This is a genomic window from Leyella stercorea, from assembly GCF_021531655.1.
The window spans coordinates 1-50,713 of the sequence record NZ_JADYUF010000026.1; the positions used below are offsets into that span (position 1 = coordinate 1).

Below are 50,713 nucleotides of genomic sequence, written 5' to 3' on the forward strand. Positions count from 1 at the left end.
CTATAAAGATACAAAATATTTGTGAGACTACCAACTTTTTTATGAACTATTTCTTATCCCGAACTGGGGTATAGTAGTATCCGTAGGTAGATTGCGGGTTCTTGTGGTCGTACTCGCCACCATCAGTGTATTCACCGGCTAAGTTGGCATGCAGATGAAGGTCTTCAAAACCATGAATCTTATAGTCAGCCTCTACGTTGCCAAGGAAAATGTTGGCACTCTTGTAGAAATTGTAGTGGTCAACCAACTCAACTGGGTTAGAAGGAGATTGATCTGACATACGGTCATATAGGTATGTTGGATCATATGATGTAGTAGCCTTTGTCCACTGCCAATAGCCGCCCCAGTTCTTGAACTGCTCGTCACTGCTCTTCACTGGGCGAGTAGGATCCATAGTGATAGCTGCCCCAACAGCGCCTTGTCCACCAGGATTTGTCTTTGAGTAAGAGTACTTACCGTTGATATTCAGGTTGAGATGCTTGTTGAGCAATGAAGGATTGAGGTTGAAGCCTGCTGTAATTCGCTCGTATTCTGAACCCTTCAAGATACCGTCCTGGCTTGTGTAGCCTACGCTTATGCGATAAGGCATTGACCAAGACTGTTTGCTAATGCCGCCTGAGAGGCTTACATTATGCTCATGGCTGACACCTGCACGATATATTTCGTCCTGCCAGTCGGTGTCGTATGTGCCTGCAGCATAGTTAGGTGTGCCGTCTGCGTTGTATTCCTTCCAGCCCAATCCTTTGTAAGCAGCAGAATCTTCGCCGTAATAGCTCTTGATGAAGTCAACATATTCTTTTGCGTTCATCACATCCAGCTTCTTGGCGATGGTGCTTACTGAAAGTGTACCATTGTAAGAAATCTGTGGCTTCTGACCGCTGCGACCCTTCTTTGTTGTAATGATGATAACACCATTCGAACCACGCGAACCGTAAATAGCGGTTGCCGAAGCGTCCTTCAATACGGTGAAGCTCTCGATATCATTAGGATTAACGAGCGAGAGAGGGTTGTTTACACCCTTAGTGTCATTGTTATCCATTGGCATACCATCGATAACAATCAACGGGTTGTTGCTTGCGGTAAGAGAAGCACCACCACGAATACGAATCTGAGCACCTTCGCCAGGAGCGCCAGTTGCTGTGTTTACATTTACACCGGCAATCTTGCCCTGGATCATGTCCTGTGCAGAAGTGATGATACCATGGTTCTTTTCATCTGGCTTGAGGGCAGTAACCGAACCTGTAAGGTCGTTCTTCTTTGCCACACCATAACCGATTACGACAACCTCATTAAGTTGTTTGTCATCGTTAGACATTGTTACAGTCATGTTGCCCGATGCCTTAACGGTCTGCGGCGACATACCAAGGAAGGTGAATGTAAGTTCAGTACCGGGAGCAGCATCGATAGAGAAGTTACCATCAATGTCGGTAATTCCAACTGCTTTACCCTTAACGGTGATGGTAGCGCCCATGACCGGTTCGCCCGAAGCGTCTTTAACATGTCCCTTGATGGCGTTGCTTTGCGCGAAGGAACTTGTTGCAAGGAGAAGACCACCAGCCAATGCCAGCGTCCTCAGAGGCAATTTGATTTTCAACTGCTTCATTGTTTGCATGTTTTTAGTTATTACTATGTTGTTTTAATCAATTCGATCTCATCATAAACATTTTGCCTTAATAGTGAAGTGTAATTGAACTTTCGCTAAGGGTAGAATGATTTGTAATCGTATGAGGTTTAAGATGTATTTTTTTACATTTGTTTGTATTTCCGAGTGCAAATTTATTATCTTTACTTTTTTGTTGTATCGTTTTGTACATAAAATGGAAGTATTTTTAGTGCAAACGTTTGCATTTTCTTTTTACAATATTGTATACATATAGCTCTGTTCGTTCGGAAAATATAATTACTTTTGTGTCGTAAAATAAAATCATGCCAGAGAATTTACCTATAACCATGCCAGAGAATTTACCTATAACAATGAAGGATATAGCCCGTGCTTTGGGCGTTTCCGTGGCTACAGTGAGCCGTGCACTCAATGACAGTCCGCGTATCAGTTCAGTGCAGCGCAAGCGCATTCAGGAATATGCCAAGGAGCATAACTTCTATCCAAACGTAATTGGTGAAGCACTGCGTCATAGTCGCAGCCAGTCTATGAAGGTGATAGGGGTCATCATTCCCGAGTTTGTGCATTACTATTTTGCTTCGGTGTTGTCTGGCATTGAGGAGGAGGCTCGTGCCCGTGGTTATCGTGTGATGGTGGCACAGAGCAATGAGCGATATGACAAGGAGGTCGCTATCTGCGACGACTTCTATAAAAACAAGGTGTGTGGCATCATTGTGTCGCAAGCCAAGGATACCAAGCACTACGACCATTTCCAACGGCTTATGGACAGTGGTGTTCCACTTGTGTTTTACGACCGTATATGTACGGGCGTGAATGGATCGCGTGTTGTGGTCGACGATTATAATGGGGCATACGCAGTCGTATCACATTTGATAGAAACCGGGTGTAAGCGCATAGCCTTTTATGGCTCGCCCATGAATCTGGAGTTGTCGAAGAACCGATACAACGGCTATCATGACGCAATTGTGAAGCACGGGCTGAAGGTGGACGAGGCTCTTGTCAGATTATGTGATAACCGTGCACAAGCTGAAGCAATCACTCCTGAAATACTCTCGTTGCCAGCCGAAGAGCGTCCCGATGCCTTCTTTGCCATCAACGACGATACTGCTATAGGCTTACTGTATACAGCCAAGCGCATGGGATTTCGTGTTCCATTGGATATCAGTGTTTGTGGATTTACCAATGGTAATCGTGCAATAGCTTGCGATCCGATGCTCACCACGGTAGAACAGCGTGGTGTGACGGTAGGCGAGGAGGCAGCTGATATACTTATAGGCCAGGTTGAAGGCACGCTGCCGCGCAATGAGGTGGTGATGCGTGTGGTGCGCACACGTCTGGTGGTGAGAGGCACGACACGCTAAGTTCAGAAGTCGTCTTCTTTTGCTTTTGAAACTAAAATAAAAATTAAACCAAATAACAATGATCCAAAAACCTAATCTTTCGTTCTGGAAACTCTGGAATTTGAGTTTCGGATTCTTTGGCGTGCAGATAGCTTACGCTCTGCAAAGCGCCAACATATCACGTATTTTTGCCACATTGGGAGCCGACCCTCACAATCTTAGCTATTTCTGGATATTGCCTCCTTTGATGGGAATATTGGTGCAACCTATAGTAGGTACGCTTAGTGACAGGACGTGGTGTCGTTTCGGCCGTCGCATTCCGTATTTTTTCGTTGGTGCAACAGTGGCTGTGCTTGTAATGTGTCTGTTGCCAAATGCAGGCTCGTTTGGTATGGCAGTGGGCACGGCTATGGTGTTCGGTCTTATCTCGCTGATGTTTCTCGACACAAGCATCAATATGGCAATGCAACCTTTCAAGATGCTTGTGGGCGATATGGTCAATGAGAAGCAGAAGTCGCTCGCTTATTCTATACAGTCTTTCCTATGTAATTCCGGTTCGCTTGTCGGATATATGTTCCCGTTCTTGTTCACAGCCCTTGGCATAGCCAACGAGGCTCCGAAAGGTGTTATCCCCGACTCGGTTATCTACTCGTTCTATGTAGGTGCAGCTATACTCATTCTTTGTGTCATCTACACTACATTGAAGGTGAAGGAATGGAATCCAGAAGAGTATGCTCAATATAACGAGGCTGACCCTGAAGCCAAGGAGAAGAGTGCAGGCTGGATAACGTTGCTCAAGAATGCACCTTCAATGTTCTGGAAGGTAGGACTTGTGCAGTTCTTCTGTTGGGCAGCCTTTATGTATATGTGGACCTACACCAACGGTACTATTGCCGATACGGTATGGCATACCACTGATGTCGCCTCAAAGGGATATCAGGAGGCGGGCAACTGGGTTGGTGTGCTGTTCTTCTGGCAAGCCATCGGTTCGGTGCTTTGGGCTATGGCGCTGCCTAAGTTCAAGAACGAGAAGATGGCATACGCCATAAGTCTTGTTATCGGTGGCATCGGTTTCGTTCTTGTGCCGTTCGTCGGCGATAAGAATCTGCTTGTGCTTCCCTTCCTGCTTATAGGTTGCGCTTGGGCTGCTATGCTTGCCATGCCGTTTGCTTTTGTCACCAATGCTCTTGAGGGTTACAGCCACAAGGGTGCATATCTCGGACTCTTCAACGGCACTATATGCGTACCGCAGATTGTAGCTGCTGTGTGTGGAGGTCACCTGCTGCATCTTGTAGGCTCGCATCAGAGCAATATGATGATAGTTGCAGGCGTATTGCTTGTTTGCGGCGCAATGGCTGTAGCGGCCATTAAAAGCCATAAACAGGTATAGCAAAATGCAATCGTTTGCATGTGTTTATGTGAAGAATGTCTGGTTTTTGAGTGAAAGTGTACCACATTTTTTAATAATTTCGCATTGTGAAAACCAATGATATAATTTGTACCAACAAACCAATAACCAAAATTCACAATGACAATACATTTTCATATAGAATACCGTACTGCATTCGGTGAGGAGTTGTCACTTAACATTATCGAGGATAATGAAGTGAAGACCTATCGCATGACCACCATTGACGGTGTGCAGTGGTGGTGCGATTTGAATTATAGTAAAGCAGACCGTGCACTTGAGTATTATTATAAGGTTCAAGTGGGCGGTTCTGTAGAGCGTAGCGAATGGCAGACGGTGAAGCATGTGCTCGACCTGACGTGCGATGCAGCTACCGACTACACCGTATACGACCGCTGGAATGCAATGCCCGATGACTCTTATCTCTACAGCAGTGCTTTCACCGACTGCATCAACCATCTTGAGCCGCAGACAATGCAGCCTACCGCATACGACCGTACACTTCGCCTTGTGGTGCGTGCACCGCAGTTGCGCGAGGGTCAGCGATTGGCTGTAGTAGGTGCTCAGAAGGCTTTGGGCGAGTGGAAATATGACAAAGCGCTGCCTATGACGCTGCACAACCATTGCGAATGGGCGGTCGATATAGATGCCTCGTTATTGCATGATGATAGTATAGAGTTTAAGTTAGTTGTAGTGAATGGTTCGGGACTGGTGATGATGTGGGAGTGCGGAAACAACCGCACCATCACTCTGCCCCAATTCAAGAACGGTCAGACGGTGGTGTACAGTCTTGATCAGGCGTTCTTCGAGATGTGGAATCGAAGACTGGCTGGCACACTTGTGCCGGTGTTCTCACTCCGTAGCAAGACAAGTGCCGGTATAGGCGACTTTGGCGACTTGAGGATGATGATTGACCTTATGGCAAAGACCGGACAGCGTGTGCTGCAACTCCTGCCCATCAACGACACCACCATCACCCACACATGGACCGACTCTTATCCGTACAGCTGTATCAGTGTCTTCGCCATACATCCGCAGTATGCCGACTTGCGTACGTTGCCGCAGCTGGATGACGAAGAAGTACGCACAGAGATGGAAGCAGAGCGTCAACGGCTAAACGCCCTGTCGCAGATAGATTATGAAAAGGTAAACGCATTCAAATCAGAATATTTACAGAGGGTCTTTCTTCAAGAAGGTAAAAAGATTATGAAGAGCGCAGAATTTAAGGCGTTCTTCCAGGAAACACAGAATTGGCTCGTACCATACGCTCAGTATTCATCGCTGAGAGACAAGTATGGTACTGCCGATTTCACACAATGGCAAGACCATAACACATGGAATGAGGACGACCGCGCTATGCTGTCTGATTCTCGCACAAAGGCATATCATGAGGTGGCTTTCTACTATTTCGTACAGTACATACTGTCGTCGCAGATGAAGGAGGCACACGAGTATGCCAAGCAGAAGGGTATAATTCTGAAGGGCGACATTCCTATTGGAGTGAACAGACACAGTTGCGACGTGTGGATGGAACCCAAATACTTCAACCTTAACGGACAGGCAGGAGCACCACCCGACGATTTCTCGGTTAATGGACAGAATTGGGGATTCCCCACATACAACTGGGACGAGATGCTGAAGGACGGCTGCCAGTGGTGGGTGCGTCGCTTCCAGAGCATGTCGCAATTCTTCGATGCCTATCGAATCGACCACGTACTCGGATTCTTCCGCATCTGGGAGATACCTATCGACAGAGTTCACGGACTGACAGGACAGTTTGCTCCATCGCAGGCAATGAGTCGTGAGGAGATAATGCAGTATGGACTGAACTTCCAGGAGGAGCGATTCACCGAGCCGTTTATTACCGATTGGGTGCTCGACCGCGTGTTCCATGAGCGTGCCGATGAGGTGCGTTGCAACTATCTCGAACATATCGACGACGAGCGCTACCGCATGAAGCCCGAGGTAAATACACAGCGCAAGATAGAGGCACGTTTTGCAGGTGTAACCCATCAGGAAGACCTCTGGCTGCGCGACGGACTCTATTCGCTTGTCAGCGACGTGCTCTTCGTGCGCGACCGTAACAATGCCGACATGTTCCATCCGCGCATTTCAGCCCAGCTCGACTTCATTTACGAGTCGCTCTACGACAACGACAAGCAGGCTTTCAACCGCCTTTACAACGACTATTACTATCGTCGCAACAACCAGTTCTGGTATCGTGAGGCAATGAAGAAGCTGCCCAAGCTGGTACAAGCCACCCGTATGCTTGTGTGTGCCGAGGACCTTGGCATGGTGCCCGATTGCGTGCCATGGGTGATGAACGAGCTGAAAATCCTTAGCCTTGAGTTGCAGAGTATGCCCAAGTCGACCACTACTCGTTTCGGACACCTCAGCCAGAACCCATATCGTTCGGTATGTACCATATCCAGCCACGACATGCCTACGCTGCGACAGTGGTGGGACGAGAACTACGAACGTACGCAAGACTATTACAACTCGATGCTTCATCGTCAGGGACCTGCCCCACATCCGCTGCCAGGATGGCTTGCCAAGGACATCATTGCACGTCATCTCGACTCGCCGTCGATGCTCTGCGTATTGAGCGTTCAGGACTGGTTCGCAATGTACGACCGTCTGCGTCTGCCCGATGCCGATGCCGAGCGCATCAACATACCTGCCAATCCAAAGCACTACTGGCGCTATCGCATGCACCTGAATATTGAGGATCTCATGGCAAACGGTGAGTTTATCAACGACATTAGCACGCTCATCGGTCAAGCTGGCAGATAACTTCAGTCAGGCTGGCAGATAAAAAAGATGTCTGTAGGCACAAATTCATACGCGACGTGGCTTACGATTGGGACGACTCGAAGTATCTGGAGGCAGAACCAGCCAAATACATCACCGTAGCACGCAAGGCAAAGGGAACAGACAACTGGTTTGTAGGAGGCAAGACAGGCGAAGAGGCTCGCACCGCTGTGGTACGTCTCGACTTCCTCGATAAGGGCCGCAAGTATGACTGCGCCATCTACCAGGATGCTAAGAACGCTGACTATGAGTACAATCCTAAGGCTTATCAGATTCTGCACAAGACCGTCAAGAAGGGCGATGTGCTGAAGATTAAGGAGGCACGCGGTGGCGGTTTCGCTGTTTCGCTTATTGCTAAATAATAACAATACACTACGCTACTGACATGAACAGAAATTATTTGTTTACGGCATTTTTTGCCGCAATGTTTACATTGAATGCCAATGCTCAGGGGTGCTTTAATGAGATGGAATACGGCAAGACACAAACCGTATTCCATCTCAACGCGTCTTCTACCCCCAAGCTTCGCCTGTACAAGAGCGGACAGGGAGGCAAACCCGTCAAGACCGTTAAGATGCGGGCTATAGGCAACGACCGTTGGGAAGCCACAGTCAAGGGCAATCTTGCCGGCATGTTCTACACCTTCGACATAGGCAAGGGCGAGTGTCCCGGCACGTTTGCCAAGGCTGTAGGCGTCAACGGCAACCGTGGCGCAATACTGAATATGGCTGACACCAATCCTGAAGGATGGGCTGACGACCGTCGTCCGGCTCTTGCATCGCCTGCCGACCAGGTTATCTACGAGCTTCACGTGCGCGACTTCTCCATTAGCCCTACTTCGGGCATGCAGCACCAGGGCAAGTATCTGGCTCTTGCCGAACCTCGCGCCATAGCCTATCTGAAGAGTCTCGGCATCAATGCCATCCACTTTCAGCCGCTCTTCGACTATGCTTCTGTAGACGAGACACAACTCCATCACCCACAATTCAACTGGGGTTACGACCCGAAAAACTACAATGTGCCCGAAGGCAGCTACTCGACAGACCCATATCGGCCAGAGGTGCGCATACGTGAGTTCAAGACAATGGTGCAGGCATTGCACAAGGCAGGCATCCGCGTAATCTTCGACGCTGTGTATAATCATACGTTCGACATCGAAGGCAGCAACTTCCAGCGTACTTATCCCGACTATTACTATCGCAAGACAGCCGACGGACGTTATTCAGACGGTTCGGGTTGTGGCAACGAGACGGCATCGGAGCGTCCGCTGATGCGTGAGTTTATGATCGAGAGCGTGAAGTACTGGATTAACGAATTTCACATTGACGGATTCCGATTCGACCTTATGGGCGTTCACGACATCGAAACGATGAACCAGATACGTGCTGCTGTCGATGCAATCGACCCCACAATATATATATATGGTGAGGGATGGAGCGCCGGAACGTGTGCCTATCCGCAGGAGAAGCTTGCTATGAAGGCTTCTACCTACAAGCTTAACGGCATCGGAGCGTTCAGCGACGACATGCGCGATGCTCTTCGTGGTCCGTTCTCCGATGACACTAAGGGAGCATTCCTTGCCAGAATAAAGGGCGAGGAGGAGAGTCTGAAGTTCGGAATAGTTGGCGGCATAGCCCATAATCAGGTGGACATGACTCGCGTCAACTACGACAAGAAGCCGTGGACCAACGAGCCAACACAGCAGATAAGCTATGTCAGCTGTCACGATGACATGTGTCTGGTGGACAGATTGAAGGCGAGCGTGCCCGGACTGAAAGACATGACACGCAGCCAAGCCGACCGACAGGCCGAACTCATACGCCTCGACCTGCTGGCACAGACTGCAGTATTCACATCGCAGGGCGTGCCCTTCATGCTGGCAGGCGAGGAAATGCTACGCGACAAGAAAGGCGTGCACAACAGTTTTTCGTCACCCGACAGCATCAACGAGTTCAACTGGGACAATCTGAAGCAATATCCGCAGGTGTTTGAGTATTATCGTGGCTTGATACAGCTTCGTAATAATCATCCCGCATTCCGCCTTGGCAAGGCAGAAGCCGTGAGAGAGCATCTGGAGTTTATTGCTACCGACGATTGTCTTGTAGCATTCCGACTGAAGAACCTTGAAGGTATCGACTCGTGGAAAGACATCATCGTAGTGCTCAATGCCAACAAGGAGGCTAAGACAATAGCCATACCCGAAGGCGAATACACCGTAGCCTGCTGCAACGGAGTGATAAACGAGCATGGCATCGGACTCTCGTTCAATGCCTCCGAGGCTAAGGTTGATGCCCAGTCGGCATTGATACTCTATCAGAAGTAGAACTAATTAATTTATCATAAACTCTGAACTTTCGCAAGTTCAGAGAATTCAGTAGTTAAAGGAGTTAAGAAGTTCTTGCAAACAAGCGGCAAAGCCGAGCGAAGCCAAATGCTTATAATGCTATATCAAGCAAAACAATGCTAATGGCTTAACTCCTTAGCGACCGTAGGGCGCGAAGTTTCCTTGAGCCTTGCGAAAAACTCCTTAACTTCTTAACTACTTTCGCTTGCGAAACTTAAATTAAACCTAATAAGATAATGAAGAAAAAACTTGTATCATTAATGATGCTTATGAGTGCTATGAGTTTGAACGCAGCGGTGACAGTCGACCGCATCGAACCTACCAACTGGTATGTAGGCATGAAGGATGCCTCACTGCAACTTATGGTGTACGGCAAGGATGTGCGCAACGCCGATGTGGAAGTGAAATATCCCGGAGTGCGTATCGATTCTATAGCACGACTCGACTCGCCCAACTATCTGTTGGTCTACCTCAACCTTGAGGGTGCAAAGGCTGGCGAGATGACACTGAGTTTCAAGCAGGGCAAGCAGACCAAGAAGGTGAAGTACGAGCTGAAAGACCGCGCTATGGCAGGCGACAAACGCATAGGCTTCAGCAACGAAGACGTGCTGTATATGCTCATGCCCGACCGCTTTGCCAACGGCAATGTGAAGAACGACGCTTTCAAGAACATGCGCGACAAGACATGCGACCGCTCGGCTCCAAGTCTGCGCCACGGAGGCGACCTTGAGGGAATACGCCAGCATCTCGACTACTTCAACGAGCTTGGAGTTACGGCGCTGTGGTTTACACCGGTTCTTGAGAACGACAGTCCGAGCAATGGCGTGAACTCAACCTATCACGGCTATGCCACTACCGACTACTATCGTGTAGACCCACGTTTCGGAACCAACGACGAGTATAAGCGTCTTGTGGACGAGGCTCACAGCAAGGGACTGAAGGTGGTGATGGACATGATTTTCAATCATTGCGGTTTCGACCATCCATGGGTAGCCGATATGCCCTCGAAGGACTGGTTTAACGCTCCCGAATGGCTCTCGCCCGAATATCAGACAGCCGAGCATCAGAAGAAACTGGACACTATGGACGGCAACGCCAAGGTCAACGACAAGTATCTGCAGACCAGCTATAAGCTTACGCCCGTGCTCGATCCGTATGCAAGCAAGGTAGACTTGCGTGAGACAGTAGACGGATGGTTCGTGCCTACAATGCCCGACCTCAACCAGCGCAACCCGCACGTCATGAAATATCTTATACAGAACAGCGAGTGGTGGATAGAGACTGTAGGTATAGACGGCATCCGTATGGACACATATCCGTATGCCGACCGCGACGGAATGGCACTCTGGATGAAGACACTCGACCGGGAATATCCCAACTTCAACACCGTTGGCGAGACGTGGGTGACCGAACCTGCCTATACGGCAGCATGGCAGAAGGACAGCAAACTGTCGGACAAGAACAGCTATCTGAAGACTGTCATGGACTTCGCCTTCTTCGACCGCATCAATCAGGCTAAGCGTGAGGAGACCGATGATTGGTGGAACGGAATGAACCGCATATACAACGTGCTGTGCTACGACTACCTTTATCCTAACCCAAAGAGCGTGATGGCTTTCGTAGAGAATCACGACACCGACCGATTCTTAGGCGATGGCAAGGATACTCTGGCTCTTAAGCAGGCATTGGCGCTGCTGTTGACCATCAACCGTACCCCACAGCTATACTACGGTACTGAGGTGCTGATGAACGGAACCAAGAGCGTTACTGACGGCAACGTGCGTAAGGACTTCCCTGGAGGTTGGGCTGACGACAAGCAGAATGCCTTCACGGCAGAAGGACGTACCAAGGCGCAGAACGATATGTTCCGCTGGACAAGCCGACTGCTGCATTGGCGTCAGGGCAACGAGGTGATAACAAAGGGCACACAGACACAGTTCTGCACGCATAAGGGCATTTACGTCGTAGCACGCCAGTATAAAGGCAAGAGCGTTATGACCGTTATCAACGGTAAGAAAGAGACTGCCGAACTCGATGTGAAGCGTTATGCCGAGATAATAGGCGATGCCCAAAAGGCTGTAGACGTGACAACTGGATGCAACGTCGTAATCAGTCATAACGTGAAATTACGTCCGCGCCAGACCATGGTATTGGAGTTTTGATGTACAATATTTGCATTTCTAACGCTCAATACTGCGAGTTGAACGCACAACGAAATCTTTTGCTCGAAATTCTCGAGTTTTGAGCGTGCAGAACTTAACCTTTTTATATACATAATGTTACGGCATTAGTGGAGTGAGGTGTGCAAAAAACGCAGACGCAAAAGGACTCCTTTTCTTTGCAAAAGGGCAACTTTAGCACTCCGAAAGGACAACTTTAGCACTCCAATTGAGCCTCCGCTGCAACACAAAAGGGCTTCTTTGACTTCCAGATGTTATCGTTTGGAAGGCAAAGAAGCCCTTTTTGCGTGTATAGAAGATATTCTACAACTGTCAAAACCTATAATATCCGCCCCTGAATTCTCTATAATCGATTTTTCGTTTGTAACACTTTTTTACTGCCTGTACGATATTTGTATTGATTCAATTATGAACCTATAAGTAGCGGAGGTCTCCGGCCTCCGCAGCACCAAGTCGAATACAAATCATCATTACTAACAATAGTATTTGTATCATTGATTGCTGAGTGTGTGTCAAAACTCAATTATACGGGCTGAAAGCCCAATAAGCACATAGGAGGGTGTGTCAAAACTCCCTCAAAAGCATTAATTATCAATGCTTTTGCCCTTACAGGGCGCATTGTTTTTGGTGGCTTTTTACCTCAGGGCGTTCTTGCTTAGGCAAGCGGCAGAGCCGAGCGGCCCTGGGCTATGTGCTTCTGCCCCCTTTCGGGGCGTACTGCTGTGACTTTTGCACACCCACTACTATATTAACTTGTTACATTAAGTAACAGTTCAAAATTATCTTTACATATATAGGAGGAGAGTGTGCTCAATAATTACAATAAGCTTGACGCACGCTCCCAGTACCGTTTTCAGTATCACCTAACTGGTACTGGAGTTTCATATAGGTGGTACTGGAGTTTCACTTATGTGGTACTGGAGTGTTACTCATGTGGTACTGGCAAAGAACTTATATGCTTCAAACCGAACATGGCGCATTATGAGCGGACATCTGTTATTTTAATTGAACTTGCGAAAGTTCAGAATCTTATTTAATAGGTTCGACGTGTATTATCACGAATGTACCCTCGCCGAGTTGCTCCTTCAGTTTCTTTTCCATGGCACGAGTGATGTCGTGAGCCTTGTCGAGAGTCATCTGTCCGTCCATACGCACATGAACCTCAATAGAGGAACGGTTGCCTATTTTGCGTGTGCGCAGATTGTGTGGATCCTTTACGCCGTCGAACGAGAGCAGGGTCTTGATAATATCTTCTTCAACAGGTTCGGGCAGAGAGTTCTCCACAAGTTCGCCAAGACTCGGACGCAACTGTTCGATAGATGCGTGGATGATGAGAATGCTCACGATAAGGGCTGCAATGGGGTCGAGTATGGTCCAGTGTGAGCCAAGTGCCAAGGCTCCACCGATGCCTATTGCCGTGCCAATTGACGAGAGGGCATCGCTGCGATGGTGCCATGCATTGGCTACGACAGCTTGCGACTGCAACTGTCTGCCCTGCTTGCGCGTGTATTGAAACAACGCCTCCTTGACTACTATAGACAATATGGCAGCCACGAACGCTATCCAGCCCGGCGACTGCAGCGTGCCACCGTTAAGGCACGACCATATCTGAGTGATGCTGTTCCACATGATGCCCAATCCAACAAACAGCAGCATCAGCCCGATAATGGTTGTAGCGAGAGTCTCATACTTGCCGTGTCCGTACTCATGTCCGCGGTCTTGCGGCTTGCTCGATATGCGCACGAAGGCAATAACGATGAAGTCGGTGATAAGGTCGCTGAGCGAGTGTATGCCATCGGCTATCATTGCCGAGCTGCGTCCAATGATGCCAGCCAGCAGTTTGAAGAGGCAGAGCAGTATGTTTGCCACGGCTCCATATATCGTGACGCGGTAGATTTTGCGTTCGCGCTCGTTGTTTTGTGTGCTCTCTGTACGAGGGCACGGATTGTTGGTATAAACCATAATGTCTTAAATTCTAATGTTATTGAATAAATTTAATAAGTCACTTCTGCGTGAAGTGTTTCTTACGCTTTATTTGTCACAAACAGCATGCCATTGGGTGCTGTTATGTGTATGAATGGTGCAAAAATACGAAATTGTGTTTAAAAATTGATGTTAAGCAACTAATTTTGTTTGATAATCTTTGACGTTATAGATTAAATGAGTATCTTTGTATGGATAAAGACAAGCTATGAATTGTGACGCCTGAATAAATAGGGCGCCAAGTCGTATTAGTTTGGAAAAACCGATTTTCAACTAACAAATGACTGCTTATTTAGTTACAACTACTACAACAATCAACAGCGTGTCCCGATGTGACTTCGGGACACGCTTTCAAAACGCTAATCAAATTTTATTAAAACAAAAATATTATGAGACTTATTATTGAAAAGGATTATGATCAGCTCTCAAAGTGGGCTGCTGAGCATGTAATTGAGCGTATCAACAAGTTCAATCCGACACCCGACCACAAGTTCGTGCTCGGTCTGCCGACTGGTTCTTCACCTATCGGAATGTACCATGCATTGGCTGAGGCTTGCAAGGAGGGACGTGTTTCGTTCAAGAATGTCCTCACTTTCAATATGGACGAGTATGTAGGTCTGCCCGAGTCACACCCGGAGAGCTACCACTCATTCATGGCTAAGAACTTCTTCGACCATGTTGACTGCCCGAAGGAGAACATCCACATCCTCAATGGCAACGCCGAGGACTTGGAGGCTGAGTGCGCACGTTACGAGCAGATGATCGTTGAGGCTGGTGGTATCGACCTCTTCATCGGTGGTATCGGTCCTGACGGCCACATCGCTTTCAACGAGCCGGGTTCTTCACTCACATCACGTACACGTATGAAGACTCTTACAACTGACACTATCGTTGCCAACTCTCGTTTCTTCGACAACGACGTGAAGAAGGTTCCTACAACAGCTCTCACAGTAGGTGTAGGTACTGTAATGTCTGCACGTGAGGTTATGATCCTCGTTAATGGCCACAACAAGACACGCGCTCTCCAGGCTGCTGTTGAGGGTCCGGTTACTCAGATGTGGACTATCTCTGTTCTGCAGATGCACCAGCACGGTATCATCGTAGCTGACGAGGCTGCTACTGAGGAGCTCAAGGTTGGAACATACCGCTACTTCAAGGATATCGAGAAGAACAACCTCTAATCCTATTACGTCTATGCCTAAAGCATTGAACATAAAGAAAATCTCAGCTGCCTCGGTCGAGGCGGCTGAGATTTGCCGTATTATGGACGAGGCTCAAATTGAGTTCGTTCAGGTAGACAACCACTGTTGGGCTGCCGATTTCTCCTACAAGCCGAAGTTTGAGGTGCGTATGGCTCACAATGGCAGCCAGCTGCTCATCAACTATCGCGTCACTGAGGAGTGCGTGCGTGCCGTTGCACCGCACGACGATGGCAACGTTTGGGAGGATTCGTGCTGCGAACTGTTCCTCTCGCCAGTCGCTGACGGCACCTATTATAATATGGAGTGCAACGCAGCCGGCACATTGCTCATCGGTTTCGGTCCCAGTCGTGAGGGACGCGAGCGTGCTCAGCAGGCTGTTCTTGACAAGGTGCAGCGCTGGTCGACAATGGGTCGTGAGCCGTTCGACAACATTGAGGGTGAGCGTACATGGCAGTTGTGTCTGGCTGTGCCCGTTGAGGCTTACTATCGTCATAATCTTAAGAGCTTCGACGGCTTGCACGTGAAGGGCAATGTGTATAAGTGTGGCGACATGCTGCCTCATCCTCACTTCCTCTCGCTCTTCCCAATCGACCTGCCTAAGCCCGACTTCCATCGTCCCGACTTCTTCGGTGATGTGGTGTTTGAATAAAGTGAATTCATAGAATATTTACAGATAACACTTCTATAATATATTTAACTGAACTTTAGCAAGTTCATAGAATTCAGAAGTTAAAGAGGTTAGCGCTCCCTACGGTCGCTAGAATTTATAGCCATTACCCTTTTTGCTGAATATCCAGCTATAAGACATACGGCTTTAAATTCTATAACTTCTACAGAGGATGTGTCAAAAGTCAAACAAAGCGGGCTGAAAGCCCAAAAAGCACATAGCCCAGGGCAGCGCCTTGGGTGTACGGAAGGAAAATAGCAAAACGCCCTGCAAGGGCAAAAGCATTGATAATTAACGCTTTTGCCCTTGCAGGGCGCATTGGTATTTGTGATACTTTTACCCAGGGTGTTCTTGCTTAGGCAAGCGGCAGAGCCGAGCGGCCCTGGGCTATGGGCTCGTACTGCTGTGACTTTTGCACACCCTCTATATCTATGCTATTTGTTTGCCTATTTGTTTTTATTCCGGCAAACTCTTATTTCTCCATAACTCGTCTTACTTGCCAACGTGTCACTAAGGTAGCCAATGCTCCGTAAACGATGGCTTGCATCCATAGGCCCTTGATTTCGGGCAGAATGTCGCCGAACACTCCACCCATTGTGTTCAGCTTGACGAATCCCTGAATGCCGAATGTAGACGGGAACAGCCATGAGAACCATTGCCACATTTCGGGTATATTGCTCTTGGGCCACGATACGCCCGACATGAAGAGGAATGGCACGGAGGTGAACACTACGAGCAACATCACATTCTCGCGCTTGCGCACGAAGTAAGAGAAGGTGATGGCAAAGCCTATGCACGACAGTAGATAAGGTACTACGAATAGTGCAAAGTCGCGTGCGTGTAGTATCTGCACGAAATGGAACAGCCGTGGAACCGCCAGCAATACCCATGCTGCGATGAGCAGGAAGAGCACAAAGAATCCCATTATGCGGCCAACCATGATGCGTGCCAGTCCGAAACGGCGTTCGTACATTGGTATGAGGCGTACGAAGCGGCGCTTCTCGTGCGATGTTCCGTAGGCAATACCTATGCCAAGGAGCATCACCTGTTGTATGATGAGCACCAGAACGCCTGGCAATATGAAGTTGCCATAGCCACCTGTATTGTTGAATATAGGCACGTCGGTAATCTGCATAGGCTGTGTTGTAAGCTGGTCGTCGCGGTTTGTGTAGTTGCCCGACAACGCTATCTGAATGTGCGAGTTCATATCGGCAGCCACAGCTGTACAGGTCTGGAATATAGCCTTATAGGTAAGCATCAGTCCCATATTGCAATACACGCTGACGTGGGCTTGCTGCATGCGTCCGAGGTTGCGATCGAAGTCTTCGGGCAGAAGTATTATTCCGTACACTTCCTGCTTGCCCACGAGTAGGCTTGCCTCCTCAAGGTTGTTGCAGTAGGCTGCCACACGAACGTCGGACGATGCATCTACGTGGCGAACGAATTCGCGGCTCGTCTGACTATGCGAATTGTCAACCACCGCCACAGGCACGTCGCGCACCACCTCGTTGTTGTATATCCACGAGTAGAGTATAGGGTAGGCTAAGGGCAAAAGTATCACGAAGAGCAGCGCGCCCTCGTCCTTGAACATGTCGCGCATCTCGTGAAGCCATACTCTGGCCGTGTCTTCCCAGAAAGTTCTTATCTTGTTCATCTAAATACAGTTTTACTCCAAATATACATATTCTCTCAGAGCCTTGCCCAATCGCATGATTACAAACACGGGAGCGCAGGCAAACAGAGTGAGTGCGGCTGCGTTGAGTGCCACATCGGTCCACGGATTGCCTCCGAACACCACTATCTCGTATATTACGAAGAAGTGGCGCATGGGAAACAGTTGTGCCAACGATTGCAGAGCAGGATCCATAGCAAGAATAGGGAAGGCTGTTCCTACCATTGAGAAGCTCAGTACGCCCCACAGCGAGCACATACTCATTGCCATTCGCATTGAAGGGAACAGTCCGAACATGAATACGCCGAAACCCTGCGATGCCAATACTGTAAGCACGCCCAAGCCTATTATGCTGCCCCAACCGCCCGGATGTGGGAAGTCGAGGATGCCGAACGTGTAGTACAGATAGCCCAGCATGATGATGAGCCATATGATTGTGTGTGGCAGCATCTTGCCTATTATGGCAACAAACGGATTGTCACCAGCGCACTTCATGAGTTCGCGTGCCGTGTCCATCTTCAGCTCTGAGCCCATAGAGTAGGCGGTGACGAGGAAAATGAACAGCAACAGACACGTCGGAACGAGCATCGTTGAGAGGTAAATGTTGTAGTTCACCCACGGATTGCCTACGGGATGCAGGTCGATGGCGATGGGTTGTAGGAATGTTGCAATCTGATTGTCGGTGTAACCTTTGGCTGACATCACCGATTTGCCAACACCTGCCGTGCCGAGAGTGGTTACGGTCTTGAGGTCTTTAAACACGAGTGAGCCTGCTGTCAGCGAAGCGTAGCTGTAGTAGTATGACACTTTGGGCTGTCGCGAAGCCAATAGGTCGGCTGTGGTGCCTTGTGGAAAATACAGGAAACCGTATATTTCGTTGTGCTGCATAGCGAGTCGTGCCTCTTCGAAATTGGGGTAGTGTGCCACCACCTTTGTCGATTGGAACGAGTCGAGCATACGTGTCAGCTTGCGCGTTGTGGCTGAGTTGTCAAGGTCGACAACGCCTACAGGCATGTCTTGCGGCTGTCCTTCGTTCATGAGCGACGTGAAGAAGAAGGTCACGAATATCGGGAAAATCACCATTGAGAATAGATATATGTGATTTTCCTTCAGTCGGCGGCACTCGCGTAAGAATATTTGTATGATTCGTTTGGTGAAAGACATTAACAAAAATGATTTGGGGAATCGTTTATGAGATAATCTATCGGAAAGAGAAAAGCCCTACCCCCAGCCCCTCCCCAGCAGGGAGGGGAGCTATATGTTCCGACTTATTATAACTAAACACATCTCTCCCCTCCCTACGGGGGAGGGGTTGGGGGAGATGCCTTTTTTACTTCTTCAGCACCAATGACATTCCCTGGCGCAGACCTTCAATCTTGTCAATCGGTCGGGCCTTCACTTCGAATGTCTTGAGGTCGTACTGTCCGTTCGACTTGGTGGCCTTCCATACGGCGTACGAGCCTTGGTCCTTGATGTAGTAAACCTTCATACGGATCTCGCGGTTGTATGCCGGAACGAAAGCCTTAATCTCGCTGCCTACTGTCATACCGTTGAGCTGGTCTTCACGAACGTTGAATGTTCCCCAGAGGTCGTTCATTATTGATATTGACATAATCGGCGAACCTGTTCCAACGAGCTCGCCCACCTTCGGATAGACATCGCTCACTTCGCCAGCCATCTGTGCTATCTGCATGGTTTCGTTGATGTAAGAGCTGACTTCGGCCACTGCGCCCTTAGCACGGTTCACCTGTGCGGCTGCAGCCTTCTTCTCTTCCATACGTGCACCGTTGACTGCCATGTCGTACTGGCTCTGTGCGGCCTTCACCTGAGCCTCCATAGCCTTGTAGTTGGCAAATGCCTCGTCGCGCTTCTGGGCTGTCATCACGCCCTCGTCAAACAGACGCTGTACACGATTGTACGACTTCTGTGCAATGTCCAGACCAGCCTTGGCCTGCTGCAATACGGCGAATGCGGCATGCACCTGTTCCTTGCGTGCGCCGTTGTTTGCCATTTCGTCCATAGCCGAAGCGGCGTTCTCTGCCGACTGTGCCTGAGTCATCTTGGCGCGCACCTCTGGAGCGTCGAGAATGGCAAGCGTATCGCCTACGTTGACATAGTCGCCCTCCTTGACACGGAGTTCAAGAATGCGTCCGGGCACCTTGCTCGATACGCGATATTCAGACACTTCCACCTGTCCCTGTATTGTTTCAGGCTCTTGTTTGAGCGACAGCGAACCGATGATAGCTACTGCTGCCACCACAGCTGTTGAGCATGCTATGGTGATAAGTATGTTCTTATGTTGCGATTTTTCTGACATAATAATATATAATGTGTGTTGTTATTGCAAGACACCGAGTGCCTTCTTTAAGTTAACTTGACTCATTTTTACGTCTACTTCGGCGTCTATCTTCTGCGATTGTGCCTGCACCCATGCTGTCTGTGCAGCCATTACGTCGGTAGTGGGTATTACGCCCTCCTTGAATCCGAGGTTGGCGCAACGCAGGTTTTCCTCAGCGTTCTCCACGTTCTTTATTGCCATAGCCAGACGGCGGTTGGCTTCTTTCACCTTGAATTGGCTTTGGCTCACCTGCAGATCAATCTTCTCGCGGATGTCGTCGCGTTCGAGTTCGACGATAGTTGTGGCAATGCGGCTTGCGCGCACCTTGTATGTGCCCTCCATCCAGTTCCACAACGGCACACGCACCATCACTCCGACATTCCACATGCCCGAGAGTTTGCGTTCAAATCCGTTGAAGACATTGGGATTGGTGGCTACATATCCGCCGGTAAGAAGTACCTGTGGCAGATAAGCGGCGCGCACCAGCTTGGTGGCTTGGCGACTCATGTCGGCAGAATTCTGCAGAAGTTTCAGTTCGGGGCGGTTCTCCATAGCCACAGCGCGGTCGGCTTGAGCGTCGTCGGCTTGCTCTACTATGTTGTCGGCGTTCTCGTCGGCAAGTGTAATGTCTGAGTCGACATCCATGCCACACAATTGGCAGAGCAGCATCTTGGCGAGAGCGAGTCCGTTTTCGGCCTGTGTCAGCGACATTTCAGCCTCGTTCACCTTGACGTCCACCTTCAGTCCGTCGGCTCGTGTGGCCACTCCCTCGCGTATCATCTTGCTCACATCGTCGTCGAGTTTCTTCACTACAGACAGATAGCTTTCTGCCAACTGCTTCTTATGGTGTACAGACACTACAGTCCAGTAAGCCTGGTCGATTGAGTGCAGCGTGTTTTGCGTCGAGGCTTCGATGTTGTTCTGTGCCATCTCTTCGCCTATGGCAGCCATGCGGTTGGCTGCTATTATGGCTCCACCCATATAAACAGGTTGTGTGAGCATGACCGAGAGGGCGTACATCTGGCGTGTGTCTGTGCGGAAAGCGTCAACGATGTTCTGTCCTACATGGTTGACGGCTTCGCCTATCTTAGAGCCCACCTGTCCGAACATGCCTCCGAGATTGGATGCCTGTTCGGGTGTGAGTATGCCTTGCTGGGCAAGGTTTGTCAGAGCACCGGCAATGTCGTTGTGCAGCGCACCGGTGGTGTTGGTGCCTGCATTGGCGAGTGCCGACTTCTGGTCTTTGCTGAGTAGTGATATCTCGCGGCTTGTCAGTTCGTAGCCGCCGAGTGCACTTATGTGCGGCAGATACTTTGTTTTGGCCGCTTTCTTGTTGTAGCGAGCCATGTCGAGCTGCAGGCGTGATGCCGACAGGGTCTTGTTGTTGCGCAATGCCATTGCGCGACAACTGTCGAGTGTCAGCGTCTGTTGTGCCTGAGCGCTTGTGGCAAGCGTAGTAAGGGCCAATATTAATAACTTGTGTTTCATCTTTCTTTGTTAGTTGGAGTGTATGGCTTGTCAGCCTCGGTGGCTTACTTGAATGTGAAGCTGCGTGAGCCAATCATGTTGCCGTCGGCGAAAATGCTTACCTGATAGGTTCCGGCAAGCAGTGACTGCGACACGTTCCAATATGTGGTTATAGCCATTTCCTGTCCGCCGTATTCGACAGTCTTGTGCATTGTGGCTTCGAGCGAGCGGTTCTGATAGTTGAACGATGCGCCACCTCCGAGTGTTGTTCCGGCAGGAGTGGTTATGCGCACGTAGAATGTCTTCTGTCCGTTCCGTGCTGTCACGTTCTTGGCTATGGTGAAGTTAACCTGTATGTTTGTACACTTTGAAGTCTTGTCGGTATTCTTGCCGCGCTTGTTCTTCAGCTGCATCGAGATGCCGGTGGCATCGAGCTGCGCTGCAATCGCCACTTTCTCCGAGAGCGTTGCGCGCTCGGTGTTGAGTCCCTCAATCTGTCGGGTCGCTTCGTTGTATTGTCCTTTGATTCGAGTGTTCTCGGCGGTGAGGTTCTGGTTGAGTCGGTTGAGCGAATCGATCTCGATGACATAGCTGCGCAATACGGCGCGTACTGTAGCCAGTTCCTTCTTGAGGCGTGCTATCTCGCGAGCGTCGCTCGACTTGGTGTCCTGCAGTTCCTTGAGCAGTCGTTCGGTCTTCTCCTGCTCGGCTGTGAGTTGTGCTACGATGGAGTCGTTGGTTATCTGCGTCTTCATCTCGCTGTATTGGTTGGCAAACTGCTGGTACTCGTTCTCCATCTCCTTCTTGTCGAGGTCGGCGAGTTCCTGCATTGCCTTGTTTTCTTTTCTTTGGCTGTCAAGGTTGACATAAAGATAGGCTATTGTGCCAACGAGTGCCAATCCAATCACACCCGCTACTATCCCAGTAATGAGCTTTTTCTTTTCCATAGTGTTTTGATATATCAATTAATGAGTTTTAAATAATAAAGTTTAAACTGTTGCAAAGTTAGTTGATTAATTTTAAAGCGCAAAGCAACGGGTGTTGTAAATAAATAATGATTGCTAAAATCGAAGATAAAAACAGAAGAACGGAACAGATAAAAAACAAAAGAAGTCCTTTTGGGTTGCAAAAGGACTCGTTTTGCTATCCAAAAGGACTCGTTTTGAGGTGCAAAAGGACCCCTTTTGAAGGGCAAAAGGACTCCTTTTTAAAATGTAAATGTTAAGTGCTAAATGTTAAGTGTTATGTGGGTGGAATGTTAAGTGTTTAAGGCTTTGTAAATCAGAGGTTTTCCTTATTTGATAGCCTTAAGAACTTGTTCGGCAAAGCTTTTCATTCCCTTTATCGACGGGTGTCCGCTCTTCTTGTCGATGTCCTTGAGTTTGATTACGGGCACGTCGTAGTGGCGGCATATTTCGTCAACCGACTTGTTTATGTCGTCCTTGAGCTGGCTGTTAAGGATGAAGTAAACGTCGACGTTTGGATAGTACAGGCGTATGTCGTTGAGCATCTTTGCCATGGCAGGGCGGAAGTAGTAGAGGTCGGCACGTCGCCAGTCGCCGTACTGGTATTCGCCCATCTTCACTCCAGCCCATGAGTCGTTGGTGGCTCCGCAGATGAGTATGATGTCGGGATTGCCCAGATTGCGGCATCGGGTCACGAACGAGCGGTCGCTGAAGTCGGCGTCGTCATATCCCGTATTGCATATAGTGGCACCCGAGTAGGCGTTGATCATCCCCATCTTGTAGCCTCCCTGCTTTATCACCTGCCACCACCATGTCTGCTCTACGCGCTCCACGTCGGTCTGCTTCTTGTTGGCAGGCGAGTAGTACCATATAGCGTTGCCTTCGGGAATGAATCCCTGGAATGTAGAATACGAGTCGCCCAGTACGGCGATTGTCCGGCGTACCTGTGCCGGAGCCGGTACAAGCACGAGCATGAGCAGGCAGAATAGTGTAATTGTCTTTTTCATTTGCTGTTTGTTTTTAGTTATTATTGTTGTTCTTTTTCTTCGTCTACACCCAGACCGAACAATGCGAAGTCGCCCCTTGTCGGGTCGTCGGGGAATATTTCGAGCATTGCGTCGGTAAGTCGTCGGGCTGTCGACATTGAGGCTGTGCGACTGTTGAGCAGCCCCATTCGCAGACTTTCCTGCACAACGTGTGTGTCGAGCGGCATGATGAGCGAACGGCGGCTGATGATGTCGGCCCACAATCCAAGGTCGACTGGAGAATCTGACCGCACCATCCATCGCAGAAACATGCACACGCGCTTGCATGCCGACGCTGTGTTCTTGGGCACAATCTTGCTGGCTCCTTGCTCGGCAAAGTATCGGCAGATGGCTTCCACGGCTTCAATTCCCGTCGTTGCATGGCTTGCCACGTATGCCTTCATGCTGCCGTAGCTGTTGAGCATGCGGCTATAGGCGGCAAGCAGGCAGCACATGTCGTGTCGTGTGTACAGGCGATAGAAGCATTCGGCGGTGTTGGCTATGTCGTTCTGCCATTCGCCCGAGCGTACCCAGCGGTCAACCTCGCCTCCCGAAGCGTCGAGCACGAACTGTATCTTGGGGAAGAACTGCTTGCGCGAGCCGTAACTTAGGCACGAGGCTATGAATGCCATTGCCTCCTGATTAGCCGCTCCCGCCACGCGGTGCATGAAGGAGCTTGGGTCGGCGGCGAGGAAATCTGCCGTTTCGTATTTGTCGGCAAGCTGGCGGATGCGGCTTGCAAGTTGCTTGTCAATGTTAGGATTCATTTCTTTGTACGTAGAATATATTGGGTTGAATGCAGGTGTAAAGGTACGCCGAATTATTCTATCTGCCAAACAACAGGGGGCTTGAATGGCAATGTTTTATAGATAGTTGGCAGAAATGTTGGTCGGATGAACTAAATTATGTAAATTTGCACGTATGAGAATAGACATAATAACCGTATTGCCCGAAATGCTTGAGGGCTTCGTAAACGAATCGATACTTGCCCGTGCCCAGAAGAAGGGTCTGGCAGAAATTCACCTGCACAATCTGCGCGACTACTCGGCTGACAAATGGCGCCGTGTAGACGACTATCCTTACGGAGGATTTGCAGGTATGGTGATGCAGTGCGAACCCATCGACCGCTGTATATCGGCTCTGAAGGCAGAGCGCGATTATGACGAGATAATCTATACTTCGCCCGACGGCGAGCAGTTTGACCAGCACATAGCCAACGACCTTTCGCTCAAGGGCAACATCATCATACTCTGCGGACACTACAAGGGTATCGACCAGCGTGTGCGCGACCATCTCATCACTCGCGAGATAAGCATCGGCGACTACGTGCTGACGGGTGGCGAGCTGGCTGCAGCAGTCATGGCAGACGCTATTGTGCGCGTTGTGCCGGGCGTGATAGGCGACGAGCAGAGTGCGCTGAGCGACTGCTTCCAGGACGACCTTCTGTCGGCTCCTATCTATACACGCCCTGCCGACTACAAGGGATGGAAAGTACCCGACATATTGCTGAGCGGAAACGAGGCCAAAATCAAGAACTGGGAAATGGAGCAGGCTATGGAACGCACCAAGCGTCTGCGTCCCGACCTGCTGGAGAAGTAATATGGATAAACAGTTGATAGTTGAGAGTTGAAAGTTGAGAGTTATGATTTGCATATAGTTGAGAGTTTATAATTTAGAGTTGAAAATTATGATCACCAAGGATTAATATTCGGCTTTATGTTTTAATGACAAAGCATATCATAACTCTCAATTCTCAACCCTCAATTCTCAACTTCAAATTCTCAACTCTCAATTCTCAATTTTCAACTTTCAAATTTCAACCTATAACTAATTATAATAAACTAATAATTAAATGAACAAATCAATTCTTTCGGCAATAGCTCTTGCTTTTGCCTTCGCTATGCCCGCTTCTGCTCAGGACGGACTGCTCAAGAAATATGCCCAGCGACTGTCTACTCCACGACATTATGTGTGCTGTCGTACTAACGAGAAGATTAAGATTGACGGCAAGCTCAACGAAAAGTCGTGGGCAAAGGCTGCCGACACGGAGTCGTTTGTCGACATCAGCGGCGACGGATTTCCCAAGCCTATTTACGACACCAAGGCCCGAATGATGTGGGACGACGAATATCTGTACGTGTCGGCTGTGATGGAGGAACCCAACATCGTGGCTAACCTCACGCAGCGCGATACTATCATCTATCACGACAACGACTTCGAGGTGTTCCTCGACCCTACTGGCGACGGACAGTGCTATTTCGAGATTGAGAACAACGCACGTGGCGTTGTGTTCGACCTTATGCTCGACCGTGCCTATCGTTCGGGCGGCAACTTCTACGTTCAGTGGGATTGTCCGGGACTGAAGCTCGCCGTTAATCACGACGGTACGCTCAATAAGCCTAAGGACAAGGACCGCTCATGGACCGTGGAGATGGCTATTCCGCACAAGGCTATTACCCGCAACTTCACCAATCCGCTTGTTGCCGGAAACATCTGGCGACTGAACTTCTCGCGTGTGGAATGGCTGAAGAAGGGCGGACCTGAGGAAAACTGGGTGTGGACTCCTACTGGCGAAATCAACATGCATGCGCCTAATCAGTGGGGATTCTTGCAGTTCTCCGACAAAGTTGTAGGCACAGGTGCCGACGAGTTCCGCTGTCCGTACAACATGGAGGCTTACAAATTGCTGTGGGCGATGTTCCATGCTCAGTTTGAGAAGCGTGAGAAGACAGGTGCTTACACCAGTTCGCCAGCCTCGCTCGGATTGACCGATGCTGACCTTGCTACATTGCCGAAGGGCAGCAACGTAGAGCTTGAGGCTACAACCACACAGTTCACAGCCAGTGTTCTTGTTGGCGGAACAGGCAAGCGCTATGTGGTAGACCAGAACGGAAAGTTTGAAGTGAAATAAAGAACATCGAATATTGATTCGATGAGTGAAAATAAAACGGAACGGCGGACGGGAGTCCGACGTTCCGTTTTTATATTATTCTTCCCAAACCAGATATGCTGAAACGAGCCAGTGGTTCATCTCGTTGCCCTTGATGGGCTGAGCCTTTGGAATGGCAATGCTGAGAGTGTGGCGGCCAGGAGTAATGCTATTGAGAGGTATTTCCTCTGGAGCGACATCTGAGCCAGGACACCAGTTGGAGCGTGAAAAGTCTGACGAACCTACAGGTTCTTCTATTTCCTTCTCAGTATAGTTGCCGTCAGGGCCTATGTATGAAGCAATGCGCTTTTCGAGCCATACGCCTGTACCGGGATTGAAGCGGCGGAACGATGCGCAGTCGTCGCGCCACGGAGTGAACTTATACACCTCGTTGTCGTCAATAGACAGAACATTCTCCTGCGGAGTGAACTCATCGCCGCCATCATGACCGCCATGTCCTGTTACGATATACTTCAACTTGACGTTCTTGGCACCCTTAGGCAGATTGAAGTCGGCTACGAGCGGCTTGCGAGCGAAGATGTCGGGATACTCCTGACCAATATAATATACTGTGTTGACGAGTGGCAATACGTGAGTACGGGGCATAGGGTCGCAGCTTATAGGGCTTTCCTTGAAACGCAGTTCGACGCTTGCCAGATAGCCCTCATCGGTCCATGTGTCGATAAATACGCCCACGTAAGCCTCGCCTTCAAGCTCAGCGTAGCGGTCGGTGATGTCCTGCTGCCACTCTACGCAGTCTGCCCACTTCGGAATGTACACTGGGCGGCGCTTTGCTGAGAGCTTGTCGTCCTTGCCGCTGAAATGTCCTACACCGAATGGAGTCATAAAACGCATCAACTCAACAGTAGGCAGATAGTCCTTGCCGGCTACGATACCGACCAGCTTCTCGTGCTTTGAAGCGTCAACAGCAGGAAACTTGTTCTTGCCCTGGGCTATGGTCATAAGGTTGATAGCCGACTTCTTGGGCAGTACGAACACCGAGCCCGACTTGTCCCAGCGGTCGCCGTTGGATGCTACGGTAGTCTTCAAGTACACCTTGACGTTGCGTTCGTAGTGCGGAACGTTGATTTTCTTCAAAATTATACGTCCGTTGACAAGACGTATTATGCCGTCAGCATCGGCTGCATTAAAGCCTTCAAGCTTCGACGGAGCATAATGAATGTTTGTCTTTTCGAATACCTTTATCGTTTTGCTGCCCTTTGCTGCGTACTCCTTATGGTTGGCAGCGTGTGAGGAAAGGGCGAAGAGGAAGATAAAGGAGAAAATGGAAGATAGGGAAATATGGGGGAAATGGAAATGTTTCATAAGATAAAAAAATAGAAGCCCTACCCCCGGCCCCTCCCCAGTAGGGAGGGGAGTGATATGATTTTGTGGGAATATTAGGGGGGCTTTTTGTTCTTACTATTAGTAGTCGGTTCATACCGCTCCCCTCCCTACGGGGGAGGGGCCGGGGGTAGGGCTTTGTGGGTGGTTTGGGGCTTTGTTGTTTTTTTAGTTACTCTCAATAACCTTACCAGCTCCGCGATAGAGCTTTATCGGGCCATCGAGCAATACTGCTACTACGGTTATCATTGGGTCGAGTGAACGCTCAGGCACATTGATGTAGAGATTGCCTGGAACTTCGCTCCAATAGTTTTTGTTGTAGACCTTCGACTGGATTATTTCGCCGTCGCCTACAACCCAAACGCGGTTGACCTTATTCATAACGCCCTTCACCTCGATCGGACCGTTAGGCTTGTAGGGGAGGTAGAGGTAGAGGATGTCGCCAGCCTTGTTGAGGGTTGTGTAGCCCTGGAAGTGCTCGGCAGGAATACCGGCACGTGTGTCGTAGATTGCTTCCTTGTGCTTTTTGGTCCAGCGGCCGAACTCTTTGAGTATTGCCACCTGCTCCTCGGGGATGGTTCCGTCTTCCTTCGGGCCGATGTCAAGCAGCATGTTGCCACCCATTGACAGGCAATCGACGAATGTGCGCAGCAGAATGTAGGGCGACTTATAGTTGGTGTCGGCATGCTGATAGCCCCATGAGTCGTTCATAGTCATGCAGAGCTCCCAATGCTTGTCGGCAGGACGAACTACAGGCACGCCCTGCTCGGGTGTGGCATAGTCGCCATAGCCCTGGATACGCGAGTTGATGATGACGTTCTTGTTGGCCTTGCGCAGGAATTCTGACATTCCCTTGGCGTTCCATGTCTCGGCATCCTGCTCCCAGTCGCCGTCAAACCAGTAGAGGTCGGGCTTGTACTGATTGAGCTCGTCGAGCTGGTTGAAGTCAAACTTGAGGAACTTCTGCCAACGTGCAGGATCGTCCTTAACGTTGTAACGGGTTTCGGTGCGTGTGAAGTTAGGATAGTCGGGATGCGACCAGTCGATGAGCGAGTAGTAGAGTCCGAGCTTCAGTCCGTGCTTGCGCACTTCCTTAACGAACGGAGTGACGATGTCGCGCTTGGCTGCTGTAGCCTTGATAGTGTTCAGGTCGCTGTATTTTGTGTTCCACAGAGCCACACCGTCATGGTGCTTGGTGGTGAGAACTGCGTACTTAGCGCCGCTCTCCTTGATGAGGTCGAGCCATGCTTTAGGGTCGTAGTTCTTGGCTGTGAAGCCGTTACACTGACCCATATACTGCTCGTATGGCAGATATTTATTGTGGAACGACCAGCTCTCCGATACGCCGTTGACAGCGTAAATGCCGTAATGTATGAATATACCCAACTTGGCGTGGTCGAACCACTCCATTCTTTTGTCTTTCTGCTCCTCGGTTTCGCCCGGTATAGCAGTCTGTGCTGCTGCACCGGTAATGGCAGCCGCACAGAGCATGGAGCACAATATGCGCTTGATTTTCATAAATGTAAATTGTTAGTTCTTAAGTTGATATTTAGATAATTTATTGCAAAGATAATCAAAAAAATCCATTGATTATAATGAATGGTACATCTTTATACCTTATATTATAATATAAAAGGGGCAGATTGTGATGAATCGCCCCTTTTATTGTTTATATGAAGTCTTTGCTTCACTTTTATTTCTTCTCAAACTTGAACGCCAATGGCTCTGCCTTTGTTCCTGCAGGAATCTTTACAGTCACCTTGTCGCCGTTGGTAGTGTATTTTACTGCCTTGCCGGTGTTGAGCAATACGAGTTTGCCCTTAGGCTTGTTGACGGTCCATGTGATTGTCTGCGGAGCTGTCTCGCCGTCCTCTATGGCGTACACAGCATAAATGGTCTTCTTGTTTTTGGATGCTGTAAACCACGTTTTGCCGTCGTTGTAGTGAGGCGTTGTCACCGTATTATATATAGCTTCACCGTTGCGGTTCATCCACGAGCCTATGTTGAGCAGTATCTTCTGCACCTCGGGCTGTATAGTTCCGTCAGGAGTAGGACCAACGCCGAGCGCCAGACATCCGCCTTTAGCCACAATCTCCGAAAGGATGGCAATCACCTTGGCTGGTGACTTGAACTTGGCGCCAGGAATGTAGCCCCACGCATGGCTCAGCGTTATGCAGCTTTCCCACGGGATGTTGAGCTGTTTGGCTGGAATGCCTTGCTCTGGAGTCTGGTAGTTTTCGTTCTTTCCACGTATAGTACGGTCAACGCTGATGAGTCCGGGGTTGCGTTTGCGTGCTTCAACGAGAATCGAGTCGAGTCCGATTTGTTCGCCTGTTATCCATCCGCCGTCAAGCCACAGCATGTCGAGTTTGCCGTAGTCGGTGGTGAGTTCGGACAGTTGGTTCTGTGTGAACTTAACGTAGTTCTGCCACCAGTCGGGGTGTTGCTTGATGCTGTAGTTGATGCCGCGGCGCGGAGTGGCGTAATAAGGGTTCCAGAACCACTTAGAGTGCCAGTCGGGTTTGGAGAAGTAGCAGCCAATCATAAAGCCCTGCTTGCGGTAGGCATCGAACACCTCCTTAGCCACGTTCTTGCGCGGATTGTTGGCAAACGGACCGTTGGCAATAGAGAAATCGGTGTACTTGGAGTCGAACATGCAGAATCCGTCGTGGTGCTTGGTGGTGAAAATCATATATTTCATACCAGCCTTCTTCATCACGTCTGCCCACAGGTCGGGGTTGAACTTGACGGGATTGAGGCTGTCTTTAAGGCTCCAGTACCATTGTTTGTCCTTCTCGTAGTCGTTGAAGCGTTCGCGACGAATCCAGTCTTCCGAGCAAATCGACCATGACTCGACGATTCCTGCCTTGCTGTAGAGTCCCCAGTGCATGAGCACGCCGAACTTCTGGTCCTGCCAATGTTTTAGATTTTGCAGCACCTGATGGTCTTCGGGCCACACATAGTCGGATGCTTCCGACTGCTCGTGTACGAAGCTTTGTTCGTTCTTGTCCTGCGCATTGACGTTGCAAATTGATGCTGTGAGTGCCAGACTAAGAGTTGTAAGTTTTATGATGTTCATAAACAAATGTTTTTATTATAAAAATGTGGCATAAGCCAACGACTTATGCCACATCCTAATTATTTCGGTTTATTACCAGTATTATCAGTTTACTGCTTGGCTACGATAGAGTAGTACTTGCCATCCTTAGCCCAGAACAACTTAGTGTAGTAGCCGTAAGTGTCGTTTGAGTCGTAATATTTCGACACGGCATCCTTGTAGTTTGTCTGGTTGTAGTTCTGCTCGTCGCTCGGGTAGGGCAGACGGTTAGGAGGAGTAGGATAGTTGCTCATGATGCCATCCTCGGCAAACTTAATTTCCGGATAGCCAGTACGGCGAACGGTGTTCCAAGCCTCCAGCCAGTTGGTCCAGCTGTAGTTGAGCCAGAGCTGTGTGTTGATAGCTTTCTGAGTAGGCTCCCAAATGCCCTCGGCATAAGTATCGATGTCCTTTACGCCGTTCCATGTGAGCGAACGCTGGCTCTTGTAGCTGTCGTTGCCAGTGTTGGCATTGAAGAGAGTACTTGTAGTCTTCAGATTTACATAGTACTCGTTCGACTGCTTAACGCCCTCAATGAAGCAAGCCTTGGCTTTCTGCTCGCTCTTTGCAACACCGTAGCCCATCAGATAAGCCTCAGCCTTTGTAAGGTTAACCTCAGCTGCACCAATCCAAAGACCGAACAGGTTGTTGTTGCCCTCATACTCCTTTACACCTGCATAAGCGGTAGAGTCGAGTGTGCAATAGTAGCCTGCACCAGCGATTTTCGGGGTTCTGGCGAGATACTCCTTCTGCTTGTCGGCAGCAATTGTTGAAATCTCTTGGTTCGACTTTGTTATGTCGTACGAAACGTATTCGCCGTCGGGGTTAGGATCGAGCAGATACGAAGTACGTGGGTCGGTTGCTGCGCTGGGCACACCGTTGGCAGGAACGTTGAGCGCGTCGAGATAGGTCTGCGATACTGTGTAGCCACCGTGCAGAGCCTGCGACAGACTCTTGCCGAAGTTGAAGTCGTCGTTGTTGGTGCTTGCTGTTACACCCATGTTCTCGTCGTTGCTGTCGATGACAGGATAGCTTGCCGGGTTCTCAAGGATTTCCTTGATAACGTTGTGAGCTTCTGCGGTCAGGCTACCGTTGGTAGACAGATGGAGAGCGATGCGCAAACGAAGCGAGTTGACGTACTTTTCCCACATATCGATGCTGCCTTTGGCTACTGTGATGTCAGCCAACTTGAGGTTGGTCTGGGCTACAGCGCTCACTCCGCCAGTGTGGAGATAGTCGGCAGTCTCCTTCAGTTCATCCAGAATCTGCTTGTACAGCTTGGTGTCGTCCTCGAACTTGTCCTTCTCCTTGGCGGCGTTGTAGTCGCTCTCAGCCCAAAGGGTGCTTGTGCAGCTGTTGTTGAAAGGAACGCTGCCGAAGAGCGAAAGCATCTCGTGAAGCTGTCCGTCAATCAATGCGCGCGACAGAAGCAACATTACCTTTGCATTTGGTTTTTCAATTTCGGGAAGGTTTTCGTATGTCTTTTCCAGCAGACGATGCTGTGTGAGCATGTCGTAGAAATTCTTCCAACGGTCGTTGTAACGTGGCTCACCGGCTCCTTGGAAACGGCCCTTGCCATTGTTGCTGCCCAAAACACCAGAGAAGATGCCCGAAGTAGTCATCTGGCAGTAGTAACGATAGTACATGGGGTTCATCCATGTGTTACCCATTTTCAGAACACCTGAGAACACCTGAGGCACGCTCGCAGTTCTTGTGGTAGACGGATCCTGATACTTAGCTGTGTAATCAGAATCAGAGCAGGCACCGAGGGTAAGAAGTGCCAGTCCTGCTACCGCTATAGATGAAAATATATTCTTTTTCATATACTTTTCCTGTTTTTATTATCCTTTTTGATTCTTACGAATTTAGAAGCTTGCACGCAGCGAAACGCCGAATGTGCGGGCACTTGCGGTAGAACCGCCGATGATTGACTGATAGATCCAGTTTGTACCGTCGGTGGTCTCAGCATCGAACAGCTTCATTGTGCGATAGATGTAGAACGGGTTGCGTGCAAATGCCGAAACAGTAAGGTTGGTGCAACCGAACTTCTTGGTGAGCATCTTAGGCAATGTGTAAGCCAAGCTGATCTCACGGCACTTGATATAGGTGTTCTTCTGCACAGCGTCAGCGTAGCTCTGTGTAGCGCCTGAACCCCAACCGTACATACCGTCGTTAGCCTCAAACTGAGTAACGATGATGTCGTTAGGTGTGCCGTCTTCCTTTACACCCGGCAGGATCAAACCGTTGTCCCATACGTAGTGACCGCCGATCATGGTCTCGCCACGCTTGTAGTTCTGAATCTGTGAAGGATCAACACGTACGAGCGAAGCCTTGTCTGTAACCTTATCAGTTGTGCTGTAGTAGAAGATACCGCCCGAAGCAGCATCGCGTACGCCTACAGCGTCGGTGATGTTACCTACTGACTTCATGTACTGCCACGGCAAGTTGAGCACGTCGCCACCGATGCGGAAGTCGAAGTTCATGTCGAGAGTCCAGTTCTTGTAGCTAAGGCTTGTGCCGAAACCACCAGTGAGCTTAGGCATAGCGTTGCCCACCTTGTGCATCTCAGTCTTGTCAGCAATGCGCAGACCGTCAGCACCGATGAGATACTGTCCTGTCTTCTCGTCCTTCTTCCATGTCCATGCGTACCAGTCGCCCATAGGCTGACCTACATGCGACTCCAGACGAACGGCACCGTCGGTGTTGAAGTGCTCGAGGCGGTCGAGTCCGTCGGCAAGCTTCTTCACCTTGTTCTGGTTCCATGCTATGTTGGCACGTACATCCCACTGCCAATCCTTGTTGACGATAGGAGTTCCGTTAACGCTGAACTCAATACCCTTGTTGGTCATGTCGCCTACGTTCATCCACATAGCCTGACCACCCATAGAGGCAGCAGCCGAAGTCTTCAGAATCTGGTTCTTGATGTCGTTAGAGTAGAAGTTGAACTCAAATCCCAAACGGTTGTTGAAGAACTTGTTCTCGATACCGATCTCAAACTCGTGCTTCTTCTCAGGAACGATGTTCTCATTGCCGAGGGTTGTCGGAACGTAAATGTAAGGATAGTTAGTGTCGCGGTTCATTGAGCCTACATTATATACAAGGTTTGCCTTGTACAGCTCGGGGGCGTTACCTACGATACCGTATGACACGCGGATCTTACCGTAGTTCCACCAGCTCGGACGCTTGTCCTTGAGCAACTCAGTATAGAGTACGCTGGCGCTTACAGAAGGATACCAGAACGAGTTGTGACCCTTGGCAAGTGTAGAAGTCTTCTCCTGACGGATAGAACCCTCCAGATAAGCCCAGCTGTCGTAGCCGTAGCTTGCTGTGAGGAACATACCGGTGCGGAGCAGCTCCTGCTTGTTCATTTTGGAGTTCTTGGTGCCTACAGAGGCAGCAAGGTCGAACCAGTTCTCCTGAAGCAGACCGTTCTGTGTGCTTACAGCGCTCTGATAGAGGCGCTCTGTACGTGCGTTCCATCCAAAGTTGGCAGTAACGTTGTGCTTCTCGGCAAAAGTCTTGTCAAGCATCAACATGGCATCGCCGTAAACGATGTTGTACTGATAGTTGGTCAAGCCGTAAGAGTCAGTGTAGTGACCGTCGGTAGAGAACGAGTGAGCCTTCTCGGCGCTGTTCTTGTTCTCGGTCTTGTCGGAGGTGAGGTCAGATGCCACACGTGCGCTCAGCTTCAATCCAGGGATAATGTCCCAAGTCGGGTTGATTGAACCGATGAAGCGGTGGTGCTGCTCTTCCTGTGTCTTGCCGAAGATGTTCCAGAAGTACTCGCTAACCAATGATGTAGAACCCATTGGAGAGTAGAGGAACTGCTCGTCGGGAGTCAGCGTCTCGTCTGTACCGCCGTTGATCTTGGCTACAGTATTCATATAGCCGTCGCTTGTTACGGTGTGTTTGCGGATGTACTCCACGTCGGTGAATCCACCGAACATACCGCTGTAGTTGTTGGTAAGACGCGAGATACGATACGGACGGTTCTTGATGTACTGTGTGGTGTATGTAGCGCTATAGTTCAACTTGATGGTCTTGGTAACGTCGAACGAACCATTGAGGTTGAAGTTGTGCTTGCGGTTCTTTGAGTTGTACTGCATCGGCAGAACATCGTTGTATGTATAAGAGAAACGGATGTTGTTGCGATCGGTACTATTGGTAAGCGCAAGGTTGTAGGTCTGGTTTACACCTGTGCGGAAGATGTCGTTCCACTGGTTGTGGTCAATCGGAGTGAACGAACGCTCGGTTCCGTCGAAATATGTCACCTTCTTGTTTGCGTCATAACGTGCACCGTATGAGTAGTAGCTTTCACGGTTGGTTGTGGTGATAGTCTTGCCGTTGCGGTCGAAGCGCTCCTGACGGAAACCGGTAAGAGCTGTCATGTCCTTGTCGCCGAGAACGTAGTTGTCGTAGCCCGGACCGAACTCCTTCTGAATCTCAGGCATGTATGCTACGCGGTCGATGCTAAGATTAGCGCTGAAGTCGACGTGTGTACCGCCGCCGTTCTTGCCCTTCTTTGTGGTAATCATCACAACGCCGTTGGCAGCCTCCGAACCGTAAAGTGCCGAAGCGGCAGCACCCTTAAGGATAGAGATGTTGTCGATGTCCTCAGGGTTGATATCTACAAGACCGTTCGACTCGATGCGCTGGCTTCCCCAGTAGTCGCTGTTGTTGGCGTTGCCGTTGCGGATAGGCACACCGTCGAGCACGAGCAATGGCTGTGTGTTACCAGAAATAGAAGACAGACCACGTACTGAAATTGAAACGGCAGAAGTGCCGCCACCAGGTGCCGACTGAATGCGCACACCAGTAGCCTTACCATAAAGACCGGCAGCGATGTTGCTTGAACCCGTCTTGGTGAGGTCGGCTGAGCTTACAGTACTTACTGCATAACCCAGCTTCTTTGCGTCCTTCTTGATACCGAGGGCTGTAACCACAACCTCGTCAAGCGCCTTAGAATCCTCAACAAGAGTGATGTTGAGCGGCTGTCCGTTGTAAACTACTTCCTGCGGATTGTAGCCCAGGTAAGTGAAGCGCAGAGTAGCGCCCTTCTTGACATTGGCAAGGCTGAAATTGCCGTCAATGTCGGTAACAGCACCGTTGGTAGTACCCTTGACGATAACCGATACACCGATAATGGGCTCACCAGTAGCGTCCTTAACGACACCCTTGCACGCTGCGTCCTGCTGCATGTTCTGTGCAGCATTCGAAGCAGTCACCGTACCGGCATAAGCCGTGCTACTTCCCCCAATAGCCATTGAGGTAAGAGCCAACAGCATGCCGACTGTCTGTACTCGTTTTGACATAGATGTAAATTTTAGTTAGAATTTATAATTAGTTAGAATTAATAATAGATAGAACTTAATTGGTCGATAGGACGCAATAATAGATAGTACCTTTCTAATTCTTAATAAAATTTTTTTTACTCTTTTGATATGGTTTTAATTCCGTTGTATGTGCGTATGGTCTGTACGCACACAATTGTTCTCAAATTTTATGTTGCAAAAGTAATAAAATTTTCAGAATAATGTAGTCTTTTAACATAAAAATCGAGTTTGAAGACAAAAAATATTCAATTTGGTTATAAATAATGTGTTTTTAAGGTAACTGACTTTTATTTCAATATTTTTTTTTAATTTTGCATTCTAACATCATTTGCTATATAAACATCTATTTATAAATAAAAGAACAAACAGCATGAAAAAACTATTTCTAACTCTTGCCGTAGCGCTCACAGCATTGTGTGCCAGCGCCAAGGGCAACAAGATTCCTGTGTATGCTTGGGCAGGTTTTGCCGACAACGCAACTGAGAAGTCGCTTACTGCCGACTTCAAGGCGTGGAAGAAGCACGGTGTAACTGGTGTGTGCATCAACGCCGGAATGGATCTGGAGAAGATTCGCACAGCGTCGAAAGCAGCCAAGAAGGCAGGACTGGAGTATCACGCATGGGTGCCTACTATGACTCCTGGCGGCAAGCCGAAGAGCTGGTACACCGTAAACCGACTGGGTGAGTCGGCCTACGACAATCCTCCTTACGTACCTTATTATACTACGCTCGACCCTCGTAACGAGGAAGTGAAGAAGTTCCTCACTACAACATTCGAGCAGATTGCCGAAATTCCTGAGGTTGACTATGTTCAGCTCGACTATATCCGCTATGCCGACGTAATCCTGGCGCGCGGACTTTGGGACAAGTACGGACTCGTGATGAACGGCGAGTATGCCAAGGCCGACTTCTGCTACTGCCCAGACTGTGTGGCTGCATTCAAGAAGCAGAGCGGAATAGACATCACCAAGGTGTGCGACCCGTCGAAGATCAAGGAGTGGGCTCAGTTCCGCTGCGACGCCATCACGGCTCTTGTAAACCGCATTAGCGACGCTGTTCATGCCAAGGGCAAGAAGTTGAGTGCCGATGTGTTCCCCGGTCCGAAGAGCTACGCCGAATGGATGGTGCGCCAGCAGTGGAACAAGTGGAACCTCGACGCTGTGTTCCCCATGAACTACAACGACTTCTATATGGAGCCGGCATCATGGGTTGGCAAGGTGACGAAGGAAGAGGCTGAGTCGCTTAAGGGTCGCAACACCTTATTATATAGTGGCATCTTCATCTGTCACGACTGGCGCAACAAGGACAAGGTGGTTGATCCTGAGAACTCGGGACTCCTTCCGTCGGAGATAGCCGAGGCTGTTGAGTCGTCGATGGCTGCCGGTGCCAACGGCATCAGCATCTTCACTCCCAATGACATGACTGAAGAGCATTGGGCAGAACTTGAGAAGGTGTTGAAGAAACTGGAAAAGTAAGAAATTGAAAACGAGTCCTTTTGCATTCCAAAAGGGCTCGTTTTGCGTTGTAAAAGGACTCGTTTTGGAAGGCAAAAGGACTCGTTTTGGAGTTCAAAAGGACTCCTTTTTGTATCGTGTGGTTTTCAGTCACGAATTATCATGAATTAATCGTGAATTTCACCATGAATTAATTCGTTCAATTCGAGAGATTCGTGTTCGGTCTTTCACCACGAATTTCACTAATCACACGAATATAGTTTGCGTTACAATCGGTTGGCTTGATTTATGGACAATTCGTGGTAATTCGTGACTTAAAAGACTTTATGATTGCTGAGAGGTTTTCAGTCACGAATTATCATGAATTATCCGTGAATTTCACCATGAATTAATTCGTTCAATTCGAGTGATTCGTGTTCGGTCTTTCACCACGAATTTCACTAATCACACGAATATAGTTTGCGTTTGATAGTTAGCCCACCACACGCAATCCGCGTCTTTTCTTTGTTGCAGCCTTGGGCTTCTTCGCCATACCAGGCAGGTCTTTTATTATTCTTGCCTTTATTATTCGTATGTCTTCTATGGGGCGGTCGTTCTTGTCGCGCTCTACTCGTTGAATCTTGTCTACTACGTCCATTCCCTCCAATACTTCGCCGAATACCGTGTATCCTCCGTCGAGATGTGGCGTGCCACCAACGGTTGTGTACTGTTCAATCATTTCGGGAGTCATCTTGATACTGTCGTTGAAGACGGAGTCGAGGCGGTGCTGCTGTCGGGCAATGGCCTTTTCGCTCTGCTTCTTACCGTAGACGATGTAGAACTGCGAACTGCTCGACTCGTGCTTCGGGTTGACATTGTCCGGCTCGCGGGCTGCTGCCAGGACGCCACGTTTGTGGTAAATACCCGGCAGACGTATTTCGGCAGGGATGTTATAGTCGAGCGAGTGTTCGCCAAGTTCCTCACCCTTCTTGGCGTTCTTGCTCCAAGGGTCGCCCGCCTGAATCATAAAGTCGGGAATGACACGGTGGAACAGCAGCGAATCGTAGAAGTGGTGCTCGCGTATCAGCTTAAGGAAGTTGTCGCGATGGAGCGGAGTCTCGTTGTACAGTTGTACACGTATGTTGCCCATCGTGGTCTCTATCAGCACCTCGGGACGCTCGCCCGGCTTCACTACGGAGGTCTGGCAGTTTGCCGAAACCGCCGTAGCTATCAACATACACATTGTTAATATATACTGTTTCATAAAATAAAAACGTTTTATGTATTATACCTTATTATATATAGTGACTGTCGCCACTATGCCATTGGCTACTTCACTACAATCTCATCGATGAACAGCCATCCGCCGTCCATTGTCGTGTTGCCCTGCACACGTACGTAGCGAGCCTTGCTGTGGCCCTTCCATGCCAGTGTGCGATAGCCCGACTGGATGTTCTTGTCGACTGTTGACGTTGTAGAGTATACCTCGTTAAAGTTCTTGCCGTCGTTGCTTACCGACACCTTGAAGTTCTCGGGGAAGAACACCCATGCGCCATAAGCCTGCATGAAGTCGACCGAAACAGACGACAGATTCTGCACCGAGCCAAGGTCGAGAGTGACGTCGAGGCAGTAGTCCTTGCCTATAAAGCCCTGCCATTTCTTGTCGCCGTAGGTCCATCCGCCACGTATTCCGTCCACGAGCGACTGGTCGCCACCGGCTACGTATTGCTTAGAATAAGGGCGGTTGTAGATTACCTTGCAGCCAAAAGCCTTGTGCTTGGTGGGCTTGACTGACTCCGGTCGCTCGCCCTTCTCGCGTCTGATGTCGAATGTGTTGACGCCCTGATGGCGCAGAAGGTCGCATTGTGCAATGGCGCGACGGCGGAAGTCTGCATAGTTCTTATGCTCGGTGCCGTTCCATCCTATCTCGGCTATAGCCAAAGCACGCGGATAGAGCATGTATTCCATGTGTTCGGGAGTGGGGATGTATTCTGCCCATAGGTTGCCCTGGATGCCTGTTATCATCTTGCGTTCAGCCTCAGGCAGGTCTTCGCCCGGCACATAGCTGTACACTTTCTCCAACGGCAGGTAGCCGCCTATAGCCTCGGGTTGCGAGAGCGGAGCGTCCTGATAAGCGTCGAGATAGCAGTAGGCACCAGGCGAAAGCACCACGTCGTAGCCGTGCTCGATGGCCTCGTGTGCCTTTTCGAGTCCGCGCCACACCATGACGGTAGTGTTGCGAGCCAAGTTGCCGGCAATCACCTCGTCCCAACCTACAAGCTGACGGCCGTAAGAGTTGAGGAAGCGTCCGAAGTGGGCAATAAGATTTGCCTGCAGTCCGTCCTTGTCGCATCCCAGTTCCTTCATCTTGCGCTGGCACAGGGGGCAGTCGCCCCACGACTGCTTGGCAGCCTCGTCGCCTCCGACGTGAATGTATTTAGACGGGAAAATGTCCATCACCTCCTTCAGCACGTTCTCAAGGAAGTCGTATGTAGCCACGCTGCCTGCGCAGAAGTCCATCTGCTCGTATGGCTTATGCGTGCACGAGAGTTCGGGATAGGCAGCCATCACTTCGGCTGAGTGGCCCGGCATCTCTATTTCGGGAACAATCGTAATGCCTCGTTCGGCAGCGTAGGCTACGAGCTGGCGCAGCTCGTCCTGGGTGTAGTAGCCTCCGTGAGCGTCGGCAGAGCCTTCCATAGTGTACTTGGCTCCGTTGTTGCTCCACTCCTTCCATGTGCGTTCGGGTCGCCATGCAGCCATACGCGTCAAGAGCGGATAGCGCTTGATCTCGATGCGCCAGCCCGCAGCGTCGGTGAGATGGAGGTGCAGACGGTTGAACTTGTATTGTGCCATCACGTCAATCTGCTTCTTGATGAAGCTGACAGGCTCAAAATGGCGTGACACGTCGAGCATTATCGAGCGCCACTTGTAGGCAGGCGCATCGTCGATGTCGCAAGCCATGATGCCCTGCTTGGTCTTGAGCTGGCCTATGGTCTGCCATGCGTAGCGGAAAGCGTCTGCCGATGCAGCGCTCATGACGATAGAATCGGCTGTGATGTGCAGTCGGTAGGCTTCGGGCGACGATGCGTTATGTAGCTTTATAAGCTTGATGGTCTGCTTGGCTGTGGGGCTGTTGGTTTGCTGCCAAGAGCGTGTGTAGATGTTCTCGGCATCGGGTCCTGCCTCGTTGACAATATTAACGGTTGGTGTACTGGTACTGAAATAACCCTTGCCAGCCTTAAACGTTTGGGGCTTAGGCAAGAGGTTCTGGGCGTTGACGTCCGTAGCCATCAACAGAGAGCCTACGGCGACAGCGATTGTGTATAATGACTTGTTCATAGAATAAATAGGTTTGCTTGTTATAGTTAACCCACAAATTTATACAAAAATTCCCGAATAATAAAGCAAAGGAGTCCATTTATAAGTAATTTTAAGGCTGTATGTTATTTCGTATGTCAGAATAAATTGCTACTTTTGTCGTTCGAAACAAAAGTAAGTGAAATAATATAATAATAACATAACATATCAGGAAAATGAGATCAAGAACAGCAAATTGGTTTGAGACCACCGTGCGCTATGAGCGCCAGACAGAAGATGCAGGACAGAAGAAGGTTAATGAGATATATGTAGTTGACGCTCTGACCTTCGGCGAGGCCGAGGAGACAATCACAAAGGAGATGGAGCCTTTCGTGACTGGCGAATTTGAGGTGAAGAACATTTCACCTGCTTCGTATGGCGAAATCTTCTTCAGCGACAGCGATACCGACGACCGCTGGTACAAGGCCAAACTCTCGTTCATCACTATCGACGAAAAGACTGCCAAGGAGAAGCGTTCGGCTGTTAACTTCCTCGTACAGGCCGCTACATTCAATGCTGCCGTAAAGAATATTGAGGACGCTATGGGCAAGACTGCCATCGACTACATCATTGCAAACATATCTGAAACAAAGATTATGGATGTATTCGAGCACAACGCTCCTGCTAAGAAGGAGGAGAAGAACGATAAGCCAGAGTTTGAAGGCTAAGATCAGTTGAGAGTTGAGAATTTAGAGTTGAAAGTAAGTTTAGGCTATGGAAACAACAGACATTGCACGCCGTTTGGGCGAAGTCAAGAGCAGCCTGCCGCAAGGTGTAAGGCTGGTTGCTGTGAGCAAGTTTCATCCGTCTGAATGTATCAAGGCGGCATACGACGCCGGTCAGCGCCTATTCGGCGAAAGCCGTGAGCAGGAACTTGCACGTAAGGTGGGTGAATTGCCTAATGACATAGAGTGGCACTTCATCGGACACTTGCAGACCAATAAGGTGAAGTACATCGCTCCATACATTTCGATGATTGACGCCGTTGACTCGCTCAAGCTCCTGCGCGAGATAAACAAGCAGGCAAAGGCCAACGGACGTGTCATTAAGGTGCTGTTGGAACTGCACATAGCCGAAGAAGAAACCAAGTATGGACTGACACTCGACGCTTGCCGACAGCTGCTTGAGGCTGGCGAATGGCGCGAAATGCAGAACGTGCAGATTTGCGGACTGATGATGATGGCATCGCATGTCGACGACACCAAACTCATACACGACGAGTTCTGTATGGCTGCCGACTTCTTCAACGAGGTGAAGCAGCGCTACTTTGCCGACGACGACAACTTCTGTGAGCGTTCGTGGGGAATGAGCCACGACTATCATATAGCCGCCGAGTGCGGGTCGACTATGGTGCGTGTGGGCACTTACATATTTGGAGAAAGAGCGTATTAATCAAAATAAGCCCGATGTCAATTGCTGGCATCGGGCTTAATAATTATATCCATTGCTCAATCGGGTTATTGCTTGAACAGGGCGCGGTAGGTGCATCCGTTACGCCACTCGCTGCATCCGTATGCCGTGCGTCCTTTTATTATAGTGCCTTTGCCGCATAGCGGGCACACCGTTCCTATTATGCTGTCGTCGGCAGTTGGCGTTTGTTCTGACTGAGGTGGGGTAGGAGTGGCGGCGGCAGACTGCTGCTGTTTGGCAGTGGCAGTTTTGGCAGACGGCTTCGTTGTTTTTGTAGAAGCCTTCTTTTTTGTTTTCTTTTTCAGGTCTTCTTCGGTCAGGGTAGTGACACGGCGGTTGCTGTTGTCGCGCAGCACGTCGTATACAATCTCCGTAATCTGCTGTTTCAGTCCGTTTATGAAGTCGGCAGCGTCGTACTTGCGGTGTTCGATGTCGCGCAGCTTCTTCTCCCATATACCAGTCAGCTCACAACTCTTGAGCAGTTCCTCGTGAATGATGTCTATCAGTTCAATACCGGTAGCCGTAGCCACAAGGTTCTTGCGCTCGCGTCGTATATAGTGGCGCTTGAAGAGGGTCTCGATGATTCCGGCGCGCGATGACGGTCGGCCGATGCCGTTCTCCTTCAGCGCAGCACGCAGAGTCTCGTCCTCGACAAACTTACCCGCCGTCTCCATAGCTCTGAGCAGCGTTGCCTCGGTGTAGTACTTGGGCGGCGTGGTCCACTTCTCGCTCAGCGTAGGCGTATGAGGTCCGCTCTCGCCCTTGGTGAATGTTGGCAGAGTGCGTTCCTCGTCCTTGTGCTCCTCATCATCGTTCGTTGCAGAGTCGTTTTGCTGTGCGTAGACGGCGCGCCAGCCCGGCGACAGAATCTCCTTTCCGCTTGTCTTGAACTCCACTTCGTCCACAGTACCCAGTACGGTAGTGGTAGAGAATTTGCAGTCGGGATAGAACACGGCAATGAATCGGCGTGCTATGAGGTCGTACACGTTACGCTCCATGTCCGTCAGGCTTGTTGCCGGCACGCCGGTGGGAATTATGGCGTGGTGGTCGGTCACCTTAGACGAGTCGAACACACGCTTCGACTTGGTGAGTTTCTTGCCCATGAGCGGTTGCATCAGTGCTTCGTAGTGTCGGCTTATGCCCGAAAGTATCGACGGACACTTGGGGTAGATGTCGTCGCTGAGGTATTGGGTGTCTACACGCGGATATGTGGTGAGCTTGCGCTCGTACAGTCCCTGTATGAGTTTCAGGGTGGTCTCAGCGCTGTAAGCGAACTTGCGGTTGCACTCCACCTGCAACGAAGTCAGGTCGAACAGGCGTGGCGGAGCCTCCGTGCCGTTCTTTTTCGTTACTGCGTTGACCGTGAAAGGCTTGTCGGCTATGGTTGCAAATGCAGCCTCGCCCTCCTCCTTGGTTGTGAACTTGCCCTTGGTGGCGGTGAATGTGGTGTCGCGATATACGGTGGCAAGAACCCAGTAAGGCTCCGGCTCAAACGAGTCGATTTCCTTCTGTCGGTTTACGATGAGTGCCAGCGTAGGAGTCTGCACACGTCCTATGGACAGCACCTGACGGTTCTGTGCGTACTTCAGAGTGTAAAGACGGGTGGCGTTCATGCCCAGAATCCAGTCGCCGATGGCACGGCTCAGTCCGGCAATGTACAGCGGTTGGTATTCGTCCTGGTCCTTGAGCGAGTTGAAGCCCTCGCGTATCGCCTCGTCGGTCATTGACGAAATCCACAATCGCTTGACGGGACACTTCGCTCCAGCCTTCTGCATCACCCATCGCTGAATCAGCTCACCTTCCTGTCCGGCGTCACCACAGTTGATGATGCCGTCGGCGGCTTGCATGAGTCGTTCTATAACGGCAAACTGTCGTTTTATGCCGTCGTCGTCAATAAGCTTAATACCGAAACGTTGTGGAATCATAGGCAGCGACGCAAGGCTCCAATGTTTCCACATGTCGGTATAGTCGTTAGGTTCCTTCAGCGTACAAAGATGGCCGAAGGTCCATGTCACTTGGTAGCCATTACCCTCCATATATCCATTATGGGCACTCGTTGCGCCCAATATGCGGGCTATATCTTTGGCTACGCTTGGTTTCTCGGCTATACAGACAATCATTATTACTACTTTTATTTAAGTTTCGCAAGCGAAAGTAGTTAAGAAGTTAAGGAGTTGTCGCGCCCTACAGTCGCTAAGGAGTTAAGCCATTAGTTTTTTTGCTTGATATAGCATTATAAGCATTTGGCTTAACTTCTTAACTCCTTTAACTACTGAATTCTCTGAACTTGCGAAAGTTCAGTACTTTTGTTATTATTGAAAAACTCTGCAAAGTTAGCTATAATTTTTGGTACAATAGATATTGAAACCTACCTTTTTACATATCATAATGAACGCATTAGCTGAAATAAAGGTTAATTTTGTTATGCGTAAATAGCATTTTCTGAGCCGTATATTTGGCTGCGTAACATAAAGTTATTACTTTTGCAACTTAGATATTACAATAATTTATTAATATATGAGTTTGAAAATAGTTGTACTTGCCAAGCAGGTACCCGACACACGAAATGTCGGTAAGGATGCAATGACAGCCGAAGGCACTGTCAACCGTGCGGCCTTGCCGGCTATCTTCAATCCAGAAGATTTGAACGCATTGGAGCAGGCTCTGCGTCTGAAAGAGCAGAATCCTGGCTCAACAGTAGGTATATTGACAATGGGCCCTCCCCGTGCTGCTGAGATAATCCGTCAGGGATTGTATCGTGGAGCAGACACAGGATGGTTGCTCACCGACCGTCTCTTTGCAGGTGCCGACACCCTCGCCACATCTTATGCTCTTGCTACAGCCATTCAGAAGATTGGCGATGTAGACGTAGTTATCGGTGGTCGTCAGGCTATCGACGGCGATACAGCTCAGGTAGGTCCGCAGGTTGCTCAGAAGCTCGGTCTCTCGCAGGTGACATATGCTGAGGAAATACTCAAGTGCGAGGACGGCAAGCTCACAATCCGTCGTCACATTGATGGTGGCGTAGAGACAGTTGAGGCTCCCATGCCGCTCGTTGTCACAGTGACAGGTTCTGCAGCTCCGTGCCGTCCGGCCAATGCCAAGCTCGTGATGAAGTACAAGCGTGCCACAGCTCCTATGGAGCGCAATTCGGAGAATAAGTACAACTACCTCTATGAGGAGCGTCCTTATCTCACACTCAACCAGTGGACAGTAGCCGATGTTGATGGCGACCCGCAGCAGTGCGGATTGAGCGGTTCGCCTACTAAGGTGAAGGCTGTCAAGAACATCGTGTTCCAGGCTAAGGAAAGCAAGACTCTCACAGGCTGCGACGCAGACATTGAGGGTCTGATTAAGGAATTGTTGGACGAAAAGATTATTGGTTAAATTTTGAATGTTGAATTTTGAATGTTGAATTGTTGCGGTACAGCCGCAATGTTGATTTTTTGAATTTTTGAATGAAGAATTCATAACTCAAAAATGATAAACTCAAAATGCGCAGAGCGCATAATTCAAAACTCAAAATTCAAAACTCCTAAATCAGAAAATATGAACAACGTATTTGTATATTGCGAGATAGAAGGCACTCAGGTTCAGGAAGTGTCTCAGGAACTTCTCACCAAGGGTCGTAAGCTTGCCAACCAGCTTGGCGTCGACCTTAACGCCATCGTTGCCGGAACAGGCATCAAGGGCAAGGTGGAGGATCAGATACTCCCTTATGGTGTCGACAAACTCTTTGTATTCGACGCAGAGGGACTCTTCCCCTACACATCAGCTCCTCATACCGACATTCTTGTCAACCTCTTCAAGGAGGAGCAGCCGCAGATAGCACTCATGGGTGCTACAGTTATAGGTCGCGACCTCGGTCCGCGCGTTTCTTCATCGCTCACCAGCGGATTGACAGCCGACTGTACAGAGCTTGAGATTGGCGACTACGACGACAAGAAGAGCGGCACTCACTACGACAACCTGCTCTATCAGATTCGTCCGGCATTCGGCGGTAACATCGTGGCTACCATCGTCAATCCCGACCACCGTCCGCAGATGGCTACCGTTCGTAGCGGCGTGATGCAGAAGGCTCTCTATGAGGGCAAGGCTAAGGGCGAGGTTGTATATGCCGACGTTGCCAAGTATGTTCCCGATGCCGACTATGTAGTTAAGGTGCTCGACCGTCATGTTGAGGCTGCTAAGCACAACCTCAAGGGTGCTCCCATCGTTGTGGCTGGTGGATACGGCGTAGGTTCAAAGGAGAACTTCGACCTGCTCTTCCAGCTTGCCAAGGAACTCCATGGTGAGGTAGGCGCAAGTCGTGCAGCTGTTGACGCCGGATGGTGCGACCACGACCGTCAGATTGGTCAGACCGGTGTGACTGTTCACCCGAAGGTGTACATCGCCTGCGGTATCTCTGGTCAGATTCAGCACATCGCCGGTATGCAGGATTCAGGCATCATCATCTCTGTGAACAACGACCCCGACGCTCCTATCAACAAGATTGCCGACTACGTCATCACCGGCACTGTTGAAGAGGTGCTTCCGAAACTCATCAAGTACTATAAAGCGAATAATAAGTAGTTAAGAATTCAGTAGTTAAGAAGTTAAGCCATTTGTTTTTATGGGACAAACTTTTCAAAATATTTTGGCATGGCAGAAAGCTTATGATTTTGTATTAGATGTATACAAATATACAAAATTATTTCCCGATTCTGAGAAATATGGGTTAATATCCCAATTTCAAAGAGCTGCTGTTTCTATTATTGCAAATATTGCGGAAGGCTATAAGAAAATGGGCAAAGCTGATAAACTTCGTTTTATGAATATTTCTCAAGGCAGTCTCGAAGAATGTAGGTGTTACGTAATATTATCACGAGATTTGGGATATATAGATAATGAAGTCTATAATATTCTTTATTAAAAAATAGAGGAAGCGAGCAAACTTTTAAATGGTTATTGCAAAGCAATGCTTAATTCTACTTTTAGTAATATATTGGAATAACATTATGGAACATGAAGAGAAGATCTGCATATGGCTTAACTTCTGACTCCTTAACTTCTTAACTTCTAAAATAAAACAAAAATGGCTAACTATTATACCGACCATCCGGAGTACGATTTCTATCTTAATCACCCGGAAATGCAGCGCGTCGTTGAACTCAAGGAGCGCAACTACGCCGACAAAGACAAATTTGAGGATGCGCCCGTCGACTTCGAGGACGCTATCGAGAACTATAAGCGTGTGCTTGAGATTACCGGCGACATCGCCGCCAACATCATCGAGCCTAACTCTGAGGATGTCGACCTTGAGGGTCCGCACCTCGTAGACGGTCGTATGCACTACGCATCGAAGACCTACGACAACATCGAGGCTACACGTCAGGCTGGCTTGTGGGGCATCTCTATGCCTCGCCGCTACAACGGCCTTAACATGCCTATCACTCCGTACTCAATGGCTTCGGAGATTGTTTCGTGTGCAGACGCAGGCTTCCAGAACATCTGGTCGCTTCAGGACTGTATCGAGACTCTCTACGAGTTCGGTTCGGAGGAGCAGCGCCAGAAGTATATACCGCGTGTTTGCGCAGGCGAGACCATGTCAATGGACTTGACCGAGCCTGACGCAGGTTCCGACCTTCAGCGCGTTATGCTCAAGGCTACTCAGGACGAAGACGGCACATGGCGCTTGAACGGTGTTAAGCGTTTCATCACCAATGGCGATTCTGACATCCATCTCGTGCTTGCACGCTCTGAGGAAGGCACACGCGACGGTCGCGGTCTGTCAATGTTCATCTACGACAAGCGCGACGGTGGTGTTACTGTTCGTCACATCGAGCACAAGCTTGGCATCCATGGCTCACCTACATGCGAGCTTGTATACAAGAATGCCAAGGCAGAGCTTTGCGGTTCTACACGTCTCGGACTCATCAAGTACGTTATGGCTCTTATGAACGGTGCACGTCTTGGCATCGCCGCACAGTCGGTAGGCGTAAGCCAGGCAGCCTACGACGAGGCTCTGAAGTATGCACGCGAGCGCAAGCAGTTTGATACTGAGATTGTGAAGTTCCCTGCCGTTTACGATATGATTGCCCGCATCAAGGCAAAGCTCGACGCAGGTCGCTCTATCCTCTATCAGACAGCACGCTATGTAGACATCTACAAGGCTCTTGAGGACATTCAGCGCGAGCGCAAGCTCACAGCCGAGGAGCGTCAGGAACTGAAGAAGTTCTCACGTCTTGCCGATGCTTTCACACCGCTGGCAAAGGGCATGAATTCTGAGTATGCTAACCAGAACACTTACGACGCTATCCAGGTGCATGGTGGTTCGGGCTTCATCATGGAGTATAAGTGTCAGCGTCTGTATCGCGACGCACGTATCTTCTCTATCTACGAGGGTACGACACAGCTTCAGGTTGTGGCAGCCATCCGCTATATCTCTAACGGTACATACCTCGGCATCATCAAGGAGATGCTCGAGAAGGAAGTGGCTGATGAGTTGAAGCCGTTGAAGGCTCGCGTAGTTGAGATGGTGAATCTCTACGAGCAGGCTCTTGAGTACGTCAAGGAGGCACAGGATCAGGAAATGCACGACTTCCTCGCACGCCGCCTCTACAACATGACTTGCGAGATTATCATGTCGCTCCTCATCCTCGAAGACGCTACACGTTCGGCAGAGCTCTTTGCCAAGAGTGCCAATGTATATGTTCGCATGGCTCAGGCCAACGTATTTGGCGAGCATGCCTACATCACAAACTTCGTAAAGGAGGACCTCCCGAGCTTCCGTGCTGAGTAAACTACATAATCAGTATATATAATAGAAAAAGGAGACTATGGTTTGTTATGCCATAGTCTCCTTTTTTCTATTATTATATAAATTGTTCTTAGGTAATGTGTCATTCCAGCAAATAAGCAATCTGAGTAATGCTTATCCCCGTCATTTGCGAAATCTGCTCGTTGCTCAGTCCGCTTTCCGACAGAGCTTTAGCCATATTCTTCAGCTGTTCGCTTTGCTGCGATAGCTGTTCGCTCTGCTGCGATAGCTGTTCGCTCTGCTGCGAGAGCTGTTCGCTTTGCTGCGAGAGCTGTTCGCTTTGCTGCGAGAGCTGTTCGCTTTGCTGCGAGAGCTGTTCGCTTTGCTCTTTCAGTATTTTGTCTCGCTGCATGATAGCCGTGTCACGGTCTTCAATCGCCTTGTAGAATTCGTCTTCCACATTCATGTCCTGTCTCATTTCAGAGTTGGCGGCAGCGGCAGTGAGCTTGTGCAGCACATACATCATGTCGTTGTCGTCGGCATATTTGTCCTCGTCAATCTTCAGCACCTGCTGTGTGTCGCCCTCAACATTAGTCTGGTCGAACACACTCAGCACCTTCTCCAGACGGTTGTTGACATTGCCTTGCAGACGCGGTATCTGCACAATGATGCTGTTGTGCGTAAGACTTTCTACAAAAGGCTCGGCATTGCCCTCGGCAACGACGTTGCCGTTATAGTCGAAGACGTCGTGGTTTACGTATACTATCGGCTCCTTGATATTGCCCACTTTATGGCCAAGCAGATAGACAGCCACCATAGGATAGGCATATCCTTTTTCGTCAGCCTCGCGTATATTGTTCTTGTTGTTGTATTGTGCGCCAAGATACTGGCGGAATCGCAGCGTCTCGGTGTTGAGCCAAGTCTTCTGCAACTCAATCAGCACGATGCGGTCTTTAATCTCATTGCCTTCCTTCTCGCGCACGGTAGCCGCGAAGTCAATACGGAACATCGACAGCGTGTCGCGTGTAGTGTTGCAATATTCATGTGGCCGCACAGTGACATGAACCACTTCTTTCTTCAGCAGTGCCGACAGAATGGTTTTGGCAATACGCTCGTCCTCCATGATATATTTGAATACGGAGTCGTAAATAGGATTGGCTACATGTATTATCATATTCGTACGTGTTTGTTATTGTATTTGCAAATTTACGATTTATTTAATTGAAAAAGAAATGTAGCAAAGGGATTTTTGGCTATAATGTTATAATCTTTACACACAATTCCCATACTACCGCTGCTCACCCCCCCCCGTGAAATACGCCAGAGGATTCATCAACTTACAAAAGCATATCTTCCCACAGCAGTACGAACAGTTCATGCCAACACTTGTTCTCCACTTCGGACGCAACCAATATTTCAAGCGCAGACGTGGTGCAGTTCTTCTTCCTCATGAGGAACAAGAAGTAATAAAATTTGTGCTCCAAAAGGTAGGAGCAGACTCCTCTATGGACTTTGATAAATACGAGGAACACATCAATTAGGAAGCCTGATTTATGCATATAAGTTCTTTGTCAGTACCACATAAGTAACACTCCAGTACCACATAAGTGAAACTCCAGTACCACCTATATGAAACTCCAGTATCAGTTAGGCGGTACTGTAAACGGTACTGGAAGCGTGCATCAAGCTTATTGTAATTATTGAGGCAAGTAAGTTGTAGCGTATCATGACCAATGAAACATGCGCTCTATGCTCCAACCTCATAACGTGATATACTGAAATACTCAAAGCCTTTTTTATGCAATAAATTCAATCTCAAAGTCTAAATCCGAAACTTGAGTATTTAGGTATGTTGGTCTTGACATTTTCAACGCAAGCAGCGAGTACTCGGAGATATTCATTTCTGTTTTTTTTTATCCCAACTAGCTTATAATTCGGACTTTTTATATAAATTTGTAGATGAAAAAATAACTTATACCCCAGTTCGGGATAAGAAATAGTTCATAAAAAAGTTGGTAGTCTCACAAATATTTTGTATCTTTATAG

The 50,713-nt window shown here is 49.3% G+C and carries 34 protein-coding genes and 3 pseudogenes; 18 read left to right on the forward strand and 19 right to left on the reverse strand.

The annotated features are described in order from the left end of the window. Positions 1-46: 46 nt before the first annotated feature. Positions 47-1,603: a SusC/RagA family TonB-linked outer membrane protein gene (locus I6E49_RS08665; protein ID WP_235401848.1), complete on the reverse strand. Its 1,557-nt coding sequence runs from the start codon at positions 1,601-1,603 to the stop codon at positions 47-49. A gap of 347 nt (positions 1,604-1,950) precedes the next feature. Between I6E49_RS08665 and I6E49_RS08670 the strand changes: the two genes are divergently transcribed. From I6E49_RS08670 to I6E49_RS08695, 6 genes and pseudogenes are all read left to right on the forward strand, one after another. After that, positions 1,951-2,982, forward strand: a complete 1,032-nt coding sequence (locus I6E49_RS08670) for a LacI family DNA-binding transcriptional regulator (protein ID WP_235401885.1) — start codon at positions 1,951-1,953, stop codon at positions 2,980-2,982. 58 nt (positions 2,983-3,040) lie between these two features. Next, on the forward strand, positions 3,041-4,351 hold the full coding sequence (locus tag I6E49_RS08675) for an MFS transporter (RefSeq protein WP_235401849.1): 1,311 nt from the start codon (positions 3,041-3,043) through the stop codon (positions 4,349-4,351). A 138-nt stretch (positions 4,352-4,489) separates the two neighbouring features. Further along, on the forward strand, positions 4,490-7,162 hold the full coding sequence (locus I6E49_RS08680; RefSeq protein WP_235401850.1) for a 4-alpha-glucanotransferase: 2,673 nt from the start codon (positions 4,490-4,492) through the stop codon (positions 7,160-7,162). A gap of 41 nt (positions 7,163-7,203) precedes the next feature. Further along, a pseudogene (locus tag I6E49_RS08685) lies at positions 7,204-7,542 on the forward strand (glycoside hydrolase family 97 C-terminal domain-containing protein); the annotation flags it as partial. 62 nt (positions 7,543-7,604) lie between these two features. Then, positions 7,605-9,503, forward strand: coding sequence for a type I pullulanase (gene pulA / locus I6E49_RS08690; RefSeq protein ID WP_235401851.1), 1,899 nt, complete (start codon positions 7,605-7,607; stop codon positions 9,501-9,503). Positions 9,504-9,760: 257 nt separating this feature from the next. Beyond that, positions 9,761-11,686, forward strand: coding sequence for a glycoside hydrolase family 13 protein (locus I6E49_RS08695; protein WP_235401852.1), 1,926 nt, complete (start codon positions 9,761-9,763; stop codon positions 11,684-11,686). 1,047 nt (positions 11,687-12,733) lie between these two features. On the opposite strand, the gene I6E49_RS08700 is transcribed toward I6E49_RS08695, so the two are convergent. Beyond that, the gene (locus I6E49_RS08700; RefSeq protein WP_235401853.1) at positions 12,734-13,666 is read right to left on the reverse strand and encodes a cation diffusion facilitator family transporter; all 933 of its coding nucleotides are present in this window, start codon (positions 13,664-13,666) and stop codon (positions 12,734-12,736) included. A 410-nt stretch (positions 13,667-14,076) separates the two neighbouring features. Between I6E49_RS08700 and nagB the strand changes: the two genes are divergently transcribed. Together nagB and I6E49_RS08710 are read left to right on the forward strand one after the other, a co-directional pair. After that, a complete protein-coding gene (nagB, locus tag I6E49_RS08705; protein WP_235401854.1) occupies positions 14,077-14,868 on the forward strand; it encodes a glucosamine-6-phosphate deaminase in 792 nt (263 codons plus the stop codon). Positions 14,869-14,893: 25 nt separating this feature from the next. Continuing rightward, a complete protein-coding gene (locus I6E49_RS08710; RefSeq protein ID WP_262911535.1) occupies positions 14,894-15,538 on the forward strand; it encodes a carbohydrate-binding family 9-like protein in 645 nt (214 codons plus the stop codon). Between the two features lie 202 nt (positions 15,539-15,740). Here I6E49_RS08710 and I6E49_RS14460 read toward each other — a convergent pair whose 3' ends face one another. From I6E49_RS14460 to I6E49_RS08745, 8 genes are all read right to left on the reverse strand, one after another. Next, positions 15,741-15,875, reverse strand: a complete 135-nt coding sequence (locus I6E49_RS14460) for a hypothetical protein (RefSeq protein ID WP_262911536.1) — start codon at positions 15,873-15,875, stop codon at positions 15,741-15,743. A 153-nt stretch (positions 15,876-16,028) separates the two neighbouring features. After that, on the reverse strand, positions 16,029-17,210 hold the full coding sequence (locus I6E49_RS08715) for an ABC transporter permease (protein ID WP_235401856.1): 1,182 nt from the start codon (positions 17,208-17,210) through the stop codon (positions 16,029-16,031). 12 nt (positions 17,211-17,222) lie between these two features. Further along, positions 17,223-18,392: an ABC transporter permease gene (locus I6E49_RS08720; protein WP_235401857.1), complete on the reverse strand. Its 1,170-nt coding sequence runs from the start codon at positions 18,390-18,392 to the stop codon at positions 17,223-17,225. 166 nt (positions 18,393-18,558) lie between these two features. Beyond that, complete coding sequence (locus I6E49_RS08725) at positions 18,559-19,545, reverse strand: HlyD family secretion protein (protein ID WP_235401858.1); 987 nt, start codon at positions 19,543-19,545, stop codon at positions 18,559-18,561. Positions 19,546-19,566: 21 nt separating this feature from the next. Beyond that, positions 19,567-21,054: a TolC family protein gene (locus I6E49_RS08730; RefSeq protein ID WP_235401859.1), complete on the reverse strand. Its 1,488-nt coding sequence runs from the start codon at positions 21,052-21,054 to the stop codon at positions 19,567-19,569. 44 nt (positions 21,055-21,098) lie between these two features. Beyond that, positions 21,099-21,980 (reverse strand): hypothetical protein, encoded by an 882-nt coding sequence (locus tag I6E49_RS08735; RefSeq protein ID WP_235401860.1) that lies wholly within the window; start codon positions 21,978-21,980, stop codon positions 21,099-21,101. Between the two features lie 347 nt (positions 21,981-22,327). Further along, positions 22,328-23,005, reverse strand: coding sequence for an SGNH/GDSL hydrolase family protein (locus tag I6E49_RS08740; protein WP_235401861.1), 678 nt, complete (start codon positions 23,003-23,005; stop codon positions 22,328-22,330). Between the two features lie 20 nt (positions 23,006-23,025). After that, complete coding sequence (locus tag I6E49_RS08745) at positions 23,026-23,790, reverse strand: TIGR02757 family protein (RefSeq protein ID WP_235401862.1); 765 nt, start codon at positions 23,788-23,790, stop codon at positions 23,026-23,028. Positions 23,791-23,944: 154 nt separating this feature from the next. On the opposite strand from I6E49_RS08745, the gene trmD reads away from it, so the two are divergent. After that, complete coding sequence (gene trmD / locus I6E49_RS08750; protein WP_235401863.1) at positions 23,945-24,622, forward strand: tRNA (guanosine(37)-N1)-methyltransferase TrmD; 678 nt, start codon at positions 23,945-23,947, stop codon at positions 24,620-24,622. A gap of 253 nt (positions 24,623-24,875) precedes the next feature. Then, positions 24,876-25,934, forward strand: a complete 1,059-nt coding sequence (locus I6E49_RS08755; protein ID WP_235401865.1) for a carbohydrate-binding family 9-like protein — start codon at positions 24,876-24,878, stop codon at positions 25,932-25,934. A gap of 75 nt (positions 25,935-26,009) precedes the next feature. On the opposite strand, the gene I6E49_RS08760 is transcribed toward I6E49_RS08755, so the two are convergent. From I6E49_RS08760 to I6E49_RS08780, 5 genes are all read right to left on the reverse strand, one after another. After that, a complete protein-coding gene (locus I6E49_RS08760) occupies positions 26,010-27,278 on the reverse strand; it encodes a PNGase F N-terminal domain-containing protein (protein WP_235401866.1) in 1,269 nt (422 codons plus the stop codon). Between the two features lie 186 nt (positions 27,279-27,464). Next, positions 27,465-28,787 (reverse strand): alpha-L-fucosidase, encoded by a 1,323-nt coding sequence (locus tag I6E49_RS08765; RefSeq protein WP_374685178.1) that lies wholly within the window; start codon positions 28,785-28,787, stop codon positions 27,465-27,467. A 202-nt stretch (positions 28,788-28,989) separates the two neighbouring features. Further along, positions 28,990-30,375, reverse strand: a complete 1,386-nt coding sequence (locus tag I6E49_RS08770; protein WP_235401868.1) for an alpha-L-fucosidase — start codon at positions 30,373-30,375, stop codon at positions 28,990-28,992. 89 nt (positions 30,376-30,464) lie between these two features. Beyond that, on the reverse strand, positions 30,465-32,216 hold the full coding sequence (locus I6E49_RS08775) for a SusD/RagB family nutrient-binding outer membrane lipoprotein (protein ID WP_235401869.1): 1,752 nt from the start codon (positions 32,214-32,216) through the stop codon (positions 30,465-30,467). Positions 32,217-32,258: 42 nt separating this feature from the next. Next, positions 32,259-35,705: a SusC/RagA family TonB-linked outer membrane protein gene (locus I6E49_RS08780; protein WP_235401870.1), complete on the reverse strand. Its 3,447-nt coding sequence runs from the start codon at positions 35,703-35,705 to the stop codon at positions 32,259-32,261. A gap of 391 nt (positions 35,706-36,096) precedes the next feature. Here I6E49_RS08780 and I6E49_RS08785 point away from each other — a divergent pair, with 391 nt between their 5' ends. After that, entirely contained in the window at positions 36,097-37,200 is a 1,104-nt protein-coding gene (locus I6E49_RS08785) for a hypothetical protein (RefSeq protein ID WP_235401871.1), read from the forward strand. 451 nt (positions 37,201-37,651) lie between these two features. Here the strand turns inward: I6E49_RS08785 and I6E49_RS08790 are convergent, their stop codons facing one another. Together I6E49_RS08790 and I6E49_RS08795 are read right to left on the reverse strand one after the other, a co-directional pair. Continuing rightward, complete coding sequence (locus I6E49_RS08790; RefSeq protein WP_235401873.1) at positions 37,652-38,422, reverse strand: peptidylprolyl isomerase; 771 nt, start codon at positions 38,420-38,422, stop codon at positions 37,652-37,654. 65 nt (positions 38,423-38,487) lie between these two features. Further along, a complete protein-coding gene (locus tag I6E49_RS08795; protein WP_235401875.1) occupies positions 38,488-40,500 on the reverse strand; it encodes a glycoside hydrolase family 20 protein in 2,013 nt (670 codons plus the stop codon). A gap of 194 nt (positions 40,501-40,694) precedes the next feature. Between I6E49_RS08795 and I6E49_RS08800 the strand changes: the two genes are divergently transcribed. Then, positions 40,695-41,186 carry a DUF4494 domain-containing protein gene (locus I6E49_RS08800; protein ID WP_235393090.1) on the forward strand — a complete coding sequence of 164 codons (492 nt, stop codon included), beginning with the start codon at positions 40,695-40,697 and terminating at the stop codon, positions 41,184-41,186. A gap of 46 nt (positions 41,187-41,232) precedes the next feature. Then, on the forward strand, positions 41,233-41,910 hold the full coding sequence (locus I6E49_RS08805; RefSeq protein WP_235401876.1) for a YggS family pyridoxal phosphate-dependent enzyme: 678 nt from the start codon (positions 41,233-41,235) through the stop codon (positions 41,908-41,910). 65 nt (positions 41,911-41,975) lie between these two features. On the opposite strand, the gene I6E49_RS08810 is transcribed toward I6E49_RS08805, so the two are convergent. Continuing rightward, on the reverse strand, positions 41,976-44,048 hold the full coding sequence (locus I6E49_RS08810; RefSeq protein ID WP_235401877.1) for a DNA topoisomerase 3: 2,073 nt from the start codon (positions 44,046-44,048) through the stop codon (positions 41,976-41,978). Between the two features lie 397 nt (positions 44,049-44,445). Here I6E49_RS08810 and I6E49_RS08815 point away from each other — a divergent pair, with 397 nt between their 5' ends. The 4 genes and pseudogenes from I6E49_RS08815 to I6E49_RS08830 all read left to right on the forward strand — a co-directional run bounded on the left by I6E49_RS08815 (position 44,446) and on the right by I6E49_RS08830 (position 48,709). Next, positions 44,446-45,315: an electron transfer flavoprotein subunit beta/FixA family protein gene (locus I6E49_RS08815; RefSeq protein ID WP_235401878.1), complete on the forward strand. Its 870-nt coding sequence runs from the start codon at positions 44,446-44,448 to the stop codon at positions 45,313-45,315. A gap of 162 nt (positions 45,316-45,477) precedes the next feature. Further along, a complete protein-coding gene (locus I6E49_RS08820) occupies positions 45,478-46,500 on the forward strand; it encodes an electron transfer flavoprotein subunit alpha/FixB family protein (RefSeq protein WP_235401879.1) in 1,023 nt (340 codons plus the stop codon). 40 nt (positions 46,501-46,540) lie between these two features. After that, positions 46,541-46,837 (forward strand): annotated as a pseudogene (locus tag I6E49_RS08825) (four helix bundle protein); the annotation flags it as partial. A gap of 165 nt (positions 46,838-47,002) precedes the next feature. After that, complete coding sequence (locus I6E49_RS08830) at positions 47,003-48,709, forward strand: acyl-CoA dehydrogenase family protein (RefSeq protein ID WP_235401880.1); 1,707 nt, start codon at positions 47,003-47,005, stop codon at positions 48,707-48,709. A 100-nt stretch (positions 48,710-48,809) separates the two neighbouring features. On the opposite strand, the gene I6E49_RS08835 is transcribed toward I6E49_RS08830, so the two are convergent. Further along, entirely contained in the window at positions 48,810-49,841 is a 1,032-nt protein-coding gene (locus I6E49_RS08835) for a hypothetical protein (RefSeq protein WP_235401881.1), read from the reverse strand. A 124-nt stretch (positions 49,842-49,965) separates the two neighbouring features. Here I6E49_RS08835 and I6E49_RS08840 point away from each other — a divergent pair. Beyond that, a pseudogene (locus I6E49_RS08840) lies at positions 49,966-50,208 on the forward strand (DUF6078 family protein); the annotation flags it as partial. Positions 50,209-50,713 lie beyond the last annotated feature (505 nt).

Coding starts and splice junctions, on each gene's coding strand:
- pulA (WP_235401851.1), top strand. CDS start 7,605: ATGTTTACATTGAATGCCAATGCTCAGGGGTGCTTTAATGAGATGGAA.
- I6E49_RS08775 (WP_235401869.1), bottom strand. CDS start 32,216: ATGAAAAAGAATATATTTTCATCTATAGCGGTAGCAGGACTGGCACTT.
- I6E49_RS08805 (WP_235401876.1), top strand. CDS start 41,233: ATGGAAACAACAGACATTGCACGCCGTTTGGGCGAAGTCAAGAGCAGC.
- I6E49_RS08790 (WP_235401873.1), bottom strand. CDS start 38,422: ATGAAACAGTATATATTAACAATGTGTATGTTGATAGCTACGGCGGTT.
- I6E49_RS08680 (WP_235401850.1), top strand. CDS start 4,490: ATGACAATACATTTTCATATAGAATACCGTACTGCATTCGGTGAGGAG.
- I6E49_RS08730 (WP_235401859.1), bottom strand. CDS start 21,054: ATGAAACACAAGTTATTAATATTGGCCCTTACTACGCTTGCCACAAGC.
- I6E49_RS08835 (WP_235401881.1), bottom strand. CDS start 49,841: ATGATAATACATGTAGCCAATCCTATTTACGACTCCGTATTCAAATAT.
- I6E49_RS08665 (WP_235401848.1), bottom strand. CDS start 1,603: ATGAAGCAGTTGAAAATCAAATTGCCTCTGAGGACGCTGGCATTGGCT.
- I6E49_RS08700 (WP_235401853.1), bottom strand. CDS start 13,666: ATGGTTTATACCAACAATCCGTGCCCTCGTACAGAGAGCACACAAAAC.
- I6E49_RS08670 (WP_235401885.1), top strand. CDS start 1,951: ATGCCAGAGAATTTACCTATAACAATGAAGGATATAGCCCGTGCTTTG.
- nagB (WP_235401854.1), top strand. CDS start 14,077: ATGAGACTTATTATTGAAAAGGATTATGATCAGCTCTCAAAGTGGGCT.
- I6E49_RS08735 (WP_235401860.1), bottom strand. CDS start 21,980: ATGGAAAAGAAAAAGCTCATTACTGGGATAGTAGCGGGTGTGATTGGA.
- I6E49_RS08770 (WP_235401868.1), bottom strand. CDS start 30,375: ATGAACATCATAAAACTTACAACTCTTAGTCTGGCACTCACAGCATCA.
- I6E49_RS08745 (WP_235401862.1), bottom strand. CDS start 23,790: ATGAATCCTAACATTGACAAGCAACTTGCAAGCCGCATCCGCCAGCTT.
- I6E49_RS08830 (WP_235401880.1), top strand. CDS start 47,003: ATGGCTAACTATTATACCGACCATCCGGAGTACGATTTCTATCTTAAT.
- I6E49_RS08800 (WP_235393090.1), top strand. CDS start 40,695: ATGAGATCAAGAACAGCAAATTGGTTTGAGACCACCGTGCGCTATGAG.
- I6E49_RS08675 (WP_235401849.1), top strand. CDS start 3,041: ATGATCCAAAAACCTAATCTTTCGTTCTGGAAACTCTGGAATTTGAGT.
- trmD (WP_235401863.1), top strand. CDS start 23,945: ATGAGAATAGACATAATAACCGTATTGCCCGAAATGCTTGAGGGCTTC.
- I6E49_RS08760 (WP_235401866.1), bottom strand. CDS start 27,278: ATGAAACATTTCCATTTCCCCCATATTTCCCTATCTTCCATTTTCTCC.
- I6E49_RS08740 (WP_235401861.1), bottom strand. CDS start 23,005: ATGAAAAAGACAATTACACTATTCTGCCTGCTCATGCTCGTGCTTGTA.
- I6E49_RS08715 (WP_235401856.1), bottom strand. CDS start 17,210: ATGAACAAGATAAGAACTTTCTGGGAAGACACGGCCAGAGTATGGCTT.
- I6E49_RS08765 (WP_374685178.1), bottom strand. CDS start 28,787: ATGCTCTGTGCGGCTGCCATTACCGGTGCAGCAGCACAGACTGCTATA.
- I6E49_RS08725 (WP_235401858.1), bottom strand. CDS start 19,545: ATGTCAGAAAAATCGCAACATAAGAACATACTTATCACCATAGCATGC.
- I6E49_RS08785 (WP_235401871.1), top strand. CDS start 36,097: ATGAAAAAACTATTTCTAACTCTTGCCGTAGCGCTCACAGCATTGTGT.
- I6E49_RS08820 (WP_235401879.1), top strand. CDS start 45,478: ATGAACAACGTATTTGTATATTGCGAGATAGAAGGCACTCAGGTTCAG.
- I6E49_RS14460 (WP_262911536.1), bottom strand. CDS start 15,875: ATGCGCCCTGCAAGGGCAAAAGCGTTAATTATCAATGCTTTTGCCCTT.
- I6E49_RS08720 (WP_235401857.1), bottom strand. CDS start 18,392: ATGTCTTTCACCAAACGAATCATACAAATATTCTTACGCGAGTGCCGC.
- I6E49_RS08755 (WP_235401865.1), top strand. CDS start 24,876: ATGAACAAATCAATTCTTTCGGCAATAGCTCTTGCTTTTGCCTTCGCT.
- I6E49_RS08695 (WP_235401852.1), top strand. CDS start 9,761: ATGAAGAAAAAACTTGTATCATTAATGATGCTTATGAGTGCTATGAGT.
- I6E49_RS08810 (WP_235401877.1), bottom strand. CDS start 44,048: ATGATTGTCTGTATAGCCGAGAAACCAAGCGTAGCCAAAGATATAGCC.
- I6E49_RS08780 (WP_235401870.1), bottom strand. CDS start 35,705: ATGTCAAAACGAGTACAGACAGTCGGCATGCTGTTGGCTCTTACCTCA.
- I6E49_RS08795 (WP_235401875.1), bottom strand. CDS start 40,500: ATGAACAAGTCATTATACACAATCGCTGTCGCCGTAGGCTCTCTGTTG.
- I6E49_RS08815 (WP_235401878.1), top strand. CDS start 44,446: ATGAGTTTGAAAATAGTTGTACTTGCCAAGCAGGTACCCGACACACGA.